At 64.8% G+C, this 57,671-nt stretch carries 42 protein-coding genes, 1 tRNA gene, 1 pseudogene and 1 riboswitch (2 of these 45 running past the window's edge); of the genes and pseudogenes, 17 read left to right on the forward strand and 27 right to left on the reverse strand.

The features are described from left to right. The 9 genes from QRM57_RS02185 to QRM57_RS02225 all read right to left on the reverse strand — a co-directional run. Nucleotides 1-2,996: the 5' portion of an Lhr family helicase gene (locus tag QRM57_RS02185; protein WP_284985400.1), read on the reverse strand. Its footprint begins 1,978 nt before the window's first position; 2,996 of the gene's 4,974 nt are visible here — the first part of the coding sequence; it begins with the start codon at nucleotides 2,994-2,996; the stop codon falls past the left edge of the window. 55 nt (nucleotides 2,997-3,051) lie between these two features. After that, complete coding sequence (locus QRM57_RS02190) at nucleotides 3,052-3,690, reverse strand: DUF4232 domain-containing protein (RefSeq protein ID WP_257370531.1); 639 nt, start codon at nucleotides 3,688-3,690, stop codon at nucleotides 3,052-3,054. Between the two features lie 105 nt (nucleotides 3,691-3,795). Continuing rightward, entirely contained in the window at nucleotides 3,796-4,533 is a 738-nt protein-coding gene (locus QRM57_RS02195) for a YcnI family copper-binding membrane protein (RefSeq protein ID WP_257370422.1), read from the reverse strand. Nucleotides 4,534-4,637: 104 nt separating this feature from the next. Continuing rightward, nucleotides 4,638-5,258: a hypothetical protein gene (locus QRM57_RS02200; RefSeq protein ID WP_284985402.1), complete on the reverse strand. Its 621-nt coding sequence runs from the start codon at nucleotides 5,256-5,258 to the stop codon at nucleotides 4,638-4,640. Nucleotides 5,259-5,413: 155 nt separating this feature from the next. After that, the gene (locus tag QRM57_RS02205) at nucleotides 5,414-5,971 is read right to left on the reverse strand and encodes an SRPBCC family protein (protein ID WP_284985404.1); all 558 of its coding nucleotides are present in this window, start codon (nucleotides 5,969-5,971) and stop codon (nucleotides 5,414-5,416) included. Between the two features lie 89 nt (nucleotides 5,972-6,060). Continuing rightward, a complete protein-coding gene (locus tag QRM57_RS02210) occupies nucleotides 6,061-8,040 on the reverse strand; it encodes a serine/threonine-protein kinase (RefSeq protein ID WP_284985405.1) in 1,980 nt (659 codons plus the stop codon). Between the two features lie 19 nt (nucleotides 8,041-8,059). Further along, entirely contained in the window at nucleotides 8,060-12,352 is a 4,293-nt protein-coding gene (locus tag QRM57_RS02215) for a type VII secretion EssC family protein (protein ID WP_284985406.1), read from the reverse strand. 25 nt (nucleotides 12,353-12,377) lie between these two features. Beyond that, entirely contained in the window at nucleotides 12,378-13,721 is a 1,344-nt protein-coding gene (locus QRM57_RS02220; RefSeq protein ID WP_284985408.1) for a type 1 periplasmic-binding domain-containing protein, read from the reverse strand. Next, nucleotides 13,718-16,579: a hypothetical protein gene (locus QRM57_RS02225; RefSeq protein WP_284985409.1), complete on the reverse strand. Its 2,862-nt coding sequence runs from the start codon at nucleotides 16,577-16,579 to the stop codon at nucleotides 13,718-13,720. The genes QRM57_RS02220 and QRM57_RS02225 overlap by 4 nt, the downstream gene beginning before the upstream one ends. 233 nt (nucleotides 16,580-16,812) lie before the next feature. Here QRM57_RS02225 and QRM57_RS02230 point away from each other — a divergent pair, with 233 nt between their 5' ends. From QRM57_RS02230 to QRM57_RS02245, 4 genes are all read left to right on the forward strand, one after another. Then, nucleotides 16,813-17,094: a hypothetical protein gene (locus QRM57_RS02230; protein ID WP_026547649.1), complete on the forward strand. Its 282-nt coding sequence runs from the start codon at nucleotides 16,813-16,815 to the stop codon at nucleotides 17,092-17,094. A 149-nt stretch (nucleotides 17,095-17,243) separates the two neighbouring features. Continuing rightward, nucleotides 17,244-22,880 carry a DUF6531 domain-containing protein gene (locus QRM57_RS02235; protein WP_284985410.1) on the forward strand — a complete coding sequence of 1,879 codons (5,637 nt, stop codon included), beginning with the start codon at nucleotides 17,244-17,246 and terminating at the stop codon, nucleotides 22,878-22,880. 76 nt (nucleotides 22,881-22,956) lie between these two features. Beyond that, nucleotides 22,957-23,691 (forward strand): hypothetical protein, encoded by a 735-nt coding sequence (locus QRM57_RS02240; RefSeq protein WP_284985411.1) that lies wholly within the window; start codon nucleotides 22,957-22,959, stop codon nucleotides 23,689-23,691. Between the two features lie 922 nt (nucleotides 23,692-24,613). Beyond that, complete coding sequence (locus QRM57_RS02245; RefSeq protein ID WP_284985413.1) at nucleotides 24,614-25,174, forward strand: DUF805 domain-containing protein; 561 nt, start codon at nucleotides 24,614-24,616, stop codon at nucleotides 25,172-25,174. A gap of 1,341 nt (nucleotides 25,175-26,515) precedes the next feature. Here the strand turns inward: QRM57_RS02245 and QRM57_RS02250 are convergent. Continuing rightward, nucleotides 26,516-26,605: transfer RNA gene (locus QRM57_RS02250), tRNA-Ser, on the reverse strand. A 114-nt stretch (nucleotides 26,606-26,719) separates the two neighbouring features. Here QRM57_RS02250 and QRM57_RS02255 point away from each other — a divergent pair. The 4 genes from QRM57_RS02255 to QRM57_RS02270 are packed head-to-tail and all read left to right on the forward strand — an operon-like array spanning nucleotide 26,720 to nucleotide 30,366. Next, nucleotides 26,720-27,733 carry a zinc-dependent alcohol dehydrogenase gene (locus QRM57_RS02255; RefSeq protein ID WP_284985414.1) on the forward strand — a complete coding sequence of 338 codons (1,014 nt, stop codon included), beginning with the start codon at nucleotides 26,720-26,722 and terminating at the stop codon, nucleotides 27,731-27,733. 3 nt (nucleotides 27,734-27,736) lie between these two features. Continuing rightward, the gene (locus tag QRM57_RS02260) at nucleotides 27,737-28,135 is read left to right on the forward strand and encodes a 6-pyruvoyl trahydropterin synthase family protein (protein WP_211711465.1); all 399 of its coding nucleotides are present in this window, start codon (nucleotides 27,737-27,739) and stop codon (nucleotides 28,133-28,135) included. Next, nucleotides 28,136-29,125, forward strand: a complete 990-nt coding sequence (locus QRM57_RS02265; protein WP_284985415.1) for a glycosyltransferase family 4 protein — start codon at nucleotides 28,136-28,138, stop codon at nucleotides 29,123-29,125. It begins immediately after the preceding gene. Between the two features lie 26 nt (nucleotides 29,126-29,151). Next, nucleotides 29,152-30,366 (forward strand): DNA glycosylase AlkZ-like family protein, encoded by a 1,215-nt coding sequence (locus QRM57_RS02270; RefSeq protein ID WP_284985417.1) that lies wholly within the window; start codon nucleotides 29,152-29,154, stop codon nucleotides 30,364-30,366. 18 nt (nucleotides 30,367-30,384) lie between these two features. On the opposite strand, the gene QRM57_RS02275 is transcribed toward QRM57_RS02270, so the two are convergent. Together QRM57_RS02275 and QRM57_RS02280 are read right to left on the reverse strand one after the other, a co-directional pair. Beyond that, the gene (locus QRM57_RS02275; protein WP_284985419.1) at nucleotides 30,385-30,765 is read right to left on the reverse strand and encodes a VOC family protein; all 381 of its coding nucleotides are present in this window, start codon (nucleotides 30,763-30,765) and stop codon (nucleotides 30,385-30,387) included. A gap of 23 nt (nucleotides 30,766-30,788) precedes the next feature. Continuing rightward, nucleotides 30,789-31,322, reverse strand: a complete 534-nt coding sequence (locus tag QRM57_RS02280) for a nucleoside deaminase (protein WP_284985420.1) — start codon at nucleotides 31,320-31,322, stop codon at nucleotides 30,789-30,791. Nucleotides 31,323-31,344: 22 nt separating this feature from the next. Here QRM57_RS02280 and upp point away from each other — a divergent pair, with 22 nt between their 5' ends. The 4 genes from upp to QRM57_RS02300 are packed head-to-tail and all read left to right on the forward strand — an operon-like array spanning nucleotide 31,345 to nucleotide 34,577. Next, nucleotides 31,345-31,980, forward strand: coding sequence for a uracil phosphoribosyltransferase (upp, locus tag QRM57_RS02285; RefSeq protein ID WP_026542238.1), 636 nt, complete (start codon nucleotides 31,345-31,347; stop codon nucleotides 31,978-31,980). A gap of 60 nt (nucleotides 31,981-32,040) precedes the next feature. Beyond that, a complete protein-coding gene (locus tag QRM57_RS02290) occupies nucleotides 32,041-32,418 on the forward strand; it encodes a VOC family protein (protein ID WP_284985423.1) in 378 nt (125 codons plus the stop codon). A gap of 30 nt (nucleotides 32,419-32,448) precedes the next feature. Then, a complete protein-coding gene (locus tag QRM57_RS02295) occupies nucleotides 32,449-33,147 on the forward strand; it encodes an HAD-IA family hydrolase (RefSeq protein ID WP_284985424.1) in 699 nt (232 codons plus the stop codon). 38 nt (nucleotides 33,148-33,185) lie between these two features. Continuing rightward, nucleotides 33,186-34,577, forward strand: coding sequence for a pyridoxal phosphate-dependent decarboxylase family protein (locus QRM57_RS02300; RefSeq protein WP_284985425.1), 1,392 nt, complete (start codon nucleotides 33,186-33,188; stop codon nucleotides 34,575-34,577). A 165-nt stretch (nucleotides 34,578-34,742) separates the two neighbouring features. On the opposite strand, the gene QRM57_RS02305 is transcribed toward QRM57_RS02300, so the two are convergent. The 6 genes from QRM57_RS02305 to QRM57_RS02330 all read right to left on the reverse strand — a co-directional run bounded on the left by QRM57_RS02305 (nucleotide 34,743) and on the right by QRM57_RS02330 (nucleotide 43,710). After that, nucleotides 34,743-36,788 (reverse strand): ArnT family glycosyltransferase, encoded by a 2,046-nt coding sequence (locus QRM57_RS02305; protein WP_284985426.1) that lies wholly within the window; start codon nucleotides 36,786-36,788, stop codon nucleotides 34,743-34,745. A gap of 2 nt (nucleotides 36,789-36,790) precedes the next feature. Continuing rightward, complete coding sequence (locus tag QRM57_RS02310; RefSeq protein ID WP_284985428.1) at nucleotides 36,791-38,830, reverse strand: glycosyltransferase family 39 protein; 2,040 nt, start codon at nucleotides 38,828-38,830, stop codon at nucleotides 36,791-36,793. Then, on the reverse strand, nucleotides 38,827-40,182 hold the full coding sequence (locus tag QRM57_RS02315) for a glycosyltransferase (RefSeq protein ID WP_284985429.1): 1,356 nt from the start codon (nucleotides 40,180-40,182) through the stop codon (nucleotides 38,827-38,829). The genes QRM57_RS02310 and QRM57_RS02315 overlap by 4 nt, the downstream gene beginning before the upstream one ends. A gap of 131 nt (nucleotides 40,183-40,313) precedes the next feature. Next, entirely contained in the window at nucleotides 40,314-41,168 is an 855-nt protein-coding gene (locus QRM57_RS02320) for an aggregation-promoting factor C-terminal-like domain-containing protein (protein WP_284985431.1), read from the reverse strand. 5 nt (nucleotides 41,169-41,173) lie between these two features. After that, nucleotides 41,174-41,333: riboswitch (cyclic di-AMP (ydaO/yuaA leader) on the reverse strand. Nucleotides 41,334-41,433: 100 nt separating this feature from the next. After that, nucleotides 41,434-42,966 (reverse strand): sensor histidine kinase, encoded by a 1,533-nt coding sequence (locus QRM57_RS02325; RefSeq protein WP_284985433.1) that lies wholly within the window; start codon nucleotides 42,964-42,966, stop codon nucleotides 41,434-41,436. Between the two features lie 3 nt (nucleotides 42,967-42,969). Further along, nucleotides 42,970-43,710, reverse strand: a complete 741-nt coding sequence (locus tag QRM57_RS02330) for a response regulator transcription factor (protein WP_235519987.1) — start codon at nucleotides 43,708-43,710, stop codon at nucleotides 42,970-42,972. A gap of 201 nt (nucleotides 43,711-43,911) precedes the next feature. On the opposite strand from QRM57_RS02330, the gene QRM57_RS02335 reads away from it, so the two are divergent. From QRM57_RS02335 to QRM57_RS02345, 3 genes are all read left to right on the forward strand, one after another. Then, nucleotides 43,912-44,859, forward strand: a complete 948-nt coding sequence (locus tag QRM57_RS02335; protein ID WP_284985436.1) for a hypothetical protein — start codon at nucleotides 43,912-43,914, stop codon at nucleotides 44,857-44,859. A 562-nt stretch (nucleotides 44,860-45,421) separates the two neighbouring features. Continuing rightward, complete coding sequence (locus QRM57_RS02340; RefSeq protein WP_235519993.1) at nucleotides 45,422-46,288, forward strand: winged helix-turn-helix domain-containing protein; 867 nt, start codon at nucleotides 45,422-45,424, stop codon at nucleotides 46,286-46,288. Between the two features lie 66 nt (nucleotides 46,289-46,354). Then, a complete protein-coding gene (locus QRM57_RS02345) occupies nucleotides 46,355-46,879 on the forward strand; it encodes a SixA phosphatase family protein (protein ID WP_235519994.1) in 525 nt (174 codons plus the stop codon). On the opposite strand, the gene QRM57_RS02350 is transcribed toward QRM57_RS02345, so the two are convergent. After that, nucleotides 46,860-47,783, reverse strand: a complete 924-nt coding sequence (locus QRM57_RS02350) for a LysR family transcriptional regulator (protein ID WP_284985438.1) — start codon at nucleotides 47,781-47,783, stop codon at nucleotides 46,860-46,862. The two genes, QRM57_RS02345 and QRM57_RS02350, sit on opposite strands and share 20 nt — an antisense overlap. Nucleotides 47,784-47,855: 72 nt before the next feature. Between QRM57_RS02350 and QRM57_RS02355 the strand changes: the two genes are divergently transcribed. Together QRM57_RS02355 and QRM57_RS02360 are read left to right on the forward strand one after the other, a co-directional pair. Continuing rightward, a complete protein-coding gene (locus tag QRM57_RS02355) occupies nucleotides 47,856-48,767 on the forward strand; it encodes an EamA family transporter (protein WP_284985440.1) in 912 nt (303 codons plus the stop codon). A 125-nt stretch (nucleotides 48,768-48,892) separates the two neighbouring features. Beyond that, nucleotides 48,893-49,246: pseudogene (locus tag QRM57_RS02360) on the forward strand (FAD-dependent oxidoreductase); the annotation flags it as partial. 148 nt (nucleotides 49,247-49,394) lie between these two features. Here the strand turns inward: QRM57_RS02360 and QRM57_RS02365 are convergent. From QRM57_RS02365 to QRM57_RS02400, 8 genes are all read right to left on the reverse strand, one after another. After that, the gene (locus QRM57_RS02365; RefSeq protein WP_284985442.1) at nucleotides 49,395-50,027 is read right to left on the reverse strand and encodes a hypothetical protein; all 633 of its coding nucleotides are present in this window, start codon (nucleotides 50,025-50,027) and stop codon (nucleotides 49,395-49,397) included. Between the two features lie 73 nt (nucleotides 50,028-50,100). Next, nucleotides 50,101-50,742: a TetR/AcrR family transcriptional regulator gene (locus QRM57_RS02370; RefSeq protein WP_284985444.1), complete on the reverse strand. Its 642-nt coding sequence runs from the start codon at nucleotides 50,740-50,742 to the stop codon at nucleotides 50,101-50,103. After that, entirely contained in the window at nucleotides 50,739-52,775 is a 2,037-nt protein-coding gene (locus tag QRM57_RS02375; protein WP_284985446.1) for a YhgE/Pip domain-containing protein, read from the reverse strand. Before QRM57_RS02375 ends, QRM57_RS02370 begins: the two co-directional genes overlap by 4 nt. Further along, nucleotides 52,772-53,626 (reverse strand): P-loop NTPase family protein, encoded by an 855-nt coding sequence (locus QRM57_RS02380; protein ID WP_284985448.1) that lies wholly within the window; start codon nucleotides 53,624-53,626, stop codon nucleotides 52,772-52,774. Before QRM57_RS02380 ends, QRM57_RS02375 begins: the two co-directional genes overlap by 4 nt. Before the next feature lie 70 nt (nucleotides 53,627-53,696). Next, nucleotides 53,697-55,154, reverse strand: coding sequence for a dihydrolipoyl dehydrogenase family protein (locus tag QRM57_RS02385; protein ID WP_284985449.1), 1,458 nt, complete (start codon nucleotides 55,152-55,154; stop codon nucleotides 53,697-53,699). Nucleotides 55,155-55,466: 312 nt separating this feature from the next. Further along, on the reverse strand, nucleotides 55,467-56,153 hold the full coding sequence (locus QRM57_RS02390; protein WP_284985450.1) for an N-acetylmannosamine-6-phosphate 2-epimerase: 687 nt from the start codon (nucleotides 56,151-56,153) through the stop codon (nucleotides 55,467-55,469). Nucleotides 56,154-56,164: 11 nt separating this feature from the next. After that, the gene (locus QRM57_RS02395) at nucleotides 56,165-57,130 is read right to left on the reverse strand and encodes an ROK family protein (RefSeq protein ID WP_284985451.1); all 966 of its coding nucleotides are present in this window, start codon (nucleotides 57,128-57,130) and stop codon (nucleotides 56,165-56,167) included. Between the two features lie 5 nt (nucleotides 57,131-57,135). Then, nucleotides 57,136-57,671, reverse strand: the 3' portion of a protein-coding gene (locus QRM57_RS02400; RefSeq protein WP_284985452.1) for a dihydrodipicolinate synthase family protein. It continues 382 nt past the right edge of the window; only the last 536 of its 918 coding nucleotides appear in the window; its start codon lies beyond the right edge, outside the window — the gene reads right to left on this strand; it ends in the stop codon at nucleotides 57,136-57,138.

Here is a 57,671-nt window from a genome sequence, read left to right on the forward strand (position 1 = left end):
ACACTGAGGGGGCCAAGCAGGCGCAACAGATCAGCGACGCCCTCCATGCCACGAACCCGCCTGTCAGGCAGAAGCCGTTGCAACTCCAGCTCCGTCCGGTCAATGACCGCCGCGTCCAGGAGTTCACGAAGCTCAACCCGCCCCAGGAGTTCGTTGAGGAGGGTGGAGTCCAGCGCCAAGGCAGCGGCCCGCCGCTCGGCCAGCGGCGAATCGCCCTCATAGAGGAACTGGGCCACGTAGCCAAACAGGAGGGACTTGGCGAACGGGGAAGGCTGCTGCGTGGTGGTTTCCACGATCCTGAGCTCACGGCGCTCCACCGACGCCGCAATGTCTTTGAGCGCGGGGAGATCATAAACATCCTGGAGGCACTCGCGGACTGCTTCGAGCACGATAGGGAAGGAAGGGTATTTCTTGGCGACATCCAGCAGTTGTGCAGAACGCTGGCGCTGCTGCCACAGCGGTTGCCGTTTGGCAGGGTTCTGGCGCGGCAACAGCAGAGCCCGGGCTGCGCATTCCCGGAACCGGGAAGCGAACAGGGCACTGCCGCCCACTTCGGCGGTGACGATCTGCTCGAGTTCGTCGGGATCGAACAGGAACAGGTCCGCCCCGGGTGGTTCGTCCTCCATCATGGGGACGCGCAGCACAATGCCGTCGTCCGCTGCCATGGCCGAACCATCCAGGCCGTACCGCTGCTGCAGGCGTTGACCCACGGCGAGTGCCCACGGCGCATGAACGGGCATCCCGAACGGGCTATGGAGGACAACACGCCAGTCTCCAAGTTCGTCATGGAAGCGTTCCACCACCAACGTACGGTCGCTGGGGACGATTTCCGTGGCTTCCTTTTGCTCCCTTAAGTACTGCAGGAGGTTGCTGGCAGCGAAGGCATCCAGCCCGCTGGCCTGGCAGCGTTCCATTGCGGGCGCCTGGTCGGCAGCTGAAAGTTCACGGATGAACGCGCCCAGTGCGCGGCCCAGGTCCACGGGGCGGCCCAGCGAGTCACCCTTCCAAAAGGGCAGCTTGCCGGGCTGTCCGAAAGCGGGCGAGACCAGTACGCGATCGTGGGTGATGTCCTCGATCTTCCAACTGGTGGCACCCAGGGCGAAGACGTCGCCCACCCGCGATTCGTAAACCATTTCTTCGTCGAGTTCCCCGACTCGTCGACCGCCCTTCGCAGCCCGGGCCGAGGCGGTGGGCTCACTTCCGTCAGCGTTACCGGGGGAGGAGGAGCCTTCAACCTCGGTGCCGATGATGTACACACCGAACAGCCCGCGGTCCGGGATGGTGCCACCTGAAGTGACGGCAAGGCGCTGTGCACCGGGCCGTCCCTCAATGGTTCCGGCGTGACGGTCCCAAATGATGCGGGGCCGGAGTTCGGCAAATTCGTCGGAGGGATAACGCCCGGCCAACAGGTCCAACGTTGCTTCAAAAGCGGAACGCGGAAGGCTCGCGAACGGCGCAGACCGACGCACTGTGCTGAACCAATCCTCCACGTCGATGCTGCCTAGGGCGGTGGCGGCAACTGTCTGCTGGGCGAGGATGTCGAGGGGGTTGGCGGGGATGCTCAAGCGCTCGATCTGGCCACTGAGCATACGTTCCACGGTGACGCTGGTATGCAGGAGGTCGGCGCGGTGCTTGGGGAAGAGCACGCCCTCCGAAATTTCGCCCACCTGGTGCCCGGCGCGGCCGACACGCTGGAGGCCGCTGGCCACCGAGGGCGGTGATTCCACCTGGATGACCAGGTCCACGGCGCCCATGTCGATGCCAAGCTCCAACGACGACGTGGCCACAACGCAGCGCAGCCTCCCGGATTTGAGGTCGTCCTCGATCATGGCCCGCTGGTCCTTGGATACCGAGCCGTGGTGTGCGCGGGCCAGGACAGGGTCCGCGCCGGTGGTGCTGCCTGCCTGCGCCATCATGTGGGCGGGAGTCGCTGTGGATGCCGGCACTGCTGCGGCGTCGTCCGGTGCCGCCCACGCTCCGCCTCCCACTGCCATGAGCTGGCGCTCGGCGTAGATCTCGTTAAGCCGGGCCGTTAGCCGCTCCGACAGCCTGCGGGAATTGGCAAACACGATGGTGGACTGCTTGGACAGGACCAGATCCACGATCTGTTCCTCCACATGCGGCCAGATGGAGGCCTGGGGTTGCAAACCCGAGGCCGGACCCGAGTCGAACGCCCCTGCCGCACCCTGGAGGTCCGACATGTCCTCAACAGGCACAGTAACTGTCAGGTTCCAGTTTTTCTTGGACGGAGGTGCGACGATCTCCACGGGCGCCTGGCCCGCCAGGAACTGCGCCACCAACTCACGGGGTTGGACCGTCGCAGAGAGGCCAATGCGCTGTGCGGGCTTCGGCAGGAGCGCATCCAGCCGTTCAAGCGATACCGCCAAGTGCGCACCGCGCTTGGTGCCGGCTACAGCGTGAACCTCATCAATGATGATGGTGTCCACTTCGCTGAGCGTTTCCCTGGCCCGGGACGTCAGCATCAGGAAGAGGGATTCCGGAGTGGTGATCAGGATGTCCGGCGGGTTGGTCAGCAGCGTTCGGCGATCTGCCGCCGTCGTATCTCCGGAGCGGACTCCGACCGTCACTAGCGGCGCCGGGAGCCCCAGCCGCTTGGCAGTCTGGGTGATGCCGATCAACGGTGCCCGGAGGTTGCGCTCGACGTCGACGCCCAAGGCCTTCAGCGGTGAGATGTAGAGGACACGGGTCTTGGTTTTGGGGCGCTTGGCGCGGCCTTTGCCGTTGGCTGGAACCGTTTCGAGCCCAGGCAGCGTATCAGTCGGCTTGGCATGCAGCCGGTCCAACGCCCACAGGAAGGCGGCGAGGGTTTTGCCGGAGCCAGTAGGTGCCACCACCAAAGCGTGGGAGCCGGAGGAGATCGCATTCCAAGCCCCATCCTGCGCGGGCGTGGGCTCGGAAAAGGCGCCTAGGAACCATTCCCTGGTTGCTTGGCTGAAACGGCTGATGGCGCCCTGCGACGCCTGCGGCTCCTGCATTCCTCCATCATGCCCCACGGCTCCGACAGAATAAGCCGGAGCCGCCGGAAGATGATCAGACTGCTTGGAATGCGGTGACCGTCAGGAGCTTGATACCTGCGTTGCTGCACGCATCGTGCGGTTCGGCCACGAACAAGGACGCAGTGTCGTTGGGCGGGTAGATACGGAATCCTGCCGCCGAAACCCGGGTGCAGTCGCCGTAATTGCCGGCCTGTGTGTAACGGATTTCTGCCCACGCAGACTTGCCCGGAGCCAGCTCAATCCTGGTGACGGGGGTGGTGGTTTCACGCGCCGCAGGCTCGCCGATCGGATCACCGCTGGCGTCTGCGGTCAGGGAAACACCGGCAAAACCCTCCAGGACGCAGTTCGTAGCGCCGGAGTTTGTCAGGATCAGTTTTTCGTAGACACTGCCTGCTGCTCCGCCGCCGGTTGCATCGGTTGTTGCAGTGAGCGATGCTGCCTTGCACAGCGCGGGAGCTGCGGGTGCGGCGGATGTGGCGGTCGCCGAGGGCGACGGCGTCGTCGTCGCTGTTTGGGAGGGCGTGGACGACGCCGACGCCGACGGTGTTGCGCTGGTGGGCGGGGCGCTGCTGGATCCCGCGGGGCTGGGGCTGGGCCCACAGGCCGCAAGGAGCAGCAATGATGCGGCTGCCGTCGTCGTCACAAGTCCGGTTTTGATGCGCTGAGTCCACATGGGCACCAGCCTTGCTTTGGCCGTCACGTGAGTCAATTCAGCCACGGCCAAGAGCACGGATTGGCGTCCGGATCGTGATATTCCGGACGCCAATCCGTGGGGGCACTACTTGGTGTCGGCCTTGACCGCGGCCGGCTTCGCCGAACGGCTGCGGAAGAAGGCAGCCCCGCCCAGGCCGAGCCCGGCAATGCCTGCGATCAGGCCCGCCCAGCTGCGGGCCTGGGAACCGTCGTCGGATACTGCAGATGCTTGTTCGGTGGAGACGGCGGGTGCCGCGTGGTGGTCTCCTGCGGCATCGGCGGCCGTGATGGTGACAGAGGGCGCGGGAGCCTTGAGCTCGTGCTCATCCTGGCCCTCCTTGGCGATTTCGGACCAGTCCGTCTGCCCCTGCTCACAGGTCTGGAGCGTGGGGAAGTAGATCGTCTTGCCTGCTGCATCCGGCAACTTCACTGACAAAACCAAGGCGTCACGCAGGTGTGGGTCCAAGGGGGTCTTGGCGGTGTAGACGATCTGGCTTGTGCGCTTGGTGATGGTGGTGCCGTCGTCCAGTTTCTTGGGCTCCGCGAGGGTTTCGCTGACCTTTTCGACCGTCCAGTTGGGATTCACAGTGGGCTGGGCGTCGGTCAATTCCTGGGGCAGGTTGATGGTCACCTTGGTGGTGGGGGAGGTGTCGCAGCCATGGGGAATGCCGAACGTCACCAGCGCGTACGAGTTCGCAGCGGTCTTGTTCGGATCGGCGGAAACGTGTGCGGATGCTCCCGCGAGGCCAGCCATCATCAGGGCGGCGGTTCCGCCGGCTACGGCGGTTGCGGACAGGGTACGACGGAGCGAGGACGTCTTCATGGGATTGCCTTTCGGGTGCGCTGTATAAGGCGCGGGGGTACGGGTATGGGGCCCGTCACCATGCAAGGCTTGTGCACGCTTTGCAGCGTTGGTGCCGGGCGGAACTAGGAAAGCGCGACGACGGCGGGAGGCCCGCGTCTGCTGTCTTGCCTGAGGTTCCGCCAAGGGCGGGGAATGAAGACGGTAGGAGCGCCGACGGCGATCGGTGACGCTCCGGCGTCGGGCCTGAACACCAAAGTGGGCAGCGCGAGCAGTGGCCGCAACCATGCCGCCAGCTGCCAAAGCGCATCCTCGCCCTTGGCCAGCAGGATCGCGGAGCCTACGACGGCAACAGCGTGTGCCAGCAGCATCAGGACACCAAACGTGCCGCTGAGTTCATGGACGTGGGCTGATGCAATGTCCAAAGCTGGGGGCGGGGTTTCCGCGCCGAGGTGGTGGCTGGTTCCTGGTGCTGCCGCCACGATCGGCCCGAGGGCCGTGAAGGCCTCGTGGAGCGCGAGTTGGCCCGCGCCCAAAAGCGTGACCAGGGTGACGATGTTGAGTTTGAAGCGGGTAGCCAACGTGGTGGTCAATGCTGTCAGCGCGATAAGCGCGAGCAGGACCGGGGCCGTGGGGAGTTCTCCGCCACCTGCGACGTGCGCTCCGGCTGCCAACAGGACAATCACCAAGGAGATGATGCCGGACCGGAATGCATGGAAGGGCGCCCGGGTCTGCGATGTGCGCACGGGTCCTCCCTCCATATTCTCTGATCGCCGACGTTGTCAGCGTCTTGATTCTATCGGGAGTTCGGAACCACCTTGGAACCGGATGGGTTGCTATGTGGACAACGGTGCCGAAGGGTTGGATCTCGCGGCTTTAGGGGGTCTGAAAGTCGCGGGAACTAAACCCTCGCGCGTCGAACAAACGTGGGTTGGGGAGGTTCGGGTATGTCCGTGGCCAAACCGGAACGCCGACGGCGGAGCTCCAGTTTCAGGCTCTCCTCGCCGCGCGCCATGGCCCAGTGATGGTTCGCCGAGAAAGCCGGTTTGAGGAGCCAACTGAGCCGGCGAAGAAGGGGCTTGGCCGTGCTGACCCGCCAGTCGTAGGTGATCACAACTTCCGGTCCGTCGGCCTCGAAGGTCCAGCGGCCGGTGCCATTGAGGTCTCCTGCGGCCGTGAGTGCGAAGCCGTCGATTGTGACTGGTTCAGTAACAGTGAGCCGCCAACGCAACGTGTAGGGGAGCCAGCCCTTGGTGTGGAGATCGTAAGAGGCTCCAACGCCGTCGGGTCCACCCGGAGTCAACGGCGTCACCGTGAGGTAGACAGCGGGCCACCATTGTTTGAGCGTCGCGGCGTTGCCGAGCACGTCCAGTACTTCCTCGCGGGTCCCCGCCACCCGCCAGACTGTGACGAATTCATAGTCGGTGCTTTTGCTTGTTCGTTGCGGTGACTTGGCCATGGTTGCCTCCATTCCCATGGTAGCGAGGGGTTGGATCTCGTGGCATTGGTTGGCTTGAAAGTCTTGAGGGCCAACCCCTCACGTGCAAGCTAGTCCCCGGCGTTCTCCCGGGACGTAATGCCGAACGGCGCTGACTGAAGCTCCGTGAAGTTCCCAACACTGGCCCGCACGGTGCACTGCGGGGTGATCTGCAGGGCTGTGACCGTGAGCCCCGAACTGTCTACGGCCAGCGCGCCGCCGCAGCCGTCGGCGAATCGCAGGCCCTTCTCCCCACCGGTCACTGCTGCGAGCATCTGGGACGGTTTGCCCGACGAAGGACTCACATAAAGCGGGTTCAACTCGTCGGCACCGCCCGCCCATACGGGAACCAGGGTGATTTTCAACGGGCTCGGCGTCACAACCCGGGCAGGCGTGCGCACCTCTACGCCCTTGAGGCGTTGCACGGGGTAAGCCGTGCCCTTTACGGCCGGATCCTGGGTCGCGGCTTTGGTTGCCTCGGAACCTGAGCGCAGCCACGCATCGAGTGACTTTTGGTCCGCGGGTGCCACGGGTACCTTGGCGGTTGCCTGGATGGACCCTCCTGCGGGGATCTCCACGCCCGAAAGCTTCCACCCGCACTCTACGTCCACGCCGCTGATGGAGGCCTGGTTCCGGCTCACGGCAGCACCATCCCATGTGGCAGCCGGGCAAGTATCTCCCTCTGCCAACCCCGGGATGACTTCAAGGAATTCACCGGACAGGGGTGCTTTCTGCGCCGAGTAGGACACCGTCAAACGGACCTGCCCGGAGGACGGTTCATACGTGGCGCTTCGTGAAATGGTGAGACCGGTTGGCAGCGCCGGGTCCTGCAGCTGAGCGGAGAGCTGTTGGCCTTGAACCGCAGGTGCTGCCTGCTGGGCTGTGGGGGACAAGAGGAAGAAACCAGCCACCATCGCCACGATCAACAGGACTGCACCACCTGCAAGAAGCAGCGCCTTGCGGGTTCGCCAGAAAGGAGTCGCGTCAGGGGCTTCGGACCGTTCGACGGCGGTGGACGCCACCTCGTCACGGCGTGGCATGGGCCGGACGATCGTGGCGTTGCCCGCTTGGCCGAGTTCCGGGGTTGCGGCATCGAGGCTGGAGGGAGGCGCAGTTGCCAAGGCTTCAAGATCGTCATCGGTAAATGCCCCACGCACCACCGTGGCGTGACGTTCGACGTCGTCGAATTCCTCGGGTGCCTCCCCACGGGGGATCGGTTTGATTCCGGCAAGGCGGGGCGCCAGGCGCCGGAGGGTCGCCGCGGCTTCGTGGGCTGTGGGGCGCTGGTCAGGATCCTTGGCCAACAACCGCTCAAGGACACCCCACAGGGCATCCTCCACCGGAATCCGAGGTGGCCGCGACGAGACGTGTCGGTAGGCGACGGTGAAGTCTGTACCAGGACCGGCGAAGGGAGTCCGGCCGGCGAGGAGTTCGTAAAGCAGAACCCCCGTGGAGTACACATCGCCCAAGGGCCCGGAACGGCCTTGGCTGATGAGTTCGGGCGGCATGTATTGGGGTGTGCCGATCAGGCCGGTCGTTTGACGGATCTTCTCGCCCACGACGTCGGATATACCGAAGTCGGAAACCCGCACATCCCCGGACCCACACTCGGACCACGGCCTCGTGAGAAGCACATTGTCAGGCTTGATATCCCGGTGCGTGACACCTCGCGAGTGGGCAAACGCCAGGGCATCGTAGATCTCGGCTGCGACGTTCACGGCGTCCTGGGGAGGCAGCGGTCCGGCGTCCCTAACCACGTCGCGCAGCGAGCCGCCGGCGACGTAGTCCATGACGATGGCAAGCCGTTCACCTTCAACCACCATGTCGCGGACCGTGACGATGTGGGAGTCCTGCAGGCCGAGCAACACCGATCGCTCGCGGACGAACCGCTCCACCAGGGAGGGGTCATCGGCGTGCTCGGGACGCAGGACCTTCGCTGCCAAGGTCCGGCCGTCCGTGGAGGTAACCGTCCAGACCTCGCCCACCGCGCCGGAGCCCACCCGCTCTCCGAATCGGTAGGAGGCTCCCAACGCCTGACCAGTTTGTGCCATCTGCATGTCTGTACCCTCCCTAGCTGCCCGGGCTTATCGACTGGATCAGCGACATCTGCCCGCCCACCCCTAAGTACCCGCGTCCGGCGCTCAATGCTACGGGCGCCTTTCGCGGAAGAGTGGCACCCAGCAGTTCGCCGTCGTAATTGACGTCCGGCTGGAGAAGCACGCCCAGCCGGGACTTGCGGATGGACTTGGTCCAGTGGCTGTACAGTCCGCGGAGGTCGGCGGCACGACCTGAAGCAATGATGCAGAGCCCCGGAAGTCCGGAGGCCACGATTCCCGCGATGGACTGATCGGTGTCCTCGAACCGCTCGGCGTCGTCGATCAACAAAAACACAGGGGCGCGCTCGATCCGCAGGGAAGCCAGCAACGCCGGAATCTCGTCCGTCCCCACGGCTGTACGGTCCAGATCAGCACCGGCCAACGGTGAGCGGCGGTCGCAGATAGCCCAGACCTGCGCGGGTCCCCGGGAGGTGGCCGCGCCTCGGACAGCATCGGCCAAGGCGAGGAGCAGGGTGGATTTTCCCGAACGGGCCGGTCCGGCGATCAGGGCATGCTCGCCCTCGTAGATTTCCAGGAAGGCAGGGGCCAGGTCCGTTTCGCGGATTCCCACCGGGATGTGCCAAGGCTCAGTTTCGAGTTGTGGTTTCACGCCCAGATCGGCCATGGTGACGTCGGTGGGCAGGCTCCTGATGGCCGTGGTCTTGGCGGGTGCGTCCCCCCAGATCTGCCGCACACGGTCCACGGCCGCCTCCAGGCCGATTTCGGGCGTTGCCACATGCATTTGCAAGGACGTGCGAGGGTCCACGCACCGTCCGGGGAGCGCCGCGGGAACGTTCTTCGCCCGGACGCCCAGCGAGGAGTAGTCGTAGTTGTCGGCGAGCCGGAACAGCCACTTCTGCAGGGTGACCTCGTTCATGACAGAGGGTACGGCCTTGGCACGGGTAGTGGTCACAGCAAAGGACAACCCCAGGGCCGGCCCGTCCGCGTACGCCCGGTACAACAGGCCCAGAAGCTGCTGCCCTTCAAAGTCCTGGAACTCATCGCGCAGGGATGCCAGGCCGTCAATCAGCACCACGGTCCGGCGATGCGTACCCGGCGCTGCCCTTCGGCTTTCCAATTCAGTGTTCAGATGCCGCAGGAAGCGCGCTTGTTGCTCCTTGGCGCCGGCGCCGGTTCCCACATATGCCACCGCGTGGGGCAGGCGCTTCAGTGATTCGAGGTCCCCGGATCCCATGTCCAGGATCATCAGGTCGAGATCTGCCGGATCGGCGTCCTTGGCAAGGGCAAGGGCGATGGACGCGAGGGTGGTGCTGGTACCGGAGCCGGCAACGCCCATCAGCATCAAATTCCCAACGGACATGTCCCACCCGGCCGCGGACTGACGCTGCAGCTCCGGCTCATCCAGAAGGGTGACCAGGACGCTGGACCCTTGCACCTGCCCGACCCTTGGAAGGTCAACGGTTCCAGTCCCTGCCGCAGCGGTGTCCGCCATAAAACCTTCCAGCTCAACGCGTTCGCCCAATGCCTCCGGCCAGACCTGGCGGGGAGGGGCGTAGCCGGCCTCAGCGTTCGCTTCGACAACGGCGTCGATGAGGAGGTCCAGGTCGTTCTCGTCCGCAGCAGCGGACCGGGCAAGTGCCGTTGCGGGCGCGGGGACGCCGAACTGCCGGATGTCCCGGACGTCGACGGCGGGACCGCCGTCGAGCTGCGCCTGTCCGGTGACCAGTGCGGTCTGGACAGGCGTGATGTCGTCCTGGCCAAGCTTCACGAAGGCGCGCCCCATCTGTGCCCGGCCAATGGCGGACGCGGCGGGTACTCCGATGACGTTGTTGGAGTCATCGCGGCTCTGGACACGCAACGCCACGCGGAGGTTGGTGTTGGCGAGGATGTCATCGCTCACCACACCGGCCGGACGCTGGGTGGCCAGGATCATGTGGACGCCCAAGGTGCGGCCCACTGCGCCAATGCTGACAAGCGCAGTGAGCACATCCGGGAATTCCTTGGCCAGCATCGCGAACTCATCGACTACCAGCAGCAGGCGGGGCATCGGCTCGGCCGGGTTCGTCGCCAGGTAGGCACTGAGGTTATCGATCCCCTCGCCTGCCTCCGCAAAAACCCGTTGGCGGCGCTCCATCTCCGCTTCCAAGGCGATCAGGGCCCGGTCTGCGAGTTGCTCATCCAGGTTGGAGATGGTTCCGATGGTGTGGGGGAGGCGTTCGCAGGCTTTGAAAGCGGCGCCACCCTTGAAGTCGACCAGGATGAAGTTCAGTCGGGTTGGATCGTTGCGGGCGGCGAGACCGGCTACAAGGGAGCGCAGGAATTCGGATTTGCCGGAGCCGGTGGTGCCGCCCACCAGACCGTGCGGGCCGTCTTTGACGAGGTCCAGGGTCAGGGGCCCGTTTTCCCCGGTGCCGATAGGTGTGGAAACGCCCGAGGGTGCCTGCCATAAACGGCGCACCGTGGCTGCGTCGGGGCGTTCGTAGCCCAAGAGCCCGGGCAGCCGAACCAACGAGGGCAGGGAGGCGCCGGGGACGCTGAGCTCGGGGTCGTCAAAATGTGCCAGGCGGGTAGCGCATCGCAGGGCCTCTTCCTGGTCGAGGCCCGCCAGGATGACGTCCTCCACGCGGGTCAGGTCCTCGGGCTGGTCCACCGTTGCTGCGGCGTCGGCACCTACCCTGATGATGGTGGTGCAGGAGGCAGGCAGTTGCTCCTCTGATGTCGCGATGACGATTCCAGCCACGCGGGGCGGGCGCTTCTGCGGGTTGACGTGGCCGCCGGGAACGGAGCGGCCCATGCCGAGCAACGCGCGGGCCGGAGCATCCCTGCCCTCGGTCAGCACATCGGAATCCAGGACCACCATGAGCGCCGGGGTGGGCAGTTCCTCCACGGAATCCTTGAGTGTCCGCAACATGGCAAGGCTGGTTTCACGATGCGCTGACATCCAGCGCTCGCCGGTGCTGCTGCCCGTTTGGCGTGTGTGCGGGAGCCAGGACGCCCATTCCCATTCATCGGCCCGCCCGGTGTCGCAGAACACACCTATGGTCAGGTCTGCCGGACCTACATGCACCGCGGCCTGGGCCACCAGGGAGCGGGCCAACGCCAATGCTCCGTCCCGTGAACCAACAATGCCCACCACGCCGGCGTCGGTCAGGTCCACCAGGACAGGGGCGGCCAAAAGTCTTGCTGCCGAGAGAGTTTCCTTGACCTTTTCGTCCGGGCGCGAGCCCGCGGCCCGATCAACTTCCGGCTTCCATGGCACATCACCCGTACCTGCATGCAAGGCCAGGAAATCGTCCGAGTCGGCACGGCGCTGCCACAGTGACGTGGCTGGAAGGGCCGGACGCCGAACCACTGTTGCAGGATCGGGGACCATCCGGTGGCGTCGTGCAGTTTCCACTTCTGCGGCTTTGCGGATCTGCTGCTCAAATTCCTTGAGCGCACCATCGAAACGCTCTGCCTCTTCCTTGAGGCCGCGGGCGTGGCGGCGTTTCTGCTCAAACCACATGCCCACCGCCATCACCGGGCTGAGCATGGCAAACATGGCGAAGCGCATGTCCTTGAGGATCATGACCATCGCGACCGCCATGACCAATGGAGCCAGCACAGTGATGTAACTGAATTTGTTCGCCGGCGGTACGTCCTTGCGGGCCGGGGGAACCAACGGATCGCCGGCCGGGGCGCGCCCCGGCCGCGGTGGCCTGTTGAACGGGGCCGTTGATGCGGGCGTCAGGTTATGCAGGCTGCCGGGGGCGGGAGCAGGCGTCTCTTCCAACGCCGGGCGGAGGAGCAGGACCGTCCCGCCTGCCGTAATGGTGGCCGTTTGCGTGACAAGGACTCCGTCCTCGCTTACAGGTTCCCCATTGACCAATGTGCCGTTGGTGGAGCCGCCATCCAGCACCCGAAGCGCGTCATCTTCTTCGCGGTGGATCCGGAAGTGATCCCACGACGCGCTTTCGGTGGGGAGACTGAGGTCAGCGTGGGGCGACCTCCCGATCAGCATGTCCCGGTTCCGGGGAACGTCCACCATGCCACCCGTCCGCTGACCGCCGGCCAGCGTCAGGGTCCAACCGCGGACACGCTGCGGCACCGGCCACGGCGCACGGGAGATCCGACTGCCTTCCAGCAGAATCAGCTCGGACAGTGGCGTCGCACCACGCACCTCTGATTCATTGACAAACACCGGCTCATCAGGAGCAACCCGTGGTCCGCCGGCGGCCTCCACGAGGTCGGACAACGTGGTGGCGGGCGCGGCACGGGTAACCTCGCACTCGAATCGACGATCGTCCAGGTCGATCAGCACACGCACCGGGAGCTCCTCCTGTAGTGGTTGGTTAAGGGTTGGCTGGTGCCGGTACCCAGACGAGCCGCGGCGCCTTCTCGTCCGCCGGACGAAGACCCAGATCCTGGGGAGAGGCGTAGACCGGAGTTGCTTCAGCGGCCAGCGCCTGCGATCGCGTGAAGTCCAGGTCCGGTCCGGCAAGGCCTTCCCCGGGACCGAAGGACAGGGTGCGCAGCGACGCTGCGACCTTCGACGGTTCCTTGCTCCCGGCCAGTGCACCTGCCCGGACCAGGGCCACGATCGCGTCATGGCTGCGCGCATCAGCGGCCCAGGCGTCTGCAGAGAACGGGTTGTCGTCCGTCAGGTTCTTGATCTCCGGATTCCCTGAGGCCAACCTGATGCCGGAAAGGAAAGCGGACATTCCGCGTCCCTGCGCGTCCTGCTGGAGTGCGATTGCATCGCCCGTCGCTGCAGCAATACTGATCAACTGACCGGAAGCTGTGCCGTCCAGCTCGGAAAGCGAGGACGCGAACGCGGGGCTGGTGGCGCCGTCGGGAAGCACCAGCGGCACTGACACATCACGTGACTGCAGGGCTTGGACCAGCTTCGCCAAACGCTGTGGCGTTGCCGCTGACACCACGACGGCGTCCGCCGGGTTGGCTGTCCGGATGCCTTCGGCGCCGGCCGGCGCATCTTTCGACGGCGGACGGAGCTGGTCGCCTGTACGGATCGCCGCTTCCCGGGCCAGGCCAGCCACGTCGGGGAAGCCCTCAAGTGCCAGTGTGTCGGCGACAGCGACGGACGCGGGGGCCGGTCCGCCGTCGTTGACCAACAACACCCGGTTCTTGCCGTTCAGGGCTTTTTGGAGGGCGCCCTCCACCGAGGCTGCTGTCGGCGCGGTGGTCCAGGTTGTTTGTCCCGGTTCGGACGGCTGTGCGTACGGCAGGATCACCGGGACACCCCGCTCCTCGGCCGCTTTTGCAGCCGCAACGGCCTGCGGACCTGTGCCCGCCACGACGACGCCGGATACTCCCTGATCCGCCAAAGCCGCGACGGCGGCGCGGGCGCCGTCCTCCGTGCCGCGGTCATTCTGGGTTGGGAGGGCGACTTTCGCGCCACTCTGGCCGAAACGCTGAGCTGCAACCACCGCGCCCTGTGCTGCGCGGTTATATTCGGTGCCGGGCTCGCCGGACTGACCGAAGGTCATGACGACGCCGATCGAAAAGTCTGACGGCAGGCCGTCAGCCTTCAGCGCCACGGGAACCGTGGCGGCAACAGGATCGGGCCGCGGCGCCTCCGCCGGGCGGTTCAGCGTCAGGGTCAGGACCACGGCGGCAGCAACCACGACGGCGACTCCCGCAGCGATCAGGGCGAGGAGACGGTTCCGGGGGCTCATGCCGCGCCGCCGATCTTCAGTGTGTACAGGGTCTGGGAGGTCGCACCTTCGGGAACCTCGAGTTTGAACGGTGGCAGTTCGTCCATGGCAGTGAGAGAGGCTTTGAACTGTGCCTGCCGAAGCAGGAGGCCCGCGACATCGCGTGAACGGATGTTGGCGTAGCCTTCTGCGTTTTGGGAGGCCAAGGCCAACTGGAAGTCGGCGGTGTCCGCTTTCGCCGCGCTGGTGGCCATGGAGCCGAGCAAACCTGATCCGTTCACGGAGCGGTCGCCAAGATCCAGCATCACTTTGTTGAGGCTGGAGGCCAGAAGGGCGCTGGCGCCTTCAACGTCGCGGGTGGAGCCTGCGGTGCTGGAGGCGATGTTGTCCAAGGAAGCCTGGGTGCTCTTGGACACTGCGGCCGCGAGTTCACCGCTCTGTCCCAACAACTCGTCCCGCTGCTTGTTGACGGTTCCCTCGGCATCCTGCACAACGTCATCCGAGGTGGTCTTCAGCCCTGAAATGGACCGGTTGAACGCGGTCGTGACGGCCTCGGAGCTGGCGTCCCCGATTTCAGCAACCTGGCGCACCTGTTCGCCCACGGTTTTGTAGACCTCTGCGGCGGTTTCAGCCGAAACGTCGCGGAGTGACTCTTTGATTTTGTCGCCGAGCATGTCCTGCTGCTCTTTCAACTTCGCAAGCGCCGTTGTCACGGAGCCGGAGGAGTCGATCGCTTTGGCGAGGGCAGCGTCCAGGGACTCAAGTCCCTTTTTGGTGCCGTTGACGCTTCCGGTTGCGGCGCCGTCGAGCGTTTTGACTGCTGACTTAACCGCTTCGAGCTTGGAATCGGCATCGTCAAAAGTGGTCCCCAGGGCTGTGAATGCCTGGCCAATCGCCTGGTCAGCAGCGGTGGTATCGGTGGCTGCAAGGACTTCGTCCCAGGCAGCTGACTGGCCCTCCAGCCGGACGTCAAGGGGTTCCTTGAAGCCCGGGGGCGTGTTCAGCTGGGGTGAAGGATTGCCGTTTGCATCGGTCGGTTCGCAGGGAACCGAAGTCAGGTAGGAGCGCAGGCGCTCAACGTCCTTGGCAGAGAGCTTGCCCTTGCCGGGGATGAGGCCGCTGTCAGACAGCTTGCAGAGTTCATCAGCCAGTTTCTGGTTCTGCTGGAGCATGGAGCCGTTCAGCCACGATCCCTGGCCCAATTCGCCCTTGGCCGTCTTGGCACGCGTGGCGATGGCGAGCAATTTTTGCCTGAGGGTATCAACGCTGTTTTGGGCCGCTGTGGCAGCTTTACGGGTCGCGGTTGCAGAGTCAGTGGACGACTTGATCGCCGCCTCCAGCGCCGCGAGTGCCTTGCTGTAATCCTGGGACGTCCCGGAGCCGTCAAGCATCGCACCGAGGTCGGCGCGCACCTTTTCAAGTGCGACGGCGGAACTCGCCTGGTCTTTGATCGCGCCTTCAATGACCTGCGGCTGAAGGCCGGAAACCAGTTCGTCGCCCTTCTGCACCAAGCCCAGAAGAGCACCGGTTACAGTCACAGCCGAACCGTAGAGTGAACACGTCATGGAACCCTGTGCTGCGCACTCGGCCTGGCTCGGGTTTTCGGGACCCATGGTGGCTTTGAGGGCGCTGGCTACGGTGTCCCGGCAACTTGCGCTGACTTTCGCGTAGGCATCCAGTTGTGAAGACATGGTGAGGACGCTGGAGTACACCGTGGCCGCGGGCGCCGCTTTGGCCACTTCGGCGGTGCAACCGTCACCGGTGATGGGAGCTACCGGGGGTGTGGAGGAGGTGTCGCCAAGCATCGCGTCCACGGCAGAGACCGTCAGCTTCAGCTGGGACATGGTGGTGGACTGGGTGGCGTTTGTTGATGCCTCAAGGTCCGATCCCAGAACCTTCAGTTGCTGCTTCAGGTCCTTCATTGTCCCGGCCAGGGCCTGTGAGTTATCGCGGAGCTCGCCCGCTGTCTTGGCTCCGAGGGTTTGGGACGTTGCCTGCAGGTTGCGACGGACCTCGGTGATGGTGGATCCGGCCTTCGCCAGGACCGTGTTGACGTCCGATACCACCGAGATGGTGCGCCGTTGAAGTTCCATCTCCGAACCCGAGCCCGAGGAAAACGCGCTGGCAAGTACTCCGTTGGCACTGAGGTCCGTGTTCAGGCCCGGCTGCACGGCCACATCGATTTCGGGAACCTGGAAGTCTTTCACGTCCGCGGCGAGACGCAGCGTGGTGCTGGCACCGGAGCGTGGGGGAGCGAGCACGGTGGCCCATTGGACGACGGTGGCGCCATCCTCGGTGCTGCTCAGGACACCGTTGGTCCCGGTGGCGCCATCGGCAGAGCCCGGAGTGACGTCATCCGCCCGGAGGCCCGGCAGTTTCGTCGATGCGGCGACGGTCAGTGGCGCGCCCACCAGGGCGGTGTCGGAACGGGCCTGGCCTGCGGCGTCGTACTGGATGGTCTGTGGCTTCACGGTGAGGTTCTCGAGCGTCAGATTGATCTCCACCGGACCGGTGTGGCCCTTGAGCTCGGCGAGGTCGGAGCCCGACTTCTCTCCGGCGCGGTATTGCAGGCTCACACGGACCGGCAGTTCGCCCACTACTTGGGCGGCGTCATAAGTGGCGTTCTCCGCGGAGGATTCCCCCGTCGCAGAGACCGAGATGGTGGTGCCTTCTACCGTGTGCACTCCGGCGGCCGAGGACAGGCCTACGCGGACGCTCTGGAGGAGCTTGACGGGGTTCTCTACCGGCTCGGGCTTGGGCGTCGGGGTGCATGACGTCGTCGCGATCATTCCGAGGGCAACCAATGCGATGCCAAGAGCGCGACCCGGAGGGATGCGACGCCCCGGGTTGTACTGGTTAAAACTAGCCTGCCTGGGCATGGATCGTCCCCCTCATTCCGTTCACGGTGCCTTGAGTATCATACGGGGTTGCGCTGACGAATGGACTAATCGGCGTCCCTGGGCATCACTGCAGGTTACGCAGCCCTGTTCTTTTCCACAGGTTGTTTGTCTGGTTGTTGGATTTATTGGGTGGTGTTGGTAGTTTGGTGGCGTCTGTTACCGGGCTTTGGGTCTGGTTGTGAAGCGATTGTTCTTATTGGGAGGAAAGTTCTATGTCGCGTGTGTTGTCTACTGAGCAGGCCAAGGCTGCTATTGGTCAGGTGCAGTCGATTATTACTGGTGGTTTTACGGATCAGATTTCGGCGTTGGATGCGCAGGGTCGTGTGTTGTCGGATCCGAATGTGTGGGATGGTCCGTTGGCTGCTGAGTTCCGTGGTTCGACGTGGCCGGAGACGAAGGCTGCGTTGGATAAGGCCAAGGAGGAGTTGGAGCAGTTGCGGGGTCAGTTGCAGAAGATTTCGCAGGATATTTTCTCTGCTGGTGGCGGGGCGTAGCTGTTCTTGTTGGTGTGAGTGTGGGGGCCGGGTGATCGTGCTGCGCTGAGGGTGCGGCACGGTCACCTGGCCGCTGCGCTGTGTGGTTGTGCTGGTTTTGGTGGTTTGTTGGTTGTGTTCGCGTTCTTGTTCTGTGGGGGGCTGTGGTTGTGACCGAGTTCGTTGAGATGCCGTTGTTGCCGGATTCCGATGCTGGCCATGGTGGCCGGTTTGTGTATGGGGTTGCTGAGTCGGTGAAGGGTGCTTTTGAGTCTGCGGCGTCGCGGGTTTTGGAGCTTTCGGGGTCGCGGGGGCCGTTGGTGTCGGGGGCGGGGGAGGATTTCCGGGGGCATTTCTCGGAGGTGTTTGCCGCGAACGCGGCCACCGCTGCCCGGGACGCGGAGTCTTTGGCGGCGGCGTTGCGGACGGTGGCCGGGTATGTGGGGACGATGATTTCGGCGGCGCGGGACGAGGATGACCGGCGGCGGCGGAATAACGAGTGGGTGCGGCGGCATAACAACCGGAATTGGCTTGAGCAGTTCGGGGACAGTCTGTGGGGTGAGGAGGCCCGTCCGAATATGGAGCCGGGCAGTGCGCCGTCGTTCCCTTCTCCGTCTCCGGTGCCGGGGTCCCGGGACACTCCTGGTCCGGGGGGCGGGTTCGGGGGTGGGGTGTCCTCGGCGCGTCCGGAGTCGTTGCGTTCGTTCGCGGCTGGCTCGCGGGGCCTGGATGAGGGTGTGGCGTCGGTTCCGGGGTCTTTGGAGGGGGAGTTGTCTTCGTTCGCGGGGCAGTGTTCCTGGGGCCGGATCGAGGCGGCTGGTGTGGTCGCGGCGTTCCGGCAGTATTTGCGGTTGAATGAGGCGGACGCGGCGTGGGCGGTGGTGGTCGCGGATGCGTTCGCTGCTGCCGGCAGCGAGGGCGCTGTTTCGACCCTGTCGGATGCTGCGGTGGGTGAGGCGTTGGCCGCGGCGGGGGTGTCCGGGACCCGGGCCGGGTTGGTCATTGATCCGCCCACGGCGGCCGGGGCGATGCCCACGAGCGGGTATGCGAATGATCCGGTGAACACGGCCACGGGGAACTTCATTGAACCCGAAACCGATTTGGGGTTCGCCGGTGCGGGAGCTGACCTGGCGGTGACCCGGATGTATAACTCCCTGGGCTCCGGCCTGGAGACCCCGGGGGTGTTTGGTCCGGGTTGGGTGTCGGTGCTGGACCAGCACCTGGTCTTCTCTGATGAACGGTGCCGGTGGGTGATGGCCGACGGCCGGGCGGTGGACTTCCCCCGCGAGGGGACCGGCTGGGCCCGCGCGGTCGGGGAGAACTACTGGTTGACCCGGGAACCGGCCGGCGCGCCGCGCCTGACGGAGCTGACCTCCATCCCTGCGGGGGTGTCCGAGGTGTTGGTCGTGACCGATAACCAGGGCACCTGGTGGGCTTACACGACCGGCGGGGTGTGGCTCGGGACCGGGTCAGGACCCGGCCGGACCATCTCCGCCCACCGCAGTGACGGTCTCGATGGTGGTGCGGGGGTGGTTGTCCGGTTGGTGCATGTGCGGGGCCGGTTCGTGGAGTTTGATTACGTCGACGGTGTGGTTGGTGTGGTGCGTTCCTCGGATGGGCGCCGGGTGCAGTACGGGTACGACGCCGAGGGCCGGCTCATCAGTGTGGGCACGGAGGCCGGCACGCGCACGTATGAGTGGAACGAGGCTGGTCTGATCTCCTCGGTGGTTTCTGCTGCGGGTGTGGTGGAGGCCGAGAACACGTATGACAAGCACGGCCGGGTCATCATGCAGCTCACACAGCATGGGCGGCGGACGCGGTTCGCGTATTTGCCGGGCCGGGTCACGGTGGTCTCCGATGAGGACGGGTCCCGGTCCAATTCCTGGGTTGCTGATTCCAAGGGCCGCCTGGTGGGGGTCCTGGATGCGGAGGACCGGCGCCAGTCCATGTCCTACGACGCGCACTCGAATCTGGTGTCCTTGACGGAGCGTGATGGTGCGGTCACGGTCCACGGGTATGACGCACGGGGCCGGAAGACCCGCACGGTGACCCCGGAAGGCGCGGACCTGACATACGGGTGGGACGACCAGGACCGCCTGACGACCTTGGTGACCGCGTCCGGTGCGACCGTGACGTACGAGTACGCTGATGAGCTGTCCCGGGACCCGTCGGTGGTGGTGGACCCGTTGGGTGGCCGGACCAAGCTTCAGTGGCGGGACGGGCTCCTGACCCAGGTCACGGACCCGGCCGGGGTCACGATCGGGTTCGAATACGACGACTTCGGGGACCTGACCGCGACCCGCAACGCCGCCGGCGATGTGGCCCGGATCATCCGGGACCAGGCGGGTCGTCCGGTTACCGCGGTGAGCCCGTCGGGGGCGGAGACCCGGTTCAGTTATGACGCTGCGGGGGTGTTGGTGCGTCGGGTCGACCCGGACGGGGCGGTTTGGTCTTTCGAGCATGACACCGCGGGCCGGATTACCGCGGTGATCGCCCCGGACGGGGGCCGGACCGTGTTCGGGTACGCCCCGAACGGTGAACTGGTGAGCACCACGGACCCGCTCGGCCGGGTTGTGGAGCGGGTGTTTGATGAGCTGGGGAACCTCACGGCCGCGGTGTTGCCGGACGGGGGTCGGTGGGGGTTCACCCACGACAACCTTTCCCGGCTCGTCTCGGTCACGGACCCTGCCGGGCATGACTGGGTGCGGGAGTACGACACGGTCGGTGCGCTGACCGCTGTGGTCGATCCGACCGGGGTCCGGACCGGGGCGGTCACCGACCGGGGGAATGGGACCGCGTCCCTGACCGACGCCTTCACCACCAATACCTTCAGTTTTGATGAGTACGGCCGCCCCACCCGGGTTGAGTCCGTGGACGGGTCCGCGGAGCTGGTGTCCTATGACGCGGCGGGGAACCCGGTCGAGTTGGTTGATGGTGAGGGCGGGTTGACGGTCCTGGGCCGTGACGCGGCCGGGAAGATCACCTCGATCACCTCCCCGACCGGGGCCGTGACCCGGTACGAGTACGACTCCTGCGGCCGGCCGTTCCGCAGTGTTGACCCGGTCGGGGCGGTCACGGAACTGTCCTACGACCCCGATCAGCGGCTCAGGGCGAGGAGACTGCCGAGCGGTGAGGTCGAAACTTTCGCCTACGACGCGTGTGGGCGGTTGACCGCGAGGCATACTCCGGGGGAGGGGACGGCCCGGTATGGGTATGACCGGTGCGGGCGGCTGAGTTTCGCCCAGGATTCCTGGTACGGGACCCGCCGCTTCGAATACAACCTCGCCGGGGAGTTAGTGTCCACGACGAACGGGGTGGGTGGCAGGACCCGGTTCGAGTACGACACCCGCGGCCGCCTCACCCGCATCACCGACCCCGTGGGTGGGGTGACCACCCGGACCTACACGGCCACGGACCAGGTCGAGACGGTCACGGACCCGCTGGGGCGGGTCACGACCGCGACGTATGACCCGGCGGGCCGGCAGCTGTCGCAGACGGACCCGGACGGGCACACGACCACCTGGACCTACGATGCTGCCGGGCGGGAAGCGACCACCTCGGTGGACGGGGCCCTGGTCACAGCCATCACCCGCGACCTTCCCGCCCGCAGAATTCTCATCACCGACCATACGGGCGGGGCCGGGTACGCGGTCGAACACGAACTGTGCTTCGACCGCCGCGGCCTCCTCACCCGCCGCACCACCGGGAACGGGGCCGGGGGTGGGGCGCAGGTCTTGTCGTGGGAGTATGACGGGGACGGGAACCGGACCGGTTTCACCACCGGTGCCGGGACCACCCGCTATACCCGCGACCGCGCCGGGAGGGTCACGGCCGTGTCGAATCCGTTGCTCGGGGATGCCACCTTCACCCACGATGCCTCCGGGCGCATCGTTTCGGCGACCGCCGGGAAGTACGCGCAGTCGTGGGTGTACCGGGACGGGGCACTGGTCGAGCACACCCGCGCCCACGCCGATGACCCGGGGTCTGCTGATGTGACCCTGATCGGGCGTGAGGACGGCGGCAGGATCACTGCCCTGTCCCGGGGCGGGGCCACTACCCGGTACGGGTACGACACCGCCGGGCAACTCACCACCGCCGAAACAGGAACCACTTCTGCGGTGTCGGATGCGGTGTCGGGTTCGGTGGGGTGGGAGTACGACGCCGGGGGCCGGCTGCTCCGCGAAACCACCCCCGCCGGGGCCCGCACCTACACCTACGACGCTGCGGGCCAGCTTCTTGCGGTGACGGAACCTGACGGTTCTGTCACCGAGTACGTGTATGACGGGTTGGGGCGCCGGGTCAGGGTGATCGGGCCGGACGGGTCCTGGACCGAATACGCCTGGGGTCCCACCGGCTACCTCACCGGCACCCTCGAAAAGAACCGTGACGGGGCCGTGGTATCCCGGCACCGGTTGCACGTGGACGCGCTCGGTGAACTCGCCGCCGTGGACGGCACACCGTTGTGGTGGGACACCGCAGCGCCCGTCCCGACCCTCGCCGGTATAGAGACGACCCAGGTGTTGTCCCTGCCCGGCGGTGTCACCGGCATCGGTGACGCTTTCACCGCGCCCGGGTGGCGTGCCGCCCGCCCCACCGACCAGCACGACCCCTGGGCCGTCCTCGGCACCCCCACAACACCCAGCCCCGGTAGCCCGGCAACAAACGGTGCCGGGCCGGCTGCGGCCGGTGTTGGCGCCGGGTTGGGTGGTGTGTTGCCCGCCGGGATCGCCCTGACCGCCGGTGGCGGGATCGGCATCGCCGGACTGGAATGGCTCGGCGCCCGCGCCTATGACCCGGCCACCCGGGGATTCCTCTCCACCGACCCCCTCGCCCCCGTCCTCGGCGCCGGCTGGGACGGGAACCCCTACGCCTACGCCGGAAACAACCCCCTCAACACCACCGACCCCACCGGCCTGCGACCCCTGACCGACGCGGACCTGAAAGCCTACGACGGCTCCTCCCGCGGCGCCCTCGCCGCAGCAGGAGACTGGTGGAAAGATAACTGGGAATACGTGGTCGGCGGTGCCGCTGTGGTGGGTGGGGCCGTGTTGATGTTCGTCCCCGGCGGACAAGTCGCGGGCATGGGATTGATGAGCTTTGGCGCCGACGTCGTCATCCAAAAAGCAACCACCGGCCAGGTCAACTGGGCCCAATCGGCTGCTATGGGGGCCGTCGGCTTGCTGGGCGGTGGAGCACTGGCTGCCGGACGAGCAGCCGCTGCCACGGCTTCCTCTGTTTCCAGGCTGGGAAGTTATGTTGCCGTGAATGCTGGTGTCAATGGTGCCGCCGGTGCTGTTGGAGGCGGGGCTACCTATCTCATCAAACACGGTGGTCGAGTCGACAGCTGGAGGGGTTTAGCCGGGTCTGTTGTCGGAGGGACCATTAGCGGTGCCGTGGGAGGCTTGGCAGGGCCGGCCGGTGGAACGCTGGCGCGTGCAGGTGGCTACGGCGCCTACACTCTGACTGCCGCTGGCGCGAGGCCGACTCTTCAAGCCGCCGGGGCCACTACACTCCTCGGAAGCGGAGGCGCGATCGCTGGTACGGTCACCGACAAGTTCATTTCCGGGGAATCGGTGAGTTGGGGAGACGTCGGCTGGTCCGGCCTCACCGGCGGAGCTCTGACTCATCTGCCAGGCGGGCCCTCGGTCTCCAGTACACTCCAACAAGCAGCGCGGACGAACGTCAGTACTGTTACCGGGCTGATGAGCGGCGGACCGAACTCCCTCGCGCTTGTTCGTTCATCATTATTTGGCGCTACAACAGGATCTGGGCTGGATATAGGCAAGTTTGTGGTTACGGGAAATTAGGTGACGGAGTTCTATGAACAACGGAGAGTCTGCTCAAGTGCGTGGTGCTGGGGGGCCCCGTGAATTTTGGTTGAGGATGTCGATCCCCGCTGTCCTACTGGTGCTTTTGTTGGTTTTGTTGTTCGGATACTGGCCCGGCCACAACGTGACAGCGTCGGCTTTGGTAGTGGCACTGGGCTTGTTGTTGAGTGGCGGGGTGGGGATCTTCACTGGGGCCAGAGGTCCGGGGTGGGCTATATATGTACTCATTGCGCTGGCTATGGGACTTCTGCTCGCGATGCCTGATCCGTGGCGGGGTCTTGCTCTGGTAAGTGTTCCTGTGATGGCTATCGGGTACTCGATGGGCAGGGAGATCGCGTTCCTGCGTGCAGGCATGAGGGAAAAATTTTCGCCGACCACGTGGATTGTTGCGGGCGAGTCCATCTCCGATGTGAACGCTGCCAAGAGGAGCGCGCTTGCACGCCTGGGAGAATGGAAGAGTCTTAGTGATGGTCGATTCCTCGTTATTCTGGGCCACCGGCGCTTCGAGGCCTGGGGTGACGCCAGCGAAGGATATGTTGTCCACGTAATTGACGACGAACGTGATGTATCAACCATGCGTGTACTGACCCGTGTGCCCCACCAGAACGGAGAAATCCCTGTGGCCTTGGACAGGCAGGGCTTGGTTGGATGGGTGCCCCGGAGCGTCAACGTCCCCACGTCGGTGGCAGAACAAGCTCTCGATGGATTCTTCGAGGCCCAAGGGGCAAAAGCTCTAGCCGGATGGGAGTGGGAAGGGGGCCCTCAAGCTCAGGAGCTGCGCTTTCTTTAGAAAGGCGGAAAACGAACTCGGAGTCCGCGCCGCGTCTTGCGAGCTGCGTGGGATCCATCCTCAAGGATTACGCGGACGGCTCACTTCATTCTACGTGCCGCCGCGGCCTCCTCAACCGATAGTCCGCCGGAACCGGGACCGGAACCGGGAACGGGGCGCAGGTCTTGTCGTGCAATGAGCTATTGGTCGGACTGACACTGACCGCCGGAGAAGAGCGTTAGCGCTCAGCTGGTGACCGTACTTGTGTTCCGGGCTCCAAATGGCTTGAGTTGCCAAATGGAGGGTCGGCGGGGAGGTCTAATGGAAGGAAGCATTCATTGGAGAAAAAGACAAGTAGCTACCTGGACATCATGTGTCTATTTGGTGTCTTGGTGAGCGTTGGTATTACTACATTTGTTTTCATGAATGCTCCGTTGAGTGCTGAAGTGGCGTATCACGGCGGATCGATTCCCGCAGTCCTGCTTCTACTATTGTGCGCACTGGGTATACTGATGTTTTGGATTTCTGAACGGCTATTGACGACCCATCCTACTCGTGGCCAGGCGCGCGCGCTGGTTTCTATTTCGGGCCCGGCTACCATTCTGGTGTGTATTTCCTTCCAGGCATTTCTAGCCGTGATAGTGCTGGATGAGAGTGGATATTTTAGGTGAGTAGCACGCTGCTGCTCATCAGTTTGAGGGTCGGGAGGCTTGCCTTGACGACTAACGCGATGCTGGGATAGCTCGAGTCAAGGCGTGCCTAACCGGTGCACCCGGGCAGTTCTAAAGATGCGTGAGGTTTCCACTTCTGACCAGTGGTTATTTGTTCTGCTCATTCAAATTATCTTCTACGGATGAGATTATAGCGGCGCAGAACGATTGCATGTGGAAGACAGTTGTTTGTTGGTTTCTATAGATAGTTTCTGGGAAGGATATGAAGACAGATGGATATTAAGACTGTTGATTCTGCAGGCGGAGGCGTAGCGGAGGTTACAGGTTCGGGCGAGCTGGCTGGTCCTCTATATGGAGCGTCGTTTGGTAAGTCGGTGAAGCGCTTCTTTGCCAAGTATGCGAAGTTCGCTGGTCGCGCCTCGCGGAGTGAGTTCTGGTGGAGTCAGCTTTTCGTTTTCCTGGTGATGGTGGTCCCATACCTCATGATGACCATCGGGTTCGTGGCCAGTACTGCCTGGGCTCAGCAGAACCCTAAGGTGCAATCCATGGGTTTCGATCCGGCCACCGGGAAAGAAGTGTTCTATGAGGCCGCTCCTGGTATTGTGAACGCCCCGACTGGAGGCCTCATGGTGGCAGGTTTCATTCTCGTCGTCGTTCTGGGGCTGGCCATTGTGGTGCCTCAGCTGTCGTTGCTTTGGCGGCGTTTGCATGATGCAAATCTTGCGGGTCCGCTTGCGTTGGTTGGGCTTGTTCCGATGGTCGGCGGACTGGCTGTTTTGATTCTGGCGCTTATGCCGTCCAAGGCGGAAGGCCGGCGCTTCGACCCCCGATGACGGGCGACGGCAATACTCATCCCTGCGTGAACGGCGCCAGACCGATGCGTTCTGGTGCAATTGCGGAACAGTCAGATGCATTTAATCCAGCGCCATCCAGTTACAGGCACCGGTGTGACAGGAAGACGTTGTCCAAGAGTAATAGTCCTTCGGAGGGCAAGGCGCCTGGGCAGAGGTTCCAGAGGGTCTGGTAGATAGTCGGAGTCTTCGTACTGCTCTCGGGTATCTTCGTTCTCCTTATTCCACTTTGGGAATCGATGGCAGTAGAAATCATTCGCTGCGAGGTGGTTTCTGCTGAGCCGCGTACGAGTTCAGGCGGTTCGAGGGGGTCGGCATCTACTGCCGGTGTTTTAGTGCAGACTTCTGATTGCGGAAGCATCTCGGTGTCCCAAGGAGTAACTTTCGAAAACAAAGAGAAGATTGCGTCGTTTTTCATAAAAGGCAGCGTGTTCGAATTTGATCTGGGTTGGTTCTCGCGCGTCGTGATGAAGGATCTGGGGAGCGGGATCCCGTCAGCGCGAGGCTACCGCTTGGCGGGATAACTTCGGGTTCACTGGTGCGGCACAGAACAGGAAAAGAAGCAATGGTGAGGGGCAGCGGTCGGAATCATCCCTCCGGCCGACCAAAATTGAAGTGGTTTTGGAAGTGGCCCGGTATCGCACTTCTGGCAATTACCGCACTTTACTTGATGATGCCGGCACTTGATTCCATTGCTGTGGAGAGTCTGCGATGCAAGATAGTCTCCGCAGACGCTAAATCCAGTTCAGGAGGGACCCGAGGATCGGCCTCCGCAGCGGGCGTTCTCATCGAGACATCAAACTGCGGAAAGATTTATATATCCCGTGGCGTGACTTTCGATTCACAGGACGCGGTCGCGTCATCGTTCAGCGTGGGTAGTGAATACGACTTCGATCTCGGCTGGTTTTCGCGGGTTGTGACCAAAGACCTCAGAAAGGGTATCCCTACTGCACGGGAGTACAGATTAGTACGGTAATACCTGCCCGACTTGTCCGGAGGTGATCACACCTGGCGATGGCAAGCGCAAACCGCGTGCGGCAGCCAACAGAAGGACCCCGTGGCCATGAGTCGCGGGGTCCTTCTGGGTCCTTGACTGGTGATCAGGCGAGCGGGGGTCTCTCGCGGGAGGTACTTGTCCGGGACGTGGTCCGTCTGGATTCGCCCCTGGCGGCCTTGCCGTCCGGTGTCCCGCTCCAGCACCGGTCCTCTCGTTTGCTCAAGTCGCACGCATGAGCGCCTTCGGATGGTGGAAGCCCTGTTCTCTGCGATAGAGCAAAAGGCCCCGCCTCCCTCATAAACAAAGGGAAGCAGGGCCTTTCTCATTGGCGGTGACGGTGGGATTTGAACCCACGTTGGCTTTTACACCAAACAACATTTCGAGTGTTGCACCTTCGGCCGCTCGGACACGTCACCAACTGAAATAGGGTACCGGAGTTGGGCCCGGTTCCCCAAAACGGCCCGGACGCGGGCCCGGGAACACGCGCCAACTTCCGTCCGCAGCCCCACACCGATAGATTCGTAAGCATCATGACTATCTCGCGTGAACAGGAACACGAACCAGGACTCCAAGCCCACGCCTATTGGGTCACCAAGACGGGCGACGGTGAAATGCGCACCGAAACGATCGCAGCTCCCCAGGAAGGCGAAGCCCTGGTCAGGACCCTCTACACAGGCGTAAGCCGTGGCACCGAGCGTGTGGTCCACGAAGGCCGCGTCCCGGAACGGGTGGCTGACCTGATGCAGGCACCACACCAGGAAGGCGACTTCCCCGGCCCCGTGAAGTACGGCTACCTGAGCGTCGGCACGGTAGAGCAAGGCCCGGAGGAATGGATCGGCAAAACAGTCTTCAGCCTCCACCCGCACCAAGACCTCTACGTTGTTCCTACCAGCAACCTCACCGTCATTCCTGAGGATGTCCCGGCCAAGCGTGCCGTTCTCACAGGCATCGTCGAAGTCGCCATCAACGCCCTTTGGGAAGCGGGGCCGCGCCTGGGTGACCGGGTCGCCGTCGTCGGTGGTGGTTTGGTGGGCGGCGTCCTGGCGACGCTCCTGCGGAAGTACCCGCTCGGTCGCCTGCAAATGGTTGACGCGGACCCGAAGAAGCAAAAACTCGCGCAAACACTCGGCATCGATTTTGCCCTTCCCGCCAACGCGAAAGACGACAACGACATCGTCTTCCACTGCTCCGCGTCCAACGAAGGCCTCAAGCTGAGCCTCCAACTGGCCGGCGACGACTCGGACGTCATCGAACTCTCCTGGTTCGCGGACAAGGAAGTCACCCTCCCGCTCGGCGAGGACTTTCACGCCCGCCGGCTCAACATCCGCTCCAGCCAGGTCGGCGCCGTGGCCCTCCCAAGAAGGCACCGGCGAACCAACGCACAGCGCCTGCAGGAAGCGGCGAACCAGTTGAAAGATCCGCTGTTCGACACGTTCCTGACCAGCGAATGCCAGTTCCGGAACCTGCCCGCCACTCTCGCCAAACTATTCGAACAGCCCGGCGGCTTCTGCCATGTGGTCGCATACCCCAACCCGGAGGATTAATACATGTTCAGCCTGACCGTCCGACGCCACTTCATGGTCGCCCACAGCCTTCCCCGCGAAGCCTTCGGCCCCGCGCAAGGTCTCCACGGGGCCACGTTCGTTGCCGAAGTCAGCTTCCGCCGCCCGGACCTCAACGACGACGCGATCGTTCTGGACATCGGTGCCGCCGGCGGCATCCTGGAAGAAATCCTGGCGGACCTGAACTACAAGAACCTCGACGAGCACCCGGCTTTCAAGGGCAAGCTCTCCACCACCGAGGCACTCGCCAAGCACATCGCCGACGCCATGGCCGCCCGCATCCAGGACACAGAAGACGGCCCCGCGCTCAGCGGCATCGACGTCGTCCTCCGCGAAAACCCGGACGCTTGGGCCGGCTATTCGCTGGAGCTCCCGGCCAAGTAGATGCACGTCCGCTTCCTGGTCCCGGGGAACGTCCGCCACGGCTCCGGCGGCAACAAGTACAACGCCAAACTGGCGGAGCACCTGACCGCCTTGGGCGCGGACGTTGAGACTGTAACGGTCGACGGCGATTGGCCGGTTGGCAGCCCAGCGGACAGGCAGCGGTTCGCGGAAGCGCTCGACGGCGGTACAACGGTTATTGCCGACGGCCTTGTGGCGAGTGGGGCCCCGGATGAGGTTGCACGCGCAGTGGGTGATGGAACCAGGGTCTGGATCCTGTCCCACATGGCTTTGGCGGACCACGATGACCTTGAGGCCAAGGCAATGGCTGCCGCCACGGGGATCATCTGCCCGAGCGCCCATTCAGTCGCGGAATTGGTGGCCAAGCACGGGGTACTGGATGCGGTGGTGGCGAGGCCGGGCACAGCATCGGCCGGTGCCAGTGCCGGATCCGTACCGAAGCGCATCGTCTCGGTGGCCGCATTGCTTCCCAACAAGAGCCAAACGCTCTTGGTCGAGGCCCTCAGCCAGTTGCAAGACCTGGAATGGACCGCGTCCCTGATCGGCTCCCACGACGCCGACCCGGCGTACGCGGCAAAGGTGAGGGACGCCGTCGAACATCACGGGCTGCAGCACCGCGTCACCTTGACCGGCGAGCTGACGGGACAGGAACTTGAGGACCAGTGGCACGAAGCCGACCTCAGCGTCCTCCTGTCGGAGTCCGAGTCGTTCGGCATGGTGGTGACCGAATCGTTGGCCCACGGCGTCCCGGTGATTGTCCGGCGGGGGACCGGGGCAGTTGAAGCGCTCGGTGACACAGGAGCGGGCGCGGCGCTGGACCTCAGCGACCCCCACAACCTGACAATGACTCTCCGGAACTGGCTGACCGACCCCGCCCTTCAGCAGCGCTGGCGCGGAGCAGCCATCTCAGCCCGTGACAGCCTGCAGAGCTGGGACGCCACTGCCGCGACGGTCCTAAAAGCCATCACGTAGCAGCGGCTTAGGGGCAGAATGGGGCCATGACCGCCACCGCTCCCGCCGCAGCCACCCTCACTCCCGAGCGCCTTCGGGCGTGGGCCTGGCACAAACAAGGCCTCGATGGCTCACTGATCGGCAGGACTTCCGAGGAAGTTCTTGACCACGCCGGATGGGCGCGTTCGGTGGGTGGCGCCAACCCGTACCTCACGCTCTTCGCGCGGGCGGGGATCAGCCGCGATCAGGCAGACCAGGACGTCAAAGCCCTGAAAATCCATGAACTCCCTACAGCCCGCGGATGCACCTACGTCCTGGGGCAGGCCGACTACGCGTGGGCCCTCCAGATCGGCCGCGACGCCGCGATTGCCCCGTTCAAAGTGTTGGCGAGGCTGGGCGTAGAGCGCGGCGAAATCACCCTCCTTGAGGACGAAGTGGAGCATGCCCTCAAGGAATCCAGCAGCCCCATGGACCCCAAACAGCTCAGGGACGTACTGGGCGATTCGGTCCGCAGCCTGGGAGAGGAAGGCAAGAAGAAGGGTGCCTCCACCACACTGCCAACTGCTCTCGGGCTGCTGCAGGCGGACGGCCGTATCCGCCGCGTCCCCGTCAACGGCCGCCTCGATCAGCAGCGCTACGCCTACACCGGTTGGGGCCTGCAGCCCAGCGGGATGGACGACGACGGCGCCCGCCGCCTCCTGCTCGAACGGTACTTGCGCTGGACTGGCGGAGCGACCTTCAAGCAGACCCAATGGTTCACCGCGTTTACCGTGGCGCAGAGCAGAGCGGCGCTCGCTGGCATCGGGGCTGTGGAGGTGCCAACAGCGAACGGGGACGTACTGTGGATGCTGCCCGCCGACGTCGATCGTTTGGCGGACTTCGAAGTGCCGGGCGACGAACAAATCCAGCTGCTGGCAGGCACAGACTCACTGGTCCTCCACAGAAGGAACTCCGTGGACATGTTCGCCGACGAGGACAAGGGCAAGAAAGTCCTGGACACCACGCTTGCGCTTCAAGCCGACCTCCCGGATCACCCCATCCTGGACCGGGGGAGGATCATGGGGCTGTGGCAGTACGATCCCGGCAAGGAACGGATCGCCGCCTGGACCTTCGATCAGCCGACGGAGGCGGTCCGCGAGAGGATCACGCAGGTGGAAACGTGGATCCGGAAAGAACTCGGCGATTTCCGCTCGTTCAGCCTTGACTCGCCGGCATCACGGCAAGTGCGGATCGACGCCTTGGATGAGGCCGCCGGACGCTGACACCTTCGAGGAACCAGCTCAGCCCGAACCGTACGGACGGGTGATCGCCTCAAGGAAGTGCCCGTCCGGATCGGAAAAGTAGATGCCGCGGCCGCCGTCGTTGTGGTTGATTTGGTTCGCACGGGATCGGGCGGGGTCGGCCCAATAGGGGATGTGCTCCGCCGTGATTCGCAGGAAGATCTGGTCGAACTCCTCTTCGCTGACCAGAAAGGCGTAGTGCTGGGGCGCTATCTCCCCGGACGCCTCAAGGAAGTCCAACGCGACGCCGTTCTCCAAGGAAACAGTGACAAAGGACCACATGGGCTGCGGCTTGGGAAGTCCGAGAATGCGTGCCAGGAACTCGGCAGACGCGTGCTTGTCGGTTGCGTAAACGATGGTGTGGTTGAAGGAAACTGACATTGCTACTCCCACAAAGAAGAGGATCAGGCCGGGCGATTAACCCCGCCGGGCACGCGATGAGAGGCGAAGAACTCCTTGAGCAGGGCCGCGCATTCTTCCTCCCGCACGCCCGCGTAGACCTCCACCCAGTGATTGAGACGGCGCTCGCGGAGGATGTCGAACACGGAACCCACCGCTCCCGCCTTCTCGTCCCACGCGCCAAAAACGACGCGCGGAATCCGGGCCAGGACAATAGCCCCGGCGCACATGGCACATGGTTCCAGCGTGACCACCAGCGTGCAGTCCTCCAGCCGCCAACCGTCACCGTCCGAGCCCGTCTCCGCCGCGCGCTGGCGCAGCGAAGCAGCCGCTTGGCGGATTGCAACCACCTCAGCGTGGGCCGTCGGGTCCCCGTGCGCTTCGCGTTCGTTGCGTCCGGAACCCAGCACGCCGCCGTCGGGCCCCAACACCACTGCGCCAATAGGTACGTCGTCCGTTTTCAGCGCCAACCGGGCCTCGTCCAGGGCAAGGCCCATCCAGGCCATGTGGTCTGCGTGATACGGCTCGGTGGCGCTCATGTCTCAATGATAGTTTTGGGGGATGCGCACACTCGTCGTGGACCACCCGCTGGTCGCTCACAAGCTCACCGTTCTGCGGGATAAGAACACCCCTTCACCGGTCTTCCGGCAACTCACTGAAGAACTTGTCACCCTCCTGGCCTATGAAGCCACCCGCGAGGTCAAGACGCAGCCGGTCGAAATCGAGACCCCCGTCACGAAGACCATCGGTACTGCTTTCACCAAGCCCACTCCGCTGGTGGTCCCCATCCTGCGCGCAGGCCTTGGCATGCTGGAGGGCATGACCAAGCTGGTCCCCACGGCCGAGGTCGGCTTCCTGGGCATGGCCCGTGACGAAGAAACCCTGGACATCATCACCTACGCCGAGCGCCTTCCCGAGGACCTCACCGGCCGCCAGATCTTCGTCCTGGACCCCATGCTTGCTACCGGCGGCACCCTGCGCGAGGCCATCAAGTTCCTCTTCAAGCGCGGCGCCTCCGACGTCACCTGCATCTGCCTGCTTGCTGCTCCTGAGGGACTGGCGAAACTGGAAGAAGAGCTTTCCGACGCCAACGTCAACATTGTCCTGGCGTCCATCGACGAGAAGCTCAATGAGAAGTCGTACATCGTGCCCGGCCTGGGCGACGCCGGCGACCGCCTCTACGGCGTGGCCGGCTGATCTCCACAGGGAACGATTGACCCCTACCGGTTTTCAAACCAGCCCGCTAGCCTGTGGCGCATGGACTGGAAACTCGAACTGGTATTTGTCCCTGTCTCCGACGTCGATCGCGCGAAGGATTTCTACGTCAACAAGGTTGGTTTCAACGCCGACTACGACGAGCGTCCCTCGGAGGACATCCGTTTCGTGCAACTGACACCGCCGGGCTCGGCATGCTCCATCTGCATCGGAGAGGGCCTGAACGACGCCCCTCCGGGTACAGCTCCAAGCCTGCAAATCGTGGTCAGCGACATCAACAAGGCCCACCAGCAGCTCAAGGACAACGGAGTGGACGTCAGCGACATCGACATCCAGGCCTGGGGCCACTTCGTTTACTTCGCGGATCCGGACGGCAACAAGTGGGCACTTCAGTACCTCCCGCAGCGGCCCAACGGCTGACATCCTCTCAGCGTGCGGCAGGATGGAACCATGAGCCAAGCTACCGCACGCCCTTCCCAGCCACCCGTCCTGACTGTCCGCGCCGTCCTCTTCGACATGGACGGGACGTTGGTTGACTCGACGGCGATCGTTGAACAGGTGTGGCTGGAGTTCGCCGAGCGCTACGGCCTGGACTTCGACGAAATCCTCCGCACCTCCCACGGCGTCCAGGCCGGCGACACGGTGCGGCGGTACGCACCGGCCGGGTCCGACTTCGCAGCGTTGACGGCAGAACTTGGCGAGATGGAACGGTCCCGGACAGATGGCGTGATTGCCCTTCCCGGCGCCGAAGCCCTTCTGAAAGCACTTCCGGACGACGCCGTTGCGTTGGTTACCTCTGCTGACAGCATCCTGGCCGAAATCCGCATGCGGGCAGCCAGGCTGACCATGCCTTCCACCGCCGTGACCGCGGAGTCTGTCACCCGCGGCAAGCCCCATCCGGAGGGTTACCTCAAAGCCGCCGCGCTGCTGGGAGCCGACCCGGCCGACGTCGTGGTCTTCGAAGACGCACCTGCCGGGATCGCAGCTGCGCGTGCCGCAGGGATGCGCACTGTGGTGGTGGGCGAGGCCGCTGCCAGGCACAATGCGGAATTGGAACCAGGCATGTGGCGGATCCCGGACTACTCCGCGGTGACGGTCACCGCTGTAAAGGACGACGACGGCGGTCACCTCCTGACGCTCGCTCTCTAGCCCTGTTCGGCCCGGCTTGCCGGGAGTAGGCTGTGCCCATGTCTGCGATGCCGGAGGCGTACGGTGCTGCATTGGGGCGGGCCATGGTCCACGCCGGTGATTGGCTCGCGTCGGTGCCTACCCGTCCCGTCCGCCCTTCATCCGACGCCGATCAGGTTGCCGGAAGCATCTTGCCGCGACTCCCGGATGGGCCTACTGATGCGGCAGAAGTGGTGGATGAGCTGGCCGCACTGGCTGAGCCAGGCCTCATGGCAATCCAGTCAGGCCGCTTTTTTGGATGGGTCATGGGCGGAACCTTGCCGGCTGCAATGGCCGCTGATTGGCTTGTCTCGGCCTGGGATCAAAATACCGGCCTCCGTTTCGCGACCCCCGCTGCCGCAGCTATCGAGGAATCAGCTGCGGCTTGGCTTTTGGACCTGTTGCACCTTCCCGCAACCGCCGACGTCGGATTCACCACGGGTGCCACCACCGCGAACTTTGTTGGGCTGGCGGCTGGTCGTCAGTACCTGATGGACGAGGCCGGCTGGGACCTCGAGGCGCTGGGACTCAACGGAGGCCCGCGGATCACCACGTTCGCGGGACGGGAACGCCATGCCGCTGTGGATCTCGCATTGCGGTACCTGGGCTTGGGAGCCTGTGTCCCCGTGGACGCTGACCGGGAAGGGCGGATCATCCCGGACGCATTGGCCGAAGCCATGGATGAGCAGCCGGGGCCAACACTGGTGTGCCTGCAAGCCGGAAACCTGCATTCCGGCGCCTTTGATCCCATGACGGAAGCCATCGCCGTGGCACACGACCGCGGAGCGTGGGTCCATGTGGACGGCGCGTTCGGCTTATGGGCGGCCATCAGCCCGACCCTGCGGGAACGGCTTGCCGGTGTGGAAGAGGCCGACTCGTGGGCCACGGATGCCCACAAGACGTTGAACGTTCCGTACGACTGCGGGCTTGCCATAGTTTCCCGGCCGGAGTCCCTGAGGAGGGCTTTCAGCGTTCACACCAGTTACCTGATCGCCACCGAAGCGGGGCTCGGGGACCCTCTGGAGAAGGTACCGGAGATGTCCCGGCGCGCCCGCGGCATCCCGGTGTGGGCGGCGCTCAGGCAGTTAGGCAGGGATGGCGTGATCTCCATGGTGGAGCGCTTGGCGGCAAATGCCCGGGCGCTGGCAGAGGGGCTCGCGGCCATTCCTGGCGTGGAGGTGCTCAACGATGTTGTCTTCACGCAGGTCTCCGTGAGCTTCGGCAGCGATGACCGCACCCACCGTGTGACGCAACGGCTCATGGCCGAGGGCGCAGTGTGGATGTCCGGATCGTCGTGGCGGGGCCGGGAAATCCTCAGGATCTCGGTGAGCAACTGGACCACGGATGCCGGGGACGTCGCAGCCTCGATCGCCGCCGTCCGCCGCGCACTGGAGGCAGAACCGGAAGCATAGCCCTACTCGAGGTGTTGTCCGGCGGGGTGTTGTCCGGCGGGATTTTCGCACCCTTTGACGCCTCTCGCGCCGTTCTTCGCCAGGGTCGCACCCTTTCCCGCCTGACGCGCCCCGGACTACGGGTGCGTCCGGCGGCAACTGGTGCGCTCGTCACGCCTGGTGCGCTCAGCCGCCCAGGTCGTACACAGTGGTTCCGCCGATGGTGGTGGCTTGGTAGTTCGCGGCCACCCAGGCAGCGATCTCGCTGGAAGCGTCCGAACCGCCGTTGCCCTGCATGAGGCGACCTCCAATGAAGTAGTGGATCTTCCCGTCGGCCACGAGCTGCTGGAACTGCGCCAACGTCGGCGAAGGGTCCGTTCCGTTGAACCCGCCAACCGCCATGACCGGCAGTCCGGCAGCCAGTTGGTAGCCAGCTGCGTTGTTGGAACCCACGACGGCGGCCGCCCACGTGTAGTTGTCGGCGTCGGCTTTGAGGGCGCTTACCAAGTCGGAGGATGGTGTGGTGGCACCGAGCAGCCCGCCCATGGCGGCGCCTTGCCCGCCACCGGCAAAACCGCCACCGTTAGTACCGCCGCCACCAAAACCCTGCCCGCCGGGCGCCTGGCCCGTGCCCTGTTGCGTGCCAGGCCTCCTGATACCTTGCGCTGACGTATTGCGGCCGAAACCGGGCCCGAATCCAGCAGTGGCCGGCCCTGCGCTCACGATCGCACCCGTGTGGGGCGTGGCGGCGGTTGCCACTGAGTAGGCCAGCGGCGCGGCGAGTGCAACAGCGACGGCGAGGCCCGCCGTCGTACGCGTCACCCAAACCTGGCGCAAGCGGCCGGTCACGACGACGGCGGCGGCCAGGACCACGGCGCCAAGAACCACCACCCACCGCAGCCACGGAAGGAACGCCGGAGCCTGGCCCAGGAGGGCGAAGGCCGTGAACCCCGCGGCCACCAGTGACGCCCCCAGCAGCAGGGCGACAGGGAGCCGGGAGCGCCGCTGCCACAACAGCACGCCGCCCAGGCCCACCAGCCCGGCAATTCCAGGAGCCAGCGCCACCGAGTAGTAGGGGTGGATGATGCCTTGCATGTAGCTGAACACCAGGCCGGTCACCAGCAGCCATGAACCCCACACAATGACCGACGCACGGACCACATCTGTTCGCGGCGCTCGGCGGCCCAGCCACAGGAGTGCGCCGCCAAGAATGAGTGCGCTCGGAATGAGCCACGCGATCTGGCCGCCGAACTCCGTGCCGAACATGCGCAGCAAGCCCGGAGTGCCCCACCCGTTGCCGCCCCCGCCCACACTGCCGGTCTCGTCGCCGTTGAGGCGCCCCAAGCCGTTGTAGCCAAACGTCAATTCCAGGATCGAGTTGTTCTGCGAGCCGCCGATGTAGGGGCGCAGGTCCGCGGGAACAAGCTCGACGGCGGCAATCCACCAACCAGCCGACGCCACCATCGCGCCCCCTGCGGCCAGGAGGTGGAGTACCCGCCGGCCCGGCCTAGGGTAAGCACAGACAAGGTAGGCGAGCCCGAAGCCCGGAACCACCAGGAGGACCTGAAGCTGCTTGGCCAGGAATCCGAAGCCCAGGAATACCCCGGCAAGGATGAGCCACCGCAGTTTCCGGTCCTGGATGGAACGGAGCACGGCATAGCCCGCGGCTGTCATGAGCAGGACCAACAATGCGTCCGGGTTGTTGAAGCGGAACATGAGCGTGGCTACCGGCGTCAGGGCCAGGACCGCGGCAGCCAGGAGGCCAGCGCGGTGCGCCAAGCGGAGGTTGTCCGTGGCAGGGAGCGCTGCCCGGCGGATGGCCAGGTACATGATCCACGCCGTCGCCACCCCCATCAACGCCTGGGGAACCAGGACGCTCCAGGAGCTCAGGCCGAACATTCGGACGGACAGTCCAGTGATCCAGAGTGCCGCCGGAGGTTTGTCCACAGTGATGGAGTTGGCGGCGTCGGACGAGCCGAAAAACCACGCTGTCCAGTCCTGCGAGCCTGCCTGGGCAGCAGCGGAGTAGAACGCGTTGGCCCAGCCGGAAGCTCCAAGGCCCCAGATGTAAAGGACTGCAGTTCCCAAAAGGACTGCCGTGAGTTCGAGGCGGTGCCGGACGGGGCCCCGGTTGCTGCGATGTCCGGCCCGGCTTCCTGGCGCCAGACGGCTGCTTTGTGCCGTGCTCGCCTGTCCTGCTGGTTCGGTCAGCGGTTTGAAGTACGTGGTCATAGTCAGCCCACCAGCTTGTAGACGGTAGTGCTGCCAACGGTTTGGGCCTGGTAGTTTGCAGCTACCCACGCCGCGACCTCGGAGTTGCCACCGCGGCCGCCCATGCCGCCGCCCATGCCGCCGCCGGAGATGAAGTAGCTGATCTGGCCTGTGTCTACCATGTCCTGGAACTGGGCCAGCGTGGGGTAGGGGTCGCCGCCGTTCCAGCCACCAAGGGCGATCACGCTGGTGTTCGTGGCGAGTTCCAGGTCAGCGGCCTGGGTGGCTCCGGAGACAATGGCAGACCACTTGGTGGTGGTGGATTTCAGTAGCGCCGTCAGCTCGGCGTTCGCGGTGCTCCCGCCCGGACCGCCTCCTGCACCACCAAAGTCGCGGCTTCCAGTGTCCAGTCCTGCTCGGGTGTCCAGTCCTGCCCGGGCGCCAAAGCCGCCGCTGGCCGCACCGGCAGGTCCCGACGTCGGAATTGAACCCGAGTGCGGAGTCGCCGCAGTAGCCACGGTCCATGCCCCGGATCCGAGACCGCCGGCGAGCAACGACAACACGACGACGGCGGCAGCAGGCAGCCGCCGGAGGCCACCCTTGAGCCTGGTGCCACCCAGTTGATCCACACGAAGCAGGAGAGCGGCTGCAGCAAGGACACCAAGAACCACCACCACGATACGCAGCCACGGCAGCCACGAGGCATCCCGGCCGAGGAGTACCGCGGACCACAGCGCACTTCCCAGCACCACCACTGCCAGCACGATCCGGGGCATCCACGACGCCCGGCCGCGCCAGAGTTCGACGCATCCGATGCCGACAAGTGCGGCAATAGCCGGTGCCAAGGCCACTGCATAGTACGGGTGGACGATGCCGCTCATGAAGCTGAAGATGCCGGCCGTGACAACCAGCCAGCCGCCCCACATCAGCAGGGCAGCGCGGCTTCGCGACGTGCGGGCTTCGCGGCGGGTAAACCACAGCCCGGCCACCAGCAGGATCAACGCCGCGGGCAGGAGCCATGAGACTTCACCGCCAAAGCTGGTCCCGAACATACGGCCCAGTCCCGCAGCGCCACCAAAGCCACCGCCACCGAAGCCACCGCCCGGCAGACCGCCACCGAAGCCCCCGCCGCCCGGCAGACCGCCGTCCGCACCGGAACCGCCGGGCATGCCGCCGCCGGCGCCGCCCTCACCCGAACCGGTGATGCGCCCCAGCCCGTTGTAGCCGAAGGTGAGTTCCAGGAAGCTGTTTCCCTCCGAGCCGGCCATATAAGGCCTGGCCGACGCCGGAGTCAGCTGGAAGATCGCAATGTAGGTACCCGCCACGGCAACGATGCCCGCGCCCGCAGCAAGGAGGTGCAGGATCCGCTTGCCCAGAGTTGTGGGAGCGGCCCACAGATAGGCCAGTGCCAAACCCGGCACGATCAGGAACCCTTGGAGCATCTTGCTCAGGAAAGCCAGCCCCACCACTGCGCCTGCCGCGGCCAACCATTTCAAGCCGGCCTTCTCAATGGCGCGGGTTGTCAGGTATGCGGCCAACACCAGGCACAACGTCAGCATGGCGTCGGGGTTGTTGAAGCGGAACATCAGGGCAGCAACGGGGGTCAGCGCCAAAGCGCCACCGGCGAGGAGCCCTGCCGCGGGACCGGACACGCGCTTGACCGTCAGGTACAGAAGCCCGACGGCGGCGACCCCCATGAGAGCCTCCGGAACCAGCATGCTGGTAGGGGAGAAGCCGAAGATCCTGCCAACCAAGGCCGGAATCCAGAGGGATGCCGGCGGCTTGTCCACCGTGATCGCATTGCCGGCATCGAGGGAGCCGAAAAAGAGTGCCGTCCAGTCCTTGGTGCCTGCTTGGATAGCTGCGGCGTAGAAAGAGTTGGCGTATCCGGTGGCGGCAAGGTTCCAGAGATAGAGGAACGCGGTCCCCACCAGAAGCCCGGCGGCGGACGGTCGTACCCAGCGTGGTTGCTGTCCGAAAACGAGGCGCTGCAGGCGGGTTGGTGTTTCCGGGGACTTCACAGGTTCGTCAACGGCATGGCTTGGCTGAAGGGCGGTGATCATTTCGCTGGCACCTCTGTGGTCTTGTCGGAACCCTCGGTTTGAGGGGCTGGTGTGGCGGGTCGGCGGAACACCCACAGGCGGAACAACAGGAAGCGGGCCACGGTCGCGGCGAGGTTCGCGCCAACTACCGTTGCCACCTCAAGCCAGCGGTCCGGCGTCGTGGTTCCGTGCACCAGGGCCAGCGCGCCCGAGGTGAGTGCCAGGCCGATGCAGAAAACAATCAAGCCTTCAAAGTGGTGGCGGGCGTGGCTGCCGCCCTGGATGCCGAACGTGAAGCGCCGGTTGGCGGCTGTGTTGGCGACGGCCGTCACGATCAGGGCCAGGAAGTTGGCGAGCTGCGGGTCCATGAATCCCCGGCACAGCAGGAAGATCAGCAGGTAGGCCACTGTGGACGCCGCGCCGATCACCGCAAAGCGCACCAGTTGCCCGAACAGGCTGGCTCGTGGGGTCGATTCCGATGTTCGCGACGACGCCGGCAATGGGCCGCGGGCCAAGGCCGCGCGCAGTTCGGGGACAGGGATGCGCCCGGTGACGAGGTCGCGCGTCAGGCGCGCCATTCCGCGGAGGTCGGCCAGGGCGGTTCGTACGACGTCGACACTTGAGTTCGGATCGTCCGTCCAGTCGACGGGGACTTCATGGACGCGGAGGCCGCAGCGCTCGGCCAGGACCAGGAGTTCGGTGTCGAAGAACCAGGCGTTGTCCAGGGTGTGGGGGAGGATCCTGTGGGCGACGTCTGCCCGGATGGCCTTGAAACCGCATTGGGCATCCGAGAACCGGGCGCCCATGAGCGTATGCAGGAGGACGTTGTAGCTGCGGGAGACGAACTCGCGCTTGGGCCCGCGGACAACACGGGAGTTGCGGGAGAGCCGCGTCCCGATGGCAAGGTCCGAATGGCCGGAAATCAGGGGAGCCAGCAGCGGGGCCAGGGCAGCCAGGTCCGTGGAGAGGTCCACGTCCATGTAGGCGAGCACCGGGGACGGGGAGGCGAGCCAGACCTGCCGGAGGGCGTTGCCCCGGCCTTTCTCCTCGAAGCGCATGACGCCGATTTCGGGGAGCTCGCGGGCCAGGCGCTCGGCGATCTTCAAGGTGTTGTCCGTGCTCGCATTGTCCGCGACCGTGATGCGGAACGTATGCGGGAACGTCTCCACCAAGTGCCCGTGCAAGCGGCGCAGGCATTCCTCGAGGTCGGTCTCTTCGTTGTGGACGGGAATGGTGACGTCCAGGACAGGGACCGTGGTCCGTGTGTCCACGGGAAAGCGCCGCGGCTGCCGGTAAGGCAAGGCAGGAGCGGCGAAGGTCCCCGAATGGGCGGGGTTCGGCAGCGCACTGGTGGCGGGATCTATGAGCGTCATGCATTCACAGTGAGGCCGCCGATTGTGAGTGCTTTAGGCGGAAGCTGTGACGCGACTGTGTAAGTCTCCCGTTCCGGGAACGCGAAAAGCCGCCCCCGGAACGGGAGCGGCTTTTCGGGAAAGCTCTTGGCTTAGTACCAGTTGTTGGCCAAGTGGAAGGCCAGGGCGGCCGACGGGGATCCGTAGCGTTCCTTGATGTAGTTCAGGCCCCACTTGATCTGGGTCTGGTAGTTGGTCTGCCAGTCCGCACCGGCAGAAGCCATCTTGCCGGCCGGAAGCGACTGGACAATACCGTACGCACCGCTGGAAGCGTTGGTGGCAGTGGTCCGCCATCCTGATTCCTTCTCCCACAGCGTGTTCAGGGCGGTCATTTCGCCCGCGCCCCAGCCGTAGCTGCCAAGGATGCTGGCGGCGTAGGCCTTCGCACCGGCGGGATCGTCCACTGCCTTCGGGGCGGCAGCAGCGGCTGCAGCCTGGGCAGCGGCGGCGGCAGCAGCGTCGGCGGCCTGCTCGGCGGCAGCGTCAGCAGCGGCCTTGTCGGCAGCAGCCTTCTCGGCAGCGGCTTGATCGGCAGCTGCCTTGTCGGCGGCAGCCTGCACGGCAGCGGCCTGATCAGCGGCGAGCTTGTCGGCTGCGGCCTTGTCGGCGGCGGCCTTGTCTGCAGCAGCCCGGTCGGCTGCACCCTTGGCAGCTGCGGCGTCCATCGAAGCGGAAACTTCAGCGGACTTGTTGGTGCTGACCTGTGCAGCGGCCTGGGTGCCGGCTACACGGCTTGCCTCGGGGAGGTTCAAGGCTGCGTTGGCGGCGGTACCGAGCGATGCAACGCCCAGTGCAGCGGCGATGACGCCCGCTACAACAGGCATGCGCTTGCCGGACTTGCCCTCACGGGCGGCCTTTTTGAGGACGGTCTGCGACTTGGTCAACTGGGTGTCGTTCTGGTCGCGGTGACGCGCGGAAGGGCGCGTCTGATCGTTAAATTCAGACATTTGTGATTACCTCTCAGCGCCTGCGGAGTTAGCTGTCGGGTTCGGATGAGGTCATCCGGCCGCGCATCACGCTGCGGCTTTACCCCAAGGGCCGGCAAAATGCCTGGGCCCGGAGACTCTGGGTCCCCCGTCTCTGCCTCGGTGAAAGATCGGACTCCGGGAAGTGGCAGAGCTCGGCGCATCCCGGATGTGGGCCGGTTAGGGGCAACCCACCCTTTCGACGGTACAGGAGGTTTCCGCAGAAGTCACATTTAGGTAACAGAGATCACGAAGTCGGTGAGTCGTCTTGCCGGATTCTTTGCAGGCGTTCGGTAGTGGCGGTAGGCAGCCGCAGGGCGAACTCGGTGCGCCCCGGCCTGGACGTCACTTCGACGCTTCCGCCGTGCGCTTGAACGATGGATTCCACTATCGACAAGCCCAACCCCGAGGTCCCTTCCGAGCCCGATCTCGCCGCGTCGGCACGGGCAAAACGGGAGAAGATGCGGCTCTGGAATTCCTGCGGTATGCCAGGACCGTTGTCGGTCACGGTCACCACTGCGCTGCCATCCGCGGAGAGCATGACTCCAGTGACCACCGTTGTTCCCGGGTCGGTGTGTTTGCGGGCATTCGAGAGCAGGTTCGCCAGCACCTGGTGCAATTGCGTGGCATCGCCGCGTACGGTGACGGGCTCCCCGGGGAGCTGCAGTTGCCAGATGTGGTCCGGCGCCATGACTTTTTCGTCACTCACGGTCTCGACCACCAACTGGGTCAGGTCCACGTCCGTGACCTTCAACGGCTGGCCCTCGTCCAACCTCGCCAGCAACAGCAGGTCCTCCACCAGCGTAGTCATGCGTTCGGACTGGCTTTGTACCCGGGCCAAGGACTTCCTGCCGTCGTCCGTAAAGGTCTCGGTCATCCGAAGCAGCTCGGTGTAGCCACGGATGGCGGTCAGCGGCGTCCGGAGCTCGTGCGAGGCATCGGCAACGAACTGCCTCACTTTGGTCTCGCTCTCCTGACGGGCCTCCAACGCGCTGGAGACGTTGTTCAGCATCTGGTTCAGGGCGTGGCCCACGCTCCCCACTTCGGTCCCGGGATGGGAGGCCGACGGCGGGACGCGCACCGCAAGTGCCACTTCACCGGCGTCGAGAGGCAGCCGTGAAACCTTGGTGGCGACATCGGAAAGCTGCTCCAGGGGCCGCATGGTGCGACGGATGATCACGGTCCCCACAAGGCCGATCACCACCAGGCCGCCCAGTGACACCAGAACCATGGTCCAGACCAGCGAAGCCTCTGCGGTCTGCTTGTCCGCGAGCGGCAGGCCAGTGACGATCACGTCGCCGTAATTGGTCTTCACGGCCATAAGCCGGTAATCGCCGTTGGACAGCGAACGGTCAACCGGGCCGTCACCTGTCGGCAGCGCGAGCAGGACCTGCTCATCGTCGGCGGACAAGGAGACGCGATTGCCCCGCGCGTCGATCAACCCGGAGCTGCGCACCGTTGAGCCGTCGATACGGGCGCTCAGCGTGCCGGCCGCCTGACCGCGGGCCTCCAGCGGGTCCGGGCGTCCTGTCGGGGAGTTTGGAAAGCTCGACGGCGGTCTGCCGAATAGGTCCGCGCGGAGCGAGGCCTGCTCCAGCTGCCTGTCGAGCTGCTTGTTGAAGACCATATCCATCGAGGCGTAGCTGACCACCCCGACTGCGCCGCAAATGGCCACCAGCAAAGCCATCGCCACCAGGACCAGGCGAGTGCGCAAATGCCAGGTGGAGGGATTGAGCCAATTGCGCTGCTGGCTTCTGGCAACCCCGGAGAGTGCGCTCAAGGCTTAGTCCGCAGGTTTGATGACATAGCCGGCTCCGCGAACGGTATGGATCATTGGAGGGTGTTTCGCTTCGATCTTCTTGCGGAGATAGGAAATGTAGAGCTCCACGATGTTGGCTTGGCCGCCGAAGTCGTAGTCCCACACCCGGTCAAGGATTTGTGCTTTGCTGACCACCCGTTTCGGGTTCTCCATGAGATAGCGCAGGAGTTCGAACTGGGTTGCCGTCAGGGCAATGTCCTCCCCGGCGCGGGTGACCTCCCGGGTGTCCACGTTCAGGATCAGATCACCCACAACGAGCTCAGCGGTGTCCATCGCAGCGACACCTGAGCGCTGGACCAGCCGGTGCAGGCGAAGCAGCACTTCTTCCATGCTGAAGGGTTTGGTGACGTAGTCGTCTCCTCCGGCCGCGAGGCCCACGATGCGATCCTGCACGGCATCCTTTGCTGTCAGGAACAGGGCAGGAACCTCCGGGGCGAAGGCCCGTATCCGGTTAAGGACTTCCACGCCGTCAAAACCGGGGAGCATCACGTCAAGCACCAGGACGTCGGGGCGGAATTCCTTGGCGAGCTTTACGGCTTGGGGTCCATCAGCGGCCACGCCCACCGACCAGCCGGCCATGCGAAGGCCCATGCTCATGAGCTCGGCAAGGCTTGGCTCGTCATCTACCACCAGGGCGCGGATGGGTGAGCCATCGGGGTGGGTGAGCTGGGGGAGGTTGTTGGTCATGGAGTGCGGGGATGCCATGTGACAACTCTCCATTCTGCTGGTTTGCCCGGGCTGAGCCGCTCCTGTGAGGACCCTGTGAAGTCAACACTAGCGAGGTGGGAGCTCCGGGGCACGGCAATCCACAGGTCACAGGATCAACTACTCCTCAACACAGCTTCCGCACAGCCGGCGGACTGACGCTGGGGCGTAATCGGACAACAACAGACAAGAAAGAGCATCATGAGCGAGCAGAAATTCCCCGAGAACCAGCAATTCCCCCAAGACCCAGCGCCGCGGCTACCCCAGCAGGCGACCCCCGCAGGCCGGGAGCCCGGAGGCCAGGAGCCTGAAGCCGTCCGGACGCCGCCCGCACAACCCATCGACCGCAACCCCGGGTCGTCCTGGGCGTGGGGCGAGGCCCCGCCTGCTCAGCCCCCAAGCAGCCAACCCGGCAGCAACGGTTCCGGCTGGGGCTTGCCGCTCGTGGACAACGATAAGGCGAACGACGGGGCGAACGACAAGGAGGGAGTGCGGAACCGGTGGACCGTCAAGAGGACGCTGATAGTGGCTGGTGTTGCCGTGGCGGTAGCGGCAGGTACGGCCGTCGGCTTCTACTCCCTGGGCAATGCGGGCTCTGCGGACGCTGCCAACGTTCCCCCGGGCCAGGCCGGCGGCATGGGCGGGCAACAGGGTCAGGCAGTACCGGGACAAGCAGTACCGGGACAGGGGCTGGGTTGGGGCGGAACAGGGCAAAACGGAAGCGGTCAAAACGGAACTGGCCAGGGAATGCCAGGCCCGATGGGCGGGTTGGCGCCCGATGGATTCGGAGGGGGCCTGAATGCCGCCATCCATTCGGAGTACGTCATCCTCCGCGACAACGAGTACGTGTCCATGGCCGATCAGGTGGGAGTTGTCAGCGAGGTTTCTTCCAACTCGCTGACCGTCAAGAGCACTGACGGGTTTACGCGAACCTATGTCCTCGGCTCGGACACTGCCGTGGCGCAAGGAACCAGGCAGCGTGGCGGCACCTCCAGCAGCTTGACGATAGCTGACATCACGTCAGGTGCGACGGTCCGGGTCACGGCTACCAAGAGGGGGGATGCATACAACGCGTCGTCGGTAAGGCTGACCGCCGCGACGTCTTCCACGGGGCAGGGCTCCACGTCCGGATCAGGGACGACGTCCTGAGAAAACGGCGCTTGCCGCGCCCGTTTTCACCGCTTCCAACAGACTGAAAGCAAAAAATTCGAGATCGGAACTGGCGCCGATTGGACAACAACTGTTTCAGATCGTGAGATTCCGCGTGGACGAGGTTGATGGGAAGCGGAGGCCACATTCTGCCTCATCCTCCGAAGATAATTCAGTAAATAGCCGATGGTGCCTACCCGAACCGAATGAAATGCCGTTCATTTCTGGGCCATTATGAATTGTGATTTGCGGCACAATAGACCCGGACGTCTCAAAATGTGGACGGTTCGGCGCTTTGTTACTTGCGTGTTGCCATTGTTACGTTGCACACTTCCAATGTGAACAAGAACTCAACAGCACCTGCAGCCGCAGCAACCTGGCCCAGCACACCCGCTGGCCACGATGACCGCTGTTGTCGAATGCAAGCCTAACTTTCCACCCCAAGAAGTTTCAGGCATTCGCCCCCTAGCCCAGCGTTGGGCGCCCCTCCCCAAACTCATTGCGGGGACAACCAGCATTCGAAGCCGCGATGACGGCTATTCACTTTTGAGGTAAGCACTCCATGTCAGTTGCATCTGGATACGTCCACATCTCCGTCCGTAACGCCAACAAGGCCGCGTCAAACGCAGGACTCCGCCCCGGGTTCGGCAACCGTCCCGGCTACTCTGCGGCCCCGCAAGGCGCCGGCCAGCAGGCTCCGGGCTACGTCCCGCAGGGTTACAACCCCAACTCCTACGGCCAGTTGCGCGCCGTGCCCGCCGCAGAGCCGGCACCCATGACCGCTCCCACGCCGGTCATTGCCCAGTCCGACCGGCTGCGCCCCGTTGCCAACGACAACGTAGCCCGCGGCTTCGTGCTCTACATGGGTATTGACGAAGAAACCGCAGCCGCCGCAGGAACGTCCATCGCCAAGCTTGCCCAGGAAATCCGCGCCTACGCGCAGTCTTTGGTGACCGGCGCGGAGAGCTACGCTGCCGTCGCAGTGGCCCCCGCCGGCGCGCCCGGGTCCGCCCTCGACGTCGTACGTTCCACCTTCGGTGACCCCACGGTTGCCTCACGGCAGCGCACCGAAGCTGCCCGTCCGGCGCCGCAGCAGGAGTCCCGCCCGTCCGGCGTGCTGATCGACCTCGCCCGGCGTGAAGTTCACCTGGACGGCGAATCGCTGAACCTGACGTTCAAGGAATTCGAGCTCCTCAACTACCTCGTTGAGAACGGCACCCGTACCGTGGGTCGCGACGAACTGCTCGAAGGCCTGTGGCGTAACGCCGAGGAAGTGCCCAACGAACGCACCATCGACGTTCACATCCGCCGACTGCGCTCCAAGCTGGGCCGCCTCGCCAACACTGTCCGCACGGTCCGCGGCCAGGGCTACCGCTTCTACGAGCACCCCGAAGTCATTGTCTGGGCCGCTCCGGAATACTCGATCTGATCTTTTGACTGCCGAAAGCGTCCGTCCCCTTGGGGCGGGCGCTTTTGCTTTCGATAGGGTTGTTGCATGAGCGACCATCACCTAAAGCGCCTTGTGATCATGCGGCATGCCAAGGCGGACTGGCCGGTGGGCGTGCCCGATCATGAGCGTCCCTTGGAGGAACGCGGCCATCGGGAAGCCCCGTTGGCCGGACAGTGGTTGCTCAAGCACGGGGTGGTTCCGGATTTCATCCTGTGCTCGTCCGCGCTCAGGACGCGCCAGACGTGCACCTGGGTGTGCAACGAGTTGGGGGAGAAGGCTCCCACTCCGAAGCTGGAGGACGGCCTGTATGCTGCCTCAGCGAACCGCATGCTGACGGTGATCAATCACGTTCCGGACACCGTAACCACGCTGATGGTCATTTCGCATATGCCCGGAGTGCAGGACCTCGCCATGCACTTGGCGTCCCGCGATTCCGATCACGATGCCTACATGGACGCCGCTACCCGCTACCCAACCAGTGCGTTGACGGTGTTGGAGACGGAAAAACCGTGGGCGGAGCTGGATGGCCAGGATGCCCGGCTGACGCAGTTTAAGGTGCCCCGCCACTAGGAAGCTGTTCCGCCGCGACTTCGCGCAGCATGCGTACGGCCAGGCGGATGTTGGGGCTGGCTGTCATGGTCTTGCGGTACACCACTCCAACGGAGCGCTGCTGGGTGGGGTTCATCACCGGAATGGCGACCACGCCGGATGGGAGCGGAGGCCTGCCGAGCCGCGGAACAAGTGCCACGGCCACCCCCTGCTCCACCATGGCGATGTGCGTGGAAAAGTCGGGGTCGTACACGCGGATGTCAGGCACCCGCCCCAGTCCTGCGAAAATCTGCAGGAGCGCCTCGTTGCAGATGGCGCCCGCCGGGGTGCTGATCCAGGTCTCGTCCAGCAGGTCTTCACGCTCGACGGCGGCCCTCGCCGCGAGTGGGTGGGTGCTGTTGACGAGCACATCGGCCTGGTCCACGCACAGGTCCTCGTGTACCAGGTTCTCGGGGATGACCAAAGGCACCGAGTTCCAGTTGTGGACCACTGCGAGCTCAGCTTCTCCGGAGGCCACCCTTTGCACGGCTTCGCGGGGATCCTCTGCCAGCACAGTGATGTCCAGGGTGGGGTGGGATGCGGCGAGCCGTCCGAGCATGGGGCCCACCAGTCCTCGGCAGGCGGTCGAGAATGCCGCCATCCTCAGCAGCCCCGTGGGTTTGGCAGGGTCGGCGAGCAGGGTAGCTTGCAGTTCCTCGAGCTCGCCCATGATGCGACGACCATAGCCTGCCAGCGCCAGCCCCCGCTCCGTCAGCAGCACGCCGCGGCCATTGCGCTCCAGTACAGCAACGCCTGTCTGTTTTTCCAGCTTCTTGATCTGCTGCGAGACTGCCGAGGGGCTATAGCCCATCACATCGGAGGCGGCCACCACCGATCCATGCCGTTCCACGGCGACCAGCGCCCTTAGAGCCGAGATGTCGATCATGAAGCAAATCTACGTGGTTCCATGCGGAAATCAATGCTGGTGCTTCAAGGTCAAGGGGTCCAGAGTGGTCTTGTGAACCTTCGCCACTCTGCTCTCGCCGTCCTGGTAGCCGTCCTCTGGGGCATCAACTTCGTCGCCATCGACCTCGGCCTGCACGCGAACGGCCGGGATGTGCCGCCGTTGCTCTTCGTCGCCATGCGCTTCCTCCTGGTCGTGTTCCCCTTCATCTTGTTCATCCGCAAACCCGACGTCGGCTGGAAGGCGATTGTCGGCGTCGGACTCTTCATGAGTGCCGGCCAGTTCGGGCTCCTCTATCTCGGCATGGCACTGGGGATGCCGGCTGGCCTGGCGTCCCTGGTCCTCCAGGCGCAGGTTTTGTTCACCATTTTGCTGGCTTCCAGGTTCCTCGGTGAGAGGCCCAGCCGCCGCCAACTGGCCGGGGTAGTGCTTGGCATCGCAGGCTTGGCGGTGGTGGCCTTGGGGCGCAGCGCAGTAGCCCCGGTGCTCCCGCTGATGATCGTGCTCGCAGCGGCGTTGTCATGGGCGGTGGGCAACGTGGTGGCGCGGCACTCGAAGGCCAAGTCCGGGCTTGGCCTGGTGGTGTGGTCCGGTGCGGTGGTGCCCGTCCCGTTGGCAGGATTGTCGCTCGTTGTGGACGGTCCGGACGCGGTGTGGGCGACGCTTTCGGACCTTCAGGCAGCCACGATCCTGAGTGCGATCTATACCGCAGTGTTCGCCTCGCTGGTGGGCTATGGCATCTGGAACCGTCTGTTGTCGCTCTACCCAAGTTCCGACGTCGTGCCCTTCACGCTGTTGGTCCCGGTGGTGGGCATGACGGCGGCTTGGCTGGTCCTGAACGAGATTCCCACACCAGCCGAAATCCTGGGCGGGCTGATCCTGCTGCTGGGCGTGGCGACCGCAGTGCTCGGCGTCACGCGGAAACGCCCGGACATCCCCGTTGCGGGGCCTGCTTTGCGCGTTTAGCTCTCGCCTTAGCGCGCAGAGCAGGCCCCGCAACGGGAGGGGATCAGCGCAAAGTAAAGATGGTTCGGTGCCAGTCCTTCTCAGCCTGGCCCTCCAGCTCGAACATCACGTGTTTCACCTGGGTGCTGAAGTTCACGCACAAGTGGGCAGGGCCCATCGATTCGAGCACGCAGTTCTGTGCCTTCTTCGGCACCGCGCGCAGGAACAGGGTGGCTTACGCTGCTGGCTTCACGGGACTCGGAGTTGGTGCCACGGCGTTCGCGGCCGATGTGCTCCTGGACCTGTTGGCTGGTCTGGACACTGAACGCACGCGTGTGGAAATGGTCAGGAAACGGCCCTTGCCCTTCCCGCCAGAACCGTTGGCTTCCTTGGGCATCAACCTGACTCGCTGGTCCATGGACAGGGCGGACCACAACCAGGGCAAACGGAACCTCATCCTCAAAGCGCTCGACGCCGTGGGGTTGGGTTTCGACTCCTGACCCGCGCGTTGTGGGGCCTTCATTGCGTGCTTAGCTCTCGCGTAGGCGCGCAGAGCGGGCCCGCAACGTGGCGTGGTTCGGTTGTGGGGCCTGCTTTGCGTGTTTTGCTCTCGCGTCAGCACGCAGAGCGGGCCTCACAAGGCAGGGCTTAGCGTTTAGGTGCCGGCCTGCGTTGGGAAGAAGAGCTCGACGCCGGTCGCTTGGCTGGCGTCGCCGGCGTTCGTGGAGCGGGGCGCTTCACCGTGGTGGTCTTGGAGGCGCCGGAAGAAGTTCGGGGAGCCGTGGGACGCTTGGCCGGAGTGGTTGGGCGTGGGGAAGCAGGCCGCGGGGTTGGCTTGCGTGCAGCCGGAATTCGCTTGGCCCCGGATGCCGGCCGCTTGGCGGGAGCAGGTGTCCGCGATCCGAAGGACGGCACCACGGCTCCGAGGAACATCACCGCCAAGGTGCCAACACCGGCCACCGCTGCGAGGTAGAAGTAGATGTCCGAGTCTTCGGTGCTGACGGCGCTTCCCATGGCGTTGGTGTCCTGGTTGAACGCCAGGCCCCACATCCGAAGGAAGGCGATGCTGAATCCGATGAACAGGCTGGTGCCGGCTGCGCCGAGGAGAACCACCAGGTACCTGCGACGGTTGAAGAGCTGGACGATGCAGGACAGGTAGCAGAGCAGCACGGCGCCCAGGAAGAGGTACAGCACCAGTTCCTCGAGGACGACGGCGGCGAGCACCAACAGCCCCAGGGATACGAAGGCGGCAATGACCGCTAGCTTTCCGCTGTTCCCCATGTGACGCATGAGGTTAATCATCGCCGACCAAGTGGCCACGCCACGCCGTCGTAGATTGCAGTTGGATACCGTCTTACTTGATGACGTACCCGTTCATGATGGTCATCACAGCCGCGACGCTTTGGTCGCGGGTTCGTTCCGGGTTGTAGGTCTGCTGGTCGAGCCCCACGACGAAGATCGCACCGAAGATGGCTGCTTCCAGGCTCCCGCGGGCGATCGACTCGTCCACTCTGTAGCCCTCTGCCACCCGTTCCACCGCCGAGCCGATGACTGCGAGGAGTTCGGCGCGGAGTTCCGTGAACACCGCGCTCCATTCGCCCGGCGTGCGCCAGTTTTCGCTGACCCACAGGCGGGCGAACGACGGGTAGTCGTCCATGAACTCCATCGCCTGACCCACCATGTTCTTCATGGATTCGAGCGGGTCGCTGCTCTGGCCTTGGACGTCCTGGAGCCGGACCAGCATGATGTCCACGCCATGCCGCAGCAGTTGGGCGATGAGGTCGGACTTGCTGCCGAAGTTGTAGTAGACGGATCCTTTGGAAACCCCGGCGGCGGCGGCGATTTCGTCAACTGTCACTCCGGCAGCGCCGCGTTCGCCGATCAGCTCCATGGAGGCCTCGAACAAGCGTTGCTTAGTGGCGTTGGTTCGTTCGGGCCGAAGCTTCTTGCTCCCGCCCACCGCGGAATCCGAAGAGAGCGGCTCGCTGGTGCTCATACTGCGATCTCCGGCTTCAGGGTCTTAAGGGTCCACATCTTGTGCTTGCGGACGGCGAGGGTGGACAGCGCCGCTCCCAGCAAAGTGTACCCAAGCAGGCCCAGTACGGTAGGCCAGATCATGCTGAGCTCACCGCCGTAGATCAGGTGCCGCATACCCGTGACAACGTAGCCCATGGGCATGATCTCGTGGACCACATGCAACGGCATCGGCGTGGTCTGCCAAGGGAAGGTGCCGCCGGAGGAAACGAGCTGGAGGACCAGGAGGATCAGCACCACGAACTTGCCGGGCGTCCCGAGGAGGGCCACAATGCCTTGGATGATCGCGGTGAACGCCATGACGGCTGCCAGCATGAACAGCCACATGCCGATCGGGTGCGAGGCGTTGAGACCCAGGCCCAGGTTCACTACGAGTGTGAGGATCGTGGCCTGGAAAACGGAGACCACGAAGAACGGCAACCAGCCGCCCACGGCAATCTTCCAGGAAGGTGCGTTCGAGGCAAGGGCGCGCTGGGTGATGGGCCGCATGGCCTGGACCAGCATGAACACGCCGATCCACAAGGCAAGAGTCAGGAAGAACGGTGCAAGGCCGGCGCCATAGGAGTTGGCTTTGGCCTGCGAGACGTTCTCCACTGCGACGGGATCAGCGATCACCTTGGAGACGCTGCTCTTTTGCTCGTCGTTCGGGTTGGGGATGTCTCCCGCGCCCTTCGCGAGTTCGGAGGCCAGGGTGTGTGAACCATCGGAGGCGGTCACTGCGCCGCTCGCGAGTTGGCCGGCGCCGTCGTCCAGTTGGCGGGCGCCGTCGTCGAGCTTTGCCGCCCCATCGAGCGCCGACTGTTGACCGGCGGCGAGGGTGGACGCGCCGGTTTGGAGCTGGCCGGCGCCAGCGGCTGCCTTGGAGATGGCGTCTGTGAGCGTGGGGGTGGCGGCTGCAAGCTTTGAGGCCCCGGCGCTCACCGCGGCCGAGCCGTCGGAGAGTTGCTGGATCTTTGCGGCGTCGCCGGAGATCTTCGCCTTGGCGTCCTGGACCGGGTTGGATGCAGCAGCGGCATCGAAGTCTGCCAGGACCTTGTCAGCTTGCTCCTGTGTGAGCACACCGGACGTCACCAGCCGGGTGTTGGACTCCACAACCCTGGTGCGCAGACCCTTGTCCGCGGCTTCGAGCTGACCCACGACGTCCTGGACTTTCGCGTTCAACTGGGCGTTTCCGGCGGCGACCTGTGCCGCGCCGTCAGCCAGCTTCTGGGAGTCTGCAGGCAGCGTGGAGGTCTTGTTCTTGAGCTCTGTCAGGCCGGAACTCAGCTGGCTGGCGCCTCCGTTGAGCTGTACCGCGCCGTCGCGCAGTTTCGTTTGGCCGGCGACCAGCTGGTCGGCGCCGGCAACCAGTTGCGTGGTGCCGTCATGGAGGGTCGCGGCGCCGTCGCTGAGCTTGCCGACACCATCGGCGAGTTGTCCTGCGCCGTCCGCTGCTTTGACGATTGAAGCGTGGATGGTGCCGAAACCGGTGAGGAGCTGGTTGGCTGTCTCTTCGCCCACCTCTTTGGCGACCGTGGAGTGCACAGCGGTGGTGAGTTTGTCCACAATAGTGCTCAACAGGTAGTTGTTGGCGTCATTGGTGGTCACGTGCAGCATGGCCTGGTTGGCGGCGTCGAAGCTGCCCGGGGATGCCAGGTTTGCGGAGAAGTCCTTGGGGATCCGCAGCGCGAAGGCGTATTCGCCGGTCTTGACGCCGGCGTCCGCATCCTCGGCGCTGGCGACCTGCTTCCAGTTGAAGACATGGCCTTCCACCAGGCTGTCCGCCACCTTCTTGCCCGCCTGCAGTTCGCTGCCGTCCTTGGCGGTGGCACCGGTGTCCTCGACTACCAGGGCGGCGTCGATCTGGTTCAGGTTGCCGTACGGATCCCAGTTCGCGTAAAGGTACACGGCACCGTACAACAACGGAACCATGGTCAGGGCGAGGATGGTCAGCTTGGGCAGGAGCCCGCCGGTCATGCGCTTGAGTTCGGAGCGGGCGAGCCGCAGAACAGTCACTTTGCAGTCCTTTGGAGGTTTTGGGTTTCGGGTTCGTCGAGGGGTTCGGCCGTCTCGACGTCGGGTTCGACGGTGGGTTCGGCCGCTTCGGGTGCCGCGTCGCCGGCGTGCTTTGCGTGCGGCTTGGGCTCCGCGCTGGGCCGCGACTCGACGGCGTGCTGGGGCTCGACGGCGGCAGCCGGCTCGGGCGCCAAGGGGGTGGGTTCCGATTCCGGTTCGGGCGGGTGCGAAACTGAGTTACCGATCACCGCGGCCGCACCGGTCCAGATGTCCGGCAGGGCACCGACCACGGCTACCACCGCAAGCGGCCGCCCGGCGTCGGACGCCAGGGCCTGCAGGCGAGGCAACCACGTTGACGGATCGGCGCTGTGCCGGTCGGGGGAGTCCACCACCAGGAGGTCGGTGGCAGGGTCAGCCAGGGCGAGCGCGGACAGGAGTTCCAGGCGCCGGCCCGCAGGCAGCTGTTCGATCCACAGGTCGGCGATGTCTTCAAAGCTGTTGACCTTCAGCCAGGGCTTGCTCAGCAGCGCTCCACGGTAGCGGCGCGGGATGAGCGAGAGGTCCTCGGTGACGAGGTCCCGGACGCTGAGGTGCTGCTCCGGCTCGTTGACGCCGGGGGAGTCAACCAGGGCGCTCGCGAGGCGGATCTTCTTGGTCTTGGTGTTGTTCTCCCAGCTGAGGACGCCATTGCTGGGCTTCATGCGGCCGCTAAGGGCCAATGCCAAAGCTGTCCGCTGGTCTTGGCCTTCGCCGGCCACCAGCAGGAGTTCCCCGCGGCTCACGGTGAGGGACGTTGCCGGAAGGAGATCGCCCCGGCGGCCGTTGATCTGGAGTTGCTGTACGGACAGCACAATGAAGCCTTTCGCAGAAATGGTGTCTGCGAAAAGTCTAACTGAACTGACTGGTCAGTTCAAATAGAGTCTAGAGTCCGTACTTTTCCAGCAGGCGCAACCAGATCTCGCTGATGGTCGGGTAGGACGGAACCGCATGCCACAGCCTGTCCAAGGGAACTTCTCCCACGATCGCGATGGTGGCTGAGTGGAGCAGCTCAGCCACGCCCGGACCGGCAAACGTTGCACCGAGGATCACCTTCCGGTCCTCGTCCACCACCATCTGCGCCCACCCCTTGTAGTCGGGGGAGTGCAACTGGGAACCGGATACGTTGATGGGCAACTCGACGCCCGTGACGTTCTTTCCCTGCAGGAGGGCCTGCTCCAGGCTCAGTCCCACGGAAGCAACTTCGGGATCAGTGAACACGACACTTGGTACAGCGTGGTCGTTGGCAGTGTGGGCCCATGGACTCCACGGCTGCGGAGTGCCCTTGAGGTTGCCGTTGGCCCGGGCGACAATGGCGTCCCCCGTGGCGCGGGCCTCGTACTTGCCCTGGTGGGTCAGGAGCACCTTGCCCGCGGCATCCCCGGCCGCGTAGAGCCACAGCCCACTGGTGCCATCGCTGGCAGGACCGTCGACGAGCCCGCTGGCGTCCGTGGTGAGCTTGAGGGGTTTGCCGTCAGGCGCTTCGATGCCCACACTGTCCAGGCCAAGGTTGGCCAAGGACGGGTGCCTTCCTGAAGCGACCAGGAGTTGATCGGCTTGGAGCGTTGCGCCGTCGAGCGTGACTGTTACCGAGCCGTCGTCGTTCTTTTCCACCTTGTCCACGTCAGTGTGGAGGCGGACATCGATACCGTCGGCGCGGAGGCCCGCCAGGACAAGGTTGGCCGCTTCCTCCGGATAGCTGCTCAGGAGGCGGCCGCGGGCGACAACCGCCACCTTGGATCCGAGCCGCGCGAACGCCTGCGCCATTTCAACACCAGCCACTCCACCGCCCAGGACCACGAGGCGTTTGGGGATCTCCTTGGCTGCCGTGGCGCCGCGCGTCGTCCAAAAGGGTACGTCTTCCAAGCCCGCGATCCCCGGGATAGTGGGTCTGGAACCCGTTGCCACCACTACGGCATGATGCGCCTTCAGGGCGTAGCTGTTTCCGTCCAGGCCGTCCACCTGGACCTCGCGGGCCCCCGTGATTCGGCCGCGGCCACGGATGAGGTCGATGCCGGCGCTGTCCAGCCATTCGACCTGGCTGCCGTCTTCCCAGTTGTTGGTGAACCAGTCGCGATGCTTCAGCGCGGCCTTCGCGTCCACCACCCCGGTGATGGCCTCGGACGCGCCCGGGATGACCTGGGCCGCGTGCAGCACACTCCCCGGGCGGAGGAGTGCCTTCGAAGGAATGCACGCCCAGTAGGAACACTCGCCGCCCACCAACTCGTTCTCCACGATCACCGCCGACAGGCCGCCCCGGACCACCCGGTCCGCCACGTTTTCCCCCACGGCGCCTGCGCCGATCACTATTACGTCGTACTCGCGGGAGCTCTCGGCAGTCATGGGGAAAGCCTACGCCGGGAGCGCTGCGTTGTGAGGCCTGGTGTGCGGGGTTGGTGTGGGTTTTGGGGCGCAGAGTGGGCCTCGCAAGTGTGGGTGGTGCGTTGTGGGGCCTGGTGTGCTGGGTTGGAGTGGGTTTTGGGGCGGAGAGCGGGCCCCGCAAGTGGGGGTGGTGCGTTGTGGGGCCTGGTGTGCGGGGTTGGTGTGGGTTTTGGGGCGCAGAGTGGGCCTGGCATGTGTGGGTGGTGCGTTGTGGGGCCGGTTGTGCGGGGTTGGTGTGGGTTTTGGGGCGCAGAGCGGGCCTCGCAACACGGGCTAGGCGTGCATCGCGCCCTTGAACCAGCCCGTGATACTGGCCGGGTGGGTGATTGCCGTGCCAACAACCACGGCGAACGCGCCGGCGTCGAGGGCCTGGCGGGCATGGGCGGGAGTATGGATGCGGCCTTCGGCGATCAGGGGTTTCCCCAGGTCAGCGGCTGCAATCTTCTCAAGAAGCTCTAGGTCCGGCCCATCCGTCTTGGCGCGCTCGCCGGTATAGCCGGACAACGTGGTGCCGATCAGGTCAGCCCCGGCTTCGACGGCGGCAACGGCGTCATCGAACGAGCCACAATCGGCCATGACCAGAGCATGCGACTCTGCGTGGACACCGGCAACGGTGGCAGACAAGGACAGCCCATCCGGACGGGTCCGGCGTGTTCCATCGATCGCCACAACGTGCGCCCCTGCGTTCGCCACTGCAAGGGCGTGCCGGAGTGTGGGGGTGATGAAGACGCCGTCGTGCCCGTCCTTCCACAGTCCGATGACAGGGACCTCGACGGCGGCGCGTGTGAACTGCACATCGGCCAACCCTTGGACGCGGATCGCCGCAGCCCCGCCGATCACAGCGGATGCCGCCACCTGGCCCGTTGTCCGGGGATCACGCATGGGCTCACCCGGGTAGGCCTGGCAGGAGACGATCAGCTGAGAGCGGAGGGCTTCAAGGTTTTTGGGGGTGAGGATCATGATGTCTCCCTTTAAAGAAGGACGAGTTTTGCGGCGCCAATAATGGCAGCGGAGTTGCCCAGGGACGCCCTGAGCACGGGGACTGCAGCCAAGGGGGCCAAGAGTTCCTGGCGTAGGGCAGCTTCCATGGGTTTCCACCAGAGGTCTCCGGCGTCGGCCAGTCCTCCGGAGATCACCACTGTTTCGGGGTCCAGGATGTTAATGAGGCCGCCCACGGACTGGCCGGCTGCGGTGGCACCGACGTGGATGGCGCGCACAGCGGCGTCGCGGCTGGCCCCAAAGGAGGCACCGCCGTCGTGATCTTCAGCAGCGGCCAGCGAGAACACGCCGCGCGTGTCGGTCGCTGACACAGCAGAGCCGCCACCGCGCAGATACGCCTCATGGATCGCAGGCCCGGAAGCTATCGCCTCAACGTGACCGGCCGAACCACAAACACAAGGCAACGGAACGCCGTCGGAAACCGCGAAAGGTGAAGCGAAATGACCCACATGCCCGCCAACAAAACGGTGCCCCAGGACTGGGGAGCCACCCAGCACGAAACTGCCGCCAACCCCTGTGCCGAACGCGACCATCAGTGAGCTGGCCGAACCGGCCGAGGCTCCCAGCCATGCCTCGCCGAGGGCATGAGCGTGGACATCGTTGACGGCCCGAACAGCAAGGCCGAGGCGTGAAGAGAGTCCGGAAACCAGCGGAGTCCCTGCCCAGCCCAAAATTGCGTCGGTCGCGGACACCACCATCCCGGACGTAGCGTCAATGACCCCGGCGGAGCCGACGCCGACGCCGGACACTGGATGTCCGGCGTCGGCAGCGCGCTCCGCCAAGCCCGCGATCAGCGCAGCGGTGGCGTCCAGGATCGCTTCGCCACCGTCCCGGTTCAACGTCGGAATGGTCTCCGTCATTAGAACTTCGCCAGAGGGGGAGACAACCCCGGCGGCGGTCTTGGTGCCGCCGAGGTCAACGCCGATCACGTGGGTCATGAAGGTTAGACCAGCCCGTTGCGTTCCAGGATTTCCCGGATCGCAGCGGTCTCGGAATCGTTCAGGCTGAGCATGGGCGAGCTCATGGTGTTGGACTCGATGACGCCCATCACCTGCAGCGCGGTCTTGAACGCACCCAGGCCGGCTGCGCCTCCGGAGACGCGTCCGTTGGGGGCGTAGACGATCTCGAAGACGTCGGCCAGGCGGTCCTGCTCGCGTGCCGCTGTAGCCCAGTCGCCGGCCTGCGCAGCATCAAACAGGCGGCGGTAGCCGGCCGGATCCACGTTGCCGAGCCCCGGGACAACACCCTGCGCGCCGCCAAGGAGGGCGCCATCCACCACTACTTCGTGGCCGGTGAAGATGTCGAAGTTGGGGATGTCCTTGGCAGCCAGGAGCAGCTGGCGGAAGGAGACGTCGTCGCCGGAGGAGTCCTTGACGCCGGCGATCACGCCGTCGCGGCCGAGGCGGACCAAAAGATCCGTGGGCAGCTTGAAGTGGGTGCGGACGGGAACGTCGTAGGCGAAGATCGGCTTCCCGATGG

This window comes from Arthrobacter sp. fls2-241-R2A-172 (assembly GCF_030208885.1).
Classification (GTDB): Bacteria; Actinomycetota; Actinomycetes; order Actinomycetales; family Micrococcaceae; genus Arthrobacter.

Excerpts from the sequence above, each read along its gene's own strand:
- QRM57_RS02225 (WP_284985409.1), bottom strand. The coding sequence starts at position 16,579 with ATGCCCAGGCAGGCTAGTTTTAACCAGTACAACCCGGGGCGTCGCATC.
- QRM57_RS02295 (WP_284985424.1), top strand. The coding sequence starts at position 32,449 with ATGAGCCAAGCTACCGCACGCCCTTCCCAGCCACCCGTCCTGACTGTC.
- QRM57_RS02320 (WP_284985431.1), bottom strand. The coding sequence starts at position 41,168 with ATGTCTGAATTTAACGATCAGACGCGCCCTTCCGCGCGTCACCGCGAC.
- QRM57_RS02310 (WP_284985428.1), bottom strand. The coding sequence starts at position 38,830 with ATGATCACCGCCCTTCAGCCAAGCCATGCCGTTGACGAACCTGTGAAG.
- QRM57_RS02370 (WP_284985444.1), bottom strand. The coding sequence starts at position 50,742 with ATGAGCACCAGCGAGCCGCTCTCTTCGGATTCCGCGGTGGGCGGGAGC.
- QRM57_RS02390 (WP_284985450.1), bottom strand. The coding sequence starts at position 56,153 with ATGATCCTCACCCCCAAAAACCTTGAAGCCCTCCGCTCTCAGCTGATC.
- QRM57_RS02205 (WP_284985404.1), bottom strand. The coding sequence starts at position 5,971 with ATGGCCAAGTCACCGCAACGAACAAGCAAAAGCACCGACTATGAATTC.
- QRM57_RS02220 (WP_284985408.1), bottom strand. The coding sequence starts at position 13,721 with ATGAGCCCCCGGAACCGTCTCCTCGCCCTGATCGCTGCGGGAGTCGCC.
- QRM57_RS02335 (WP_284985436.1), top strand. The coding sequence starts at position 43,912 with ATGAGCGAGCAGAAATTCCCCGAGAACCAGCAATTCCCCCAAGACCCA.
- QRM57_RS02345 (WP_235519994.1), top strand. The coding sequence starts at position 46,355 with ATGAGCGACCATCACCTAAAGCGCCTTGTGATCATGCGGCATGCCAAG.
- QRM57_RS02395 (WP_284985451.1), bottom strand. The coding sequence starts at position 57,130 with ATGACCCACGTGATCGGCGTTGACCTCGGCGGCACCAAGACCGCCGCC.
- QRM57_RS02300 (WP_284985425.1), top strand. The coding sequence starts at position 33,186 with ATGTCTGCGATGCCGGAGGCGTACGGTGCTGCATTGGGGCGGGCCATG.
- QRM57_RS02330 (WP_235519987.1), bottom strand. The coding sequence starts at position 43,710 with ATGGCATCCCCGCACTCCATGACCAACAACCTCCCCCAGCTCACCCAC.
- QRM57_RS02260 (WP_211711465.1), top strand. The coding sequence starts at position 27,737 with ATGTTCAGCCTGACCGTCCGACGCCACTTCATGGTCGCCCACAGCCTT.
- QRM57_RS02280 (WP_284985420.1), bottom strand. The coding sequence starts at position 31,322 with ATGAGCGCCACCGAGCCGTATCACGCAGACCACATGGCCTGGATGGGC.
- QRM57_RS02245 (WP_284985413.1), top strand. The coding sequence starts at position 24,614 with ATGGATATTAAGACTGTTGATTCTGCAGGCGGAGGCGTAGCGGAGGTT.
- QRM57_RS02385 (WP_284985449.1), bottom strand. The coding sequence starts at position 55,154 with ATGACTGCCGAGAGCTCCCGCGAGTACGACGTAATAGTGATCGGCGCA.
- QRM57_RS02365 (WP_284985442.1), bottom strand. The coding sequence starts at position 50,027 with ATGGGGAACAGCGGAAAGCTAGCGGTCATTGCCGCCTTCGTATCCCTG.
- QRM57_RS02240 (WP_284985411.1), top strand. The coding sequence starts at position 22,957 with ATGTCGATCCCCGCTGTCCTACTGGTGCTTTTGTTGGTTTTGTTGTTC.
- QRM57_RS02315 (WP_284985429.1), bottom strand. The coding sequence starts at position 40,182 with ATGACGCTCATAGATCCCGCCACCAGTGCGCTGCCGAACCCCGCCCAT.
- QRM57_RS02270 (WP_284985417.1), top strand. The coding sequence starts at position 29,152 with ATGACCGCCACCGCTCCCGCCGCAGCCACCCTCACTCCCGAGCGCCTT.
- QRM57_RS02255 (WP_284985414.1), top strand. The coding sequence starts at position 26,720 with ATGACTATCTCGCGTGAACAGGAACACGAACCAGGACTCCAAGCCCAC.
- QRM57_RS02230 (WP_026547649.1), top strand. The coding sequence starts at position 16,813 with ATGTCGCGTGTGTTGTCTACTGAGCAGGCCAAGGCTGCTATTGGTCAG.
- QRM57_RS02340 (WP_235519993.1), top strand. The coding sequence starts at position 45,422 with ATGTCAGTTGCATCTGGATACGTCCACATCTCCGTCCGTAACGCCAAC.
- QRM57_RS02305 (WP_284985426.1), bottom strand. The coding sequence starts at position 36,788 with ATGACCACGTACTTCAAACCGCTGACCGAACCAGCAGGACAGGCGAGC.
- QRM57_RS02290 (WP_284985423.1), top strand. The coding sequence starts at position 32,041 with ATGGACTGGAAACTCGAACTGGTATTTGTCCCTGTCTCCGACGTCGAT.
- upp (WP_026542238.1), top strand. The coding sequence starts at position 31,345 with ATGCGCACACTCGTCGTGGACCACCCGCTGGTCGCTCACAAGCTCACC.
- QRM57_RS02265 (WP_284985415.1), top strand. The coding sequence starts at position 28,136 with ATGCACGTCCGCTTCCTGGTCCCGGGGAACGTCCGCCACGGCTCCGGC.
- QRM57_RS02190 (WP_257370531.1), bottom strand. The coding sequence starts at position 3,690 with ATGTGGACTCAGCGCATCAAAACCGGACTTGTGACGACGACGGCAGCC.
- QRM57_RS02195 (WP_257370422.1), bottom strand. The coding sequence starts at position 4,533 with ATGAAGACGTCCTCGCTCCGTCGTACCCTGTCCGCAACCGCCGTAGCC.
- QRM57_RS02210 (WP_284985405.1), bottom strand. The coding sequence starts at position 8,040 with ATGGCACAAACTGGTCAGGCGTTGGGAGCCTCCTACCGATTCGGAGAG.
- QRM57_RS02350 (WP_284985438.1), bottom strand. The coding sequence starts at position 47,783 with ATGATCGACATCTCGGCTCTAAGGGCGCTGGTCGCCGTGGAACGGCAT.
- QRM57_RS02275 (WP_284985419.1), bottom strand. The coding sequence starts at position 30,765 with ATGTCAGTTTCCTTCAACCACACCATCGTTTACGCAACCGACAAGCAC.